This window comes from Thermodesulfobacteriota bacterium (assembly GCA_040757775.1).
Classification (GTDB): Bacteria; Desulfobacterota; UBA8473; order UBA8473; family UBA8473; genus UBA8473.
Genome location: JBFLWQ010000008.1, coordinates 57,672 through 115,342, shown reverse-complemented (window position 1 = coordinate 115,342; position 57,671 = coordinate 57,672). Strand labels below are relative to the sequence as shown.

The following is a 57,671-nucleotide window of genomic DNA, read 5'->3' as shown; positions in this document are numbered from 1 at the left end:
AGAGTCTGATGTGATTATCATCACCAAATGCCAGACCTGGTACCACAGCAACCATGGCAACATCCAGAAGAAAATCGGCAAAACCGGTGGAGTCTTCTATTCTCTTCCCATTAAACCTTTTTTGATAAAGTGGTGAAACCCTGGGGAATGTATAGAAAGCCCCCATAGGTTTTAAGCACGAAACTCCATCAATGGAATTGAGCCTTTTGACCATATATTTTCGCCTTCTGTTAAACTCTTCTACCATTGTATTTACAGCATCATAAGAGTTTGTTAGTGCCTCTATACTGGCCTTCTGGGCTATGGATGTAGGGTTGGAGGTGCTCTGACTCTGAATTTTACTCATTGCCGAAATTATTTCCTGTGGCCCGCCTGCGTACCCTATTCTCCATCCTGTCATAGAATAAGCCTTTGAGACCCCATTTGCCACGATGGTTAAATTTTTTATTTCCTTTCCTAATGAGGCTATACTGGTAAAAGTTAAACCATCGTAAACGAATTCCTCGTATATCTCATCCGATATTACGATCAGTTTCTTTTCTACAGCAATTTCTGCTATCTTTCCAAGCTCCTCTGCCATATACACAGTACCGGTAGGATTTGAAGGACTGTTTAATATGATTGCCTTAGTCTTATCAGTGATTGCTTCCCATAATTCGTCAGGCAGGATCTTAAATTCATTCTTTTCTGTAGTTTTTACAATGACAGGTGTAGCATCGGTTAAAAGGACAATATCAGGGAACGATACCCAGTAGGGAGCCGGAATAATCACTTCGTCACCACTATTAAAAAGGGCCTGTGCGATGTTATAGATAATGTGCTTTCCCCCACAGGAAACTATGATCTGCTTTCTTTCATAGGTCAGGTTATTTTGCCTTTGGAATTTATTGATTATAGCATCCTTCAGCTCTTGAATTCCATCAACAGGGGTATACTTGGTAAAGCCCTCATTAAGGGCATTAATAGCTGCGTCTTTAATGTTTTGAGGCGTATCGAAATCAGGCTCTCCTGCCCCAAAACTTATAATATCTATACCATCTGCCTTCATTTTATCTGCCTTGGCAGATACTGCCAGGGTTGGCGACGGTTTTATCTTATTCACTCTTTCAGCCAGAATCATGATTTTTCCTTCCATTTAACCTTATGTTATTACTGTTTAACTCTCTGTATTTTGGAAATTTCTCTTTTAACTTTCTGTCGACAACATCAGGGACAAGGTTTTTCACAGAACCACCCATACTTGCCACCTCTTTGATTATTTTAGAACTGATATAGAACCACCTGTAGCTGGTCATAAGAAAGACTGACTCTATATTTCTATGCAGTTTTCTGTTCATCAACGCCATCTGGAATTCATATTCAAAATCCAGTACTGCCCTGAGTCCTCTAACTACTACATGCACATTCTGTCTATCCAAATATTCTACGAGAAGACAGTCAAAGGAATCTATAATAACCTTGGGATTATCTTTGAATATCTCGCGGATTATCTCTACCCTCTCTTCCATAGTAAACAAATTGGTTTTGAGTGGATTTAATGCAACCGTTACTATAAGCTTATCAAAGAGGTTGAGAGCCCTATTTATCAAATCTACGTGACCATTGGTAACCGGATCAAATGAACCTGGGTATACAGCAAATCTTTCCATAAGCTTCCTTTTATTAACGGGTTAATTAGTTTTTTTGAAAAATTCAAAAAACGAGATTATGGTTGTACCATATCTTCTCTGATCAGCCAAGGTTAGTCCTTCTATACCTCCTTCTACCATTTCTGAAGAAGAGTGTTCAGCTATAACCAAAGAGGTATCTTTTAAAATATCTGATTGGGATATCTTCACCAGAGCGTCTTTCAGTATACCCTTTATGTAAGGTGGATCCAGAAATATAAAATCGAATCTATTTCCCCTTCTTTCCAGAATCTTTATTCCCTTCTCTACGGTAGTGCCTATTATTTGACTGATATCAGTAAACCCACAGTTTCGGAGGTTCTTTTCTAACACAGGCAAGACATGCCGACTACTCTCGATAAAGACTGCTTTCGATGCCCCCCGACTCAGTGCCTCTATCCCTAAGTTCCCGGTTCCTGCAAACAAATCCAGAACCTCCTTATCTTTGAAATCACAGGATAGTATATTAAAAATCGATTCTTTAATCTTGTCAGCGGTTGGACGTGTAGTTAAGCCTCTGGCAGAAAGCAGCTTCCTTCCCTTTGCCTTACCACCTATAACCCTCAATGATTTATCACTATACTAAGGTTGACTGTTCTTTAAGTATGAAGTGGGCAGAATCTTAACATATAACTTAGGTTTGTCAAGAGCTTTCAGGAAAGACTTTACAGAAAAGAGAAGAGTGAATTATGCTATGTCAGCCCTTTTTCAATATTGCTGCCTTGCTAAGAAATAATTTAGGTCTCTCAACAACTGCCAGGCCGGCGTCCATGGCTTTTTTGATTGTGTTTTCAAACGTTTTTTTTGAAACATGAAATGGTGGTTCTACCATGAAAACCTGTCCATTCGGCTTTAGAATCGTTTCTATTTCACTAAAAAATACCTTTACATTGGGAACTTCGTGAATCATATAGAACAACAGAACAAAATCAACCTTCTCAGAAACGCCTATTTTGTTCTCCTCGCATTTGTGCAGTGTGATACGTTCTTCAAGTTCAGTTCCTTTAATCTTTTTTCTTACTTTTTGAAGCATCCCTTCCTGTAAATCAGCAGTGATGACTCGACCGGATTTGCCGACCATTTGTGCCATATCAATAGAGAAAAACCCCGGGCCACAACCTATATCCAGAACAGTCATTCCTTCTTTAACATAGGGACCTAGTATTTTTCGCGGGTTTTGTATCCATCTTCGAATCCTATTATCGAGAACACCCGATGCTACAACCGGACATATACGATTCCTTCTATTGATCACTATATCTTTATCCAACTATTTTTCGTTTATTGAGAACTATTAAGGATGGGACTAATTAACCTCTTTATACACAAAATTATCATTAAATGCATATATTGTGTTTTAACCCGAACATTCATTTTTATACGCTATATTCTTCCCATCTCTTTTAATGCTTTTCTTAGCTTCTCTCTATTCTCTGGTCTTAGCTCTACCAGGGGCAACCTCAACTTTCCGGCCGGTAGTCCCATCATCTTCAATGCCTCTTTTACCGGTGCTGGATTCGATTCTATAAATAGGGTATTGACTAAATGAAGGGTGCGGTAGTGTATATCCCTTGCTTTTTCATATTCTCCTGCTTTGATCAATTTACACATCTCGGTATACTCTTTCCCTATAACATTCCCCACCGCACATATTACACCATCTCCCCCAAGGCACATCATGGAGTATGTCAGAGCATCTTCACCAGAGAGGACAAAGAACTTTTTGGGGCTGTTCTTGGTGGCTCTTATTATCTCCATGGTCTGCATTAGATTCCCGTTCGCATCTTTAAGCCCTATTATATTATCGATCTTTGAAAGTTCAATTATAGTTTGAGGCTCTATATTTCTGCCAGTTCTAGATGGTATATTATATATAAAATGAGGTATTTTTGTATTTTTAGCGATAGCTTCAAAGTGGCGCATAATCCCATCCTGGGTTGGTCTGTTATAGTAAGGGCCCACTTGAAGACTGGCATCAGCACCCACATCCTCAGCGTGTTTTGTCATAGCAATAGCCTCCTGGGTGCTATTAGACCCGGTTCCTGCAATTACAGGTACCCTGCCGTTAACCTCCTTTATAACTATCTCAATTATCTGGTTATGTTCTTTGTGGGAGAGGGTAGGGGATTCTCCTGTAGTTCCACAGGGGACTATACCATCAACCCCCTCCTCTTCAATAAGATAATTTACCAGCTTTTTTAACCCGCCCTCATCTATTGAATAGTCATCCTTAAAGGGAGTAATTATCGGGATATGACAGCCAGTAAAGTCTTTCTGATGCATGGTTATACCTCCTCTTTATCTTATAATTCTTTAAATTTTTCCTCAGCCTCTGAGGGACGCACATAAGAAGGAGTAAATGTATTTAAATCCAGGACATTATTCTTTTTAAATTGATATAAACTCAATCTTGCAACACTTGCCGCACGTGGAAGCCTTAAATTCAGTGGGGCAAAGAATGCCATATCTTTAAGTACCTCTTTTATGAGTGTATGATAAACTTTTATGCCATCACCTAAAAAGACAACCTTTTCTTGAATCTTTTTTAAGAGTTCACCGGGGTTTATTGCCAGATCCGGTGTGATTTTTTTTAGCCTGTTTTTTGCATCTCTTTTATACAATGCCGTGTAGACTTGCTTTTTCCTGGCATCTAATATTGGACAGATAAGGTAGCCAGTAAAGGAAATATTTTCAGCCATAGCATCCAGGGTTGGAATGCCTACAACAGGTTTGTTAACTGCATAGGCAAGTCCCTTAACTGTACTCGCACCTATTCGGAGTCCTGTAAATGAACCGGGACCTATAGAAATAGCAAATCCATCAATTTCGCCCATAGATATCATTGTGTCTCGCATGACACAATCAATGGCTAAAAGCAGTCTTTCGGAATGAGTGATATCGATATTCAACAGATACTCTGATACCAATTCATCGTCATCGACCAATGCTACACTCCCAGCCATGGTTGAAGTTTCTATTGCCAATACTTTCAACGGATATACCTATCCTCAGGTTAGTTGTAAAGCTGATAGAGCTTTGCACAACCGCATTGCAACTCTCTTTCGTCATTCCGCACTTGATGCGGAATCCAGTTATTTCAAGCAGTTCTGGATTCCGGCTTCCGCCGGAATGACGTGGGGAGTATGTTTTTCAAAGCCCTTCCTGAATTCTGATTTCTGACACTTCGATTTTATTTAGTAAATATCCGGCTCAAGTCATTGTAAAATACAAAAACTATCAACAGGATTATAATAACCAGGCCAACTTGCTGCGCAGCCTCCCTTTTCTTTATACTGAGCGGTTTTCCCATAATAGCCTCAAGGAGGAAGAAGAAGAGATGCCCACCATCAAGTATCGGGATAGGCAAAAGATTTACTATACCCAGATTGATACTTATTATTGCCATAAAAAAGAGAAAATTCGGAATTCCTGCCTGTGCCTGTTTCCCTGCCATCTGGATTATTAGGATAGGTCCACCCAGGGTATTTGCAGGTACTGTTCTTTCAATAAGTTTTATTATAGTTATTCCCATCAATTTGATCAGCCACCATGTCTGTTGAGACCCTTTTACTATAGCCATAAAAGGATTATATCTCTCTGTAATAAATTTATCTGATGCGGTTATGCCGATCTTGTAAATCTTTACGTCTTCCCCAAAGATATTTTTGTCAGTAAAGAGCTTTGGTGTAAGTTTGGTCTTGTAGTAACTGCCATCTTTTTTTAGCTGAATGGTCAGTTCCTCTCCTTTGCTGCGCTGAATAATCTTTGTTAAGTCTTCCCATCGTGAGACTTTCTTCCCATTTATTGCAACAATTTGGTCGCCTTTTTTAATTCCTGCCTCATAAGCAGGAGACCTATCTACAATATCGCCTACCTGGGTTGTCAGGACTGGAACTCCCCTCATGTAAATTGCGGAAAGGATAACTACTGCAAATATTATGTTAGAAAAAGGTCCAGCGAACACAATTCCTGTCCTTTTTAGTAGAGATTTGTTGGAGAAGGATTTGGACAGGTCATTTTCTGATACTTTTTCTTCCTCCCCGGGTTCCTCTCCAATCATTTTTACGTATCCTCCCAGGGGAATAGCAGAAAGAAGGTATTCAGTTTCTCCAATTTTCTTACTAAGTATTTTGTGACCGAAACCAAGGGAGAACTTGAGTACCCCAACACCGCTTATCTTTGCAACGATAAAATGTCCCAATTCATGGACAAAGATTAGTATTCCCAGTAAAACTATCGCAGAAATTGCAGTTACCATTCAACACTCCTTTTAATCTCTAGATAAGTAACTTTGCCTTCATCCTGGCCCAACTATCGGCATCCAGTGCATCTTGTATTGTGTTTATTTCTTTTACCTTATAAGAGTTCATGGTCTGTTCTATAATATGGGGTATTCCAGTGAAACCTATTTTATTGTTTAAAAACGCCCCTACTGCAATCTCATTGGCGGCGTTGAGAACAGCAGGCATTGTTCCTCCCTCCTCAACTGCCCTGTATGCCAATCTGAGAGCAGGGAATCTTTTCTCATCCGGGAGGTCAAAGGTGAGTTTCTCAATCTCAAGGAGGTTTAAGGACGGAAGTTCCGTTGGAAGACGTTCAGGATATGCAAGGGCATAAGATATTGGTCCCCGCATATCCGGTACCCCCATTTGGGCAAGAACTGAGCCATCAATATATTCTACCATTGAGTGAACTATACTCTGGGGGTGAATATGGACGTCGATCTTTTCATGAGGAATATCGAATAACCATCTGGCTTCAATTATTTCTAATCCTTTGTTCATTAAAGATGCTGAATCAATGGTGATCTTCTTTCCCATCTGCCAGACAGGGTGAGTTAGGGCTTCCTGAATTGTGACAGTTGCGAGTTCTTCATGGGGACAGTTTAGAAACGGTCCCCCGGAAGCAGTCAAAATTATCCTTTTTACATCCTTCTTTTGATGCCCCAAGAGGGATTGGAAGACAGCACTATGCTCACTGTCAATGGGGAAGATAGTAACGCCGTTCTCTTTTGCTTCTTCCATTACTATCTTTCCTGCCATAACTAAGGTTTCCTTGTTAGCCAGGGCTATATTTTTATGAGCTTTAATTGCAGAAATTGAAGGAATTAACCCTGCCGCTCCAACAATGGCAGATACAACCATATTAACCTCTGGTAAAGTAGCAACCCTATTGATTCCTTCAACACCATAGAGTATTTCTATGTCTAGTGGATCTAATTCTTCTTCCAGTCTGTTGGCAAGAGGTTTATTCAATACGGATACCACTCTTGGGTTAAATTTGTTAATCTGGTTTTTTAGTATTTGGATATTAGACCCAGCCGAAAGGGCTACTATTTCGTATTTGTCCCTGAACCTCTCGACTATATCCAACGTGTTGACACCGATTGAACCTGTAGAACCCAAAATAGCCAGCTTCTTCACCTAGTACTCCAACTGCAATTCAGACACTGGACTTCAAATTTCAGACATCAGCTAATGGCCAGAGATTACACAAAAATAAAAGTCTGAGGTCTGACGTCTCTTGTCTAATGTCTGTCTCACATAGTGATTACTAAAGAAATATAATTGCATAATAGTAAAGAAAGGGAGATGAAAAGAGGATGCTGTCAATCCGGTCTAATATACCCCCATGTCCAGGCAGCAAACTGCCGGAGTCTTTTACCCCGACGCTTCTCTTTATCATTGATTCACATAGATCCCCCACCTGTCCCATTATCCCCAGCCCTACAGCCAAAATTAGGCAGTGATAAATCTCCAGTTGCTCCAGAAAGTATTGCATGAAGATTAAAGCGCCTCCTATATTCCCTGCGAATCCCCACAGGGAACCCTCTATAGTTTTGCCCGGACTAATCCTTGGGTACAGTTTGTGCCTCCCAAAGTAACTGCCCCCATAATAAGAGGCAGTATCCCCCATAAAGGTTACTGCCAGGGTGAAGAAAACCCATTGTTTACCAAGGGGCAATCCTCTGATTAAGGTAAGATGAGAGAAGAGGAGTCCTATGTAAAAGATTCCAATTAGAAGTTTCCCAAGGGTTGGGACTACAGAACTTAAATCTTCAACATTTATGAGAAAGAAAATAAGCAAAAAAATAGTAATAAAAGCGGAAAAACCTAATATGAAATGGTCATCTCCCCTATAAATACCATATGCTAAAAATGATACTGAAAGGATCCCTAGTATCTTTTCTTTCCTGTGATCTCCGGGCAAAACCAGAGAATAAAACTCATGAGTTGCTAGTATTATTGTAACTAAAAGGACCCCAAAAAAAACCTGTTGTGAGCCATAACCTACCACAAGGATAAGGAGTGGTATAAGGAATAAAGCTGTTAACCATCTCTTTAATTCCATTACACCCATTTCTTCTTCCTGTCCTTTATCTGACTGCTCGTTAAACCAAACCTTCTTTCTCTAGACTGAAAGTCCAGTATAGCTTCAATTAAATCTTCTTTTTTAAAATCGGGCCATAGGGTATCGGTAATGTATATTTCTGTATAAGCCATTTGCCAGAGTAGAAAGTTGCTAATTCGGCGTTCACCACTGGTCCTGATCAGGAGATCTGGATCTGGAATTCCAGCAGTAAATAGGTATTTAGAAAAGAGTTCCTCTGTAATATCCTCAGGTTTTATCTTTTTGGTCTCACAATCCCTGATGATCTTTCGAACTGCATGTACAATATCGTCTCTGCCTCCATAACTTAAGGCTAAATTTAAGAGCATCCCCTTGCATGCTTTGGTTCTCTCGATGGTATCTATCAAAACCTTACCCACACTTTTGGGCAGATTCTTAAGGTTGCCAATTGCATTAAGTCGTATATCATTCTCCAGCATCTCATTCAGTTCATCAAAAAGATATCTTTTAAGAAGATTCATCAATGCATTTACTTCACTCTTTGGACGGTTCCAATTCTCCATAGAAAAGGCGTAAAGAGTTAAAACTTCAATCCCCAGTTCTCTACAGGTTGTTACTACTTTTCTTACTGCCTCTGCTCCTTTTTTATGTCCAGATACTCTTCTGAGAACCCTTTTCTTAGCCCAACGGCCATTGCCATCCATAATAATTGCAATATGCCTGGGAAGTTTATCTTTATTCAGCCTATCCATAATTATTTACCACGCTAAAGCTTTTTAATTGGTTAGTTTTTCATTTTTCAGAATGAAATAACCTAGCATAAGTAGTGTGATTTTTCAAGTAAAGATTATAGGCAGGTCAGATACTTATACTTACTTAGATTAAAAGGATCCTTGAAGAGTGAGAGATGGAATGATTCCGAAAAATGCCGGGGAAAATCTAAAGATTTTAATCTGTTATAATCTGTTAATGTTTATTCCTCAATTATTGCTTCTGTTGGACATATGTCTACACAAGTACCACACTCTGTGCATTCATCTTGATTAATTACGTATATGTCGTCGTCTTCTTCAATGGCTTGAGAAGGACACTCTTCTGTACAGGTTCCGCACGATACACAGTCATCAGTAATTTTATAGGGCACAGATTTTCACCTCCGTAAACTAGTTAGAACTAGATTTCCAGTACCTCTTTCTCCTTAGCTGCTAGAATCTCATCAGATTTTTTCACATATCTGTCTGTGATTTTCTGAACTTCATCTTGGAATTTAAACATCTCATCTTCAGACATCTCTTTCTCTTTCTTCATATCTTTGAGCATATTATTGGTATCCCTTCGGGTATTCCTGAGGAACACTTTACACTCTTCAGTCATCCTTTTAACCACCTTAATCAGTTCCTGCCTTCGCTCTTCTGTTAAATTGGGTATTGATATACGAATGAGCTTTCCATCGTTAACTGGGATGAGGCCCAAACCAGATTTTTGTATAGCCTTTTCGATTTCTCCTATAACCTTGGTATCCCATGGTTGAATTGTAATCAATCTAGCCTCCGGAACAGAAAGAGTAGCAACCTGATTGAGGGGTGTAAGTTCCCCATAGTATTGGACTTTAATTCCGTCTAGTAAAGATAAGGATGCCCTTCCTGTTCTTACCTTGCTAAATTCTTTCCTGAGTCCTTCAATGGTTTCTTCCATACTATTTTCAAGTTCTCTAATAATCTCTTCTTTCATGTCTTACTCGTAATCGTGGTTCCTAACCTTTCGCCTAAGATGGCTTTTTTAATATTACCTGGAACCGTCAGATTGAAAATAATTATTGGTAAGTTGTTATCTCTACATAAAGACACAGCTGTAGAATCTATCACCTTAAGGTTTTTGTTCAATACTTCAGTATAGCTTAATGCCTCAAATTTTTTAGCATCTCTATCTATTGTGGGGTCACTGGTATAGACTCCATCCACCTTTGTTGCCTTCAGTATTACATCAGCGTTGATTTCTTTTCCCCTGAGTGCAGCTGCAGTATCGGTAGTAAAATAGGGATTACCTGTTCCTGCCGCAAATATTACAACCCTTTTCTTCTCCAGGTGTCGTTTAGCCCGTCTAGGTATATAGGGTTCTGCTATTTGCCTCATCTCTATGGCGGATAAGACCCTGGTGGGTATTCCCAGTTTTTCCAATCTATCCTGCAGTACCAGGCTATTAATTACGGTAGCCAACATCCCTATATAATCGGCTGAAGATCGATCCATTCCTTCGGCAGTGGCTTTTATACCACGGAAAATATTCCCGCCACCTATAACAATCGCTATTTCTACACCTGATTCAATGACTTCCTTAATCTCAGATGAAATACTGTTGATAACACTAAGGCTAATCCCATATTCTTCCTTGCCCAGCAGGGCTTCTCCACTCAGTTTAAGGAGTACCCTTCTAAAATTAGGCTTTTTCATTATCCAGATTTTCACTCAATTGGTAACGGGAAAAACGTCTGATAGATATATTCTCCCCCATCCTGGCTATTAAGGTATCAACTAATTCTTTAACAGAAATCTCGGGCTCTTTAACGTAAGGCTGTTCCAGTAAGCAGACCTCAGAAAAAAACTTTTCCATTTTTCCATCTACGATTCTATCAATTATCTTTTCAGGTTTTCCAGAGTTTAATGCCTGACTCTTATATATATCCCTTTCTTTTTCTATAACATCTTCTGGAATAATTTCTCTTTTCAGATAAAGGGGATTTGAGGCAGCTATGTGCATGGCTATATTTTTTACAAATTCAACAAAATCCGCTGCCTTAGCTACAAAATCAGTTTCACAATTAACCTCTAGAAGTACTCCCAGCTTCCCCCCCGGATGGATATATGCCTCTATAATTCCTTCTTTAGAAATCCTACCTGTCTTCTTAGCTGCTGCCGCCAGCCCTTTTTTTCTCAAGTAATCTATGGCTTTATTAATGTCACCGTTGGTTTCCTTCAGTGCCTTTTTGCAATCCATAATCCCGGCACTGGTTTTCTCACGCAGACTCTTAACAATAGATGCTTTAATCTCCATAATCCTTTTTAATTACCTCATTTGCGAAATTTTCTATTATTTATCAAGTTAATAACCCCAGTTCGATTATACTTCCCCCCGATTTTGAACTACTTCTTCCTCACTCTCTTCAATTTCAATGGACATCTCTTCTTCTCTGGCTTCGGCTTCTATCTTTTCCTCAAATTTCTTTCGTCCTTCCAAGCAAGCATCTGCAGTCTTAGAAGTGAATAACCTTATAGCTCTAATAGCATCGTCATTTCCTGGAACAACATAGGTTATATCATCAGGATCACAGTTTGTATCTACCAAGGCAATACTGGGGATACCAAGTTTCTTTGCTTCAGCAACAGATATTCTCTCCTTTCTGGGATCAATAATCAAAATGGCCCCCGGGAGTTTGCCCATATCTTTGATCCCGCCGAGGTTCTTCTCTAATTTTTCTCTCTCCTTCTCGATCTTTAGTGCCTCTTTCTTTGTAAGACTATCAATAGTGCCATCGGTTTTCATAGCCTCAATCTTTTTTAATCTATCTATACTCTGCTTGATAGTTTGGAAATTCGTTAATGTTCCTCCAAGCCATCTGTTGGTAACATAAAACATATTACATCTCTTGGCTTCTTCCTCAACAGCATCCTGAGCCTGTTTTTTTGTTCCTACAAATAGAACTGTTTCTCCTTTGGATACTGTTTCAACTACGAAATTATAAGCCTCCCTGAATAATTGGACAGTCTTTTGCAGGTTGATGATGTAAATCCCATTTCTTGCCCCAAAGATGTACTCTTTCATTTTTGGGTTCCATCGCTTTGTCTGATGTCCAAAATGAACACCAGCCTCCAGCAATTGTTTCATTGTAATATTCAGCATCCATTAACCTCCTCGGTTGGTCCCCAAATTCCTTCTACCTCCCTATTGCTGGATATCAATTTCTATTGTACAGGTATCTTATAGGGGTTCAGCTATCAGTGTTCAGCTTTTGCGTATAAGGTAGATGAGTTTGCCAGCTCGTCAGTTTTCAGAATCATAATTGGTTTTCTATGATAGCTTATTGGTTATATTTTATTACCTAGCCTTACATCGTACTGCAATCCTGAGAATACAAAATTTATTTAGATAGCACATCGTATTTTATATTGCAAGGGAAAATTTTTTTATTGTTTATTTTAGGTTCTATAGTTAGCATTTATAGTTACATATTCCGGAGACAAATCAGTGGTAAAGACTCTGGCTTCACTTGAGCCACTGTTCAAATCTATTACAACCTTAAACTCTTCTTTCTGGAGTACTTTGGATGCTCTTTCTTCCTGTTGAATCCCTGTGCCAACTCCGTTTTTAACCACCATTATATCTTCAAAAGCTATGTTGATCTTCTCTGGATCAATATCGACGCCTGATGCTCCGATGGCAGAAACGATTCTTCCCCAATTGCAATCTTCTCCGAAGAAGGCTGTCTTTACCAGGTTTGAATTTGCAACACTGAAGGCTACTTTAGCCGCATCATGGTACCCTTTTGAATTTATAACTCTGATTTCAACAAATTTTGTAGCTCCTTCTCCGTCTTTAACGATCATACTGGACAACTTTACCAGAATGTCCACCAATAGGTTTCTAAAAAGCTCAAGATCCTGAGAACACCAAGTTATAGTTGGATTTTTAGCCTTTCCGTTGGCTAGAATAATTGCCATATCATTAGTACTGGTTTGGCCATCTATACTTATACTGTTAAAAGAATATCTGATGCCCTCTATAAATACCTTTTCTAAAGTTTTAGCTTCAATATCTGCATCTGTCAAGATAAAGGAAAGCATAGTAGCCATATTGGGCATTATCATCCCTGCCCCTTTTGCTATGCCACATATAGTAATCTCTTTAGCACCGATTGTTTCTTTTTTCCATACTACCTTGGGGTGTGTATCAGTGGTCAATATCGCCTCTGCTGCTCCCAGTATTCCATCCGGGGTTAACTTCTCTACGAGTTGTGGAATATTTTTGGAGATTGTTTCTATGGGCAGCCTTTTCCCGATTACCCCTGTTGAAGCGACCAAAACCAGGGATTCGTCTATTTTCAGCTTATGTGCTGCGAGTCTGGACATTAATCGGGCATCTTCTAAACCCGCCTCTCCAGTACATGCGTTAGCATTACCGCTGTTTATAAGAATTGCCTGACATAAATGCTTTTTTGCCTTTTCCATACTTACCAAAATCGGTGCAGCCTTAACCCTGTTTTGAGTAAAAACTGCTGCAGTGATAGCTGGTTTCTCTGAATAGACTAGGGCTAAGTCGTTTGCTTTATTCCGCTTGATTCCCGCTGAAATGCCACTGGCTAAAAAGCCGGGCACCACAAATCTCATATGATTATCCCCCTGACTTTAACTTAGGTGCTTTCCACCTGACCTCTTTGAAGACAGCACTTCTTGTATTTTTTCCCACTACCACAAGGGCATGGCTCATTTCTGCCTGTCTTGTTGTCTCCCCTTTTAACAGGTTGCTGTTTCTCAGGTTGCGATTCCTCTTCTCCCCTTGAGAGAAAAAAACGCTGCCGTCTGGTCGGAACCAGTGATGAAAAATCTTCCTCCTTGGCTAGCTGAAGCCTGTATAGTTTTTCTATAGCGCCTTCTTTAATCCGATTAATCATATCCATAAACATTCCATAACCTTCTCTTTGGTATTCATGAAGGGGATTTTTCTGACCGTAACCTCTGAGTCCAATGCCTTCTCTTAAGTGATCCATAGCCAGAAGATGATCCTTCCAGAGGCTGTCAATAGTTTGGAGGTAGATAACCCTCTCCAGATAGCGCATAGCGTTTTCACCTAACTCTGCCTCTTTTCTATTATAGAATTCCCTGCCCTGAGAGATTGTCAATTCAATTAGCTTTTCTCGGGTAAAACTATCAACAGGGATATGGTCAATATCTATCCGGAAAGAGAACTGTTTATAAATAGCCTCATTTAAACCTTTAATATCCCACTCATCTGGATAGGATTTTTCATCAACATAAACCCCGGTGATATCTTCAATCACTTCCTCTGTGATTTCTTCGATACTCCCTTTTAAGTTTTCACTGCTCAATACTTCCCTGCGTTCTTTATAGATTACTTCTCGTTGCTTATTCATAACATCATCATATTCGAGCAGGTGTTTACGTATATCGAAATTATGACCCTCCACCTTACGCTGCGCATTCTCTATTGCCTTACTGACTAATCCATGCTCGATGGGTTGCCCCTCTTCCATCCCTAGTTTATCCATGATAGTAGAGATTCTTTCTGACCCAAATATCCTTAGCAGATAATCTTCCAAAGAGAGGTAAAATCTGGAGGAGCCCGGATCACCCTGCCTGCCTGATCTTCCTCTCAGCTGGTTGTCAATACGACGGCTCTCATGCCTTTCTGTACCTAGGATATGCAATCCACCTAGGGCTATAACCTCCTCTTTTTCCCTATGACATATCTGCACCATTTGGTCCAGGGTCTCTTGGTATTTTTCTGAGTGAATGTCTTTCTCTACCTTTTCTGCAGCCAGAAACTCTGGGTTTCCACCCAGGATAATGTCAGTTCCTCTCCCAGCCATATTAGTCGAAATTGTTACAGCATGCTTTCTGCCTGCCTGGGCTACGATTTCGGCCTCTCTCTGATGGTGTTTGGCATTTAAGACATGATGTTTGATTCCGTGCCTTTTAAGCATTTTACTTAACTGTTCAGACTTCTCTATGGAGATGGTTCCCACCAATACAGGGCGCCCAATCTTGTTTAACTCTTTTATTTCATTAAGAGCAGCATTGAACTTCTCTCTTTCTGTTTTATATATGACATCTGGGTTGTCTCTTCTTATCATGGGCATATTGGTTGGTATAACCATGACATCCAGATTATATATCTTCTTGAATTCTGCTGCTTCTGTATCTGCCGTTCCGGTCATCCCCGCCAGTTTCTCATACATCCTGAAGTAATTTTGAAAGGTAATAGAAGCCAGGGTTTGATTTTCGTTTTCAATCTTTACATTCTCTTTTGCTTCCAATGCCTGATGCAGACCGTCACTGTATCTCCTCCCCGGCATTAACCTTCCGGTAAACTCATCGACTATCACTACTTCGTTAGCTTTAACCACATAGTCGATGTCTTTCTTAAACAATGTATGTGCTTTTAATCCTTGATTTACATGGTGCAGTATCTCAATATTCCTTGGGTCATAGAGGTTTTCAACGTGAAGTAATTTTTCAACTTCAGCAACCCCGTTTTCTGTCAGGGCAACTGTTCTTGTCTTCTCCTCAATAGTGTAATCTTTCTCGTTTTTAAGCCGGGGGATAATTCTGTTGATTTGATAGTATTTGTCAGTAGATTCTTCAGTAGGGCCTGATATAATAAGAGGGGTTCTGGCTTCATCTATTAGGATACTGTCCACCTCATCTACAATTGCATAATGAAGCTTGCGCTGTACATAGTCATCCAGGCTGAATTTCATATTATCTCTCAGATAGTCAAAACCAAACTCGTTGTTTGTACCATAGGTGATGTCAGAATTATATGATTTCCTCCTATTTTCATCATCCATATCGTGTACAATTACACCTACGGACAAACCCAAAAATCTATATATTGTTCCCATCCATTCGCTGTCTCTCCTCGCCAGATAGTCATTTACTGTAACTATATGAACTCCCTCTCCTTTCAAGGCATTAATATAAGCAGGAAGCGTGGCAGCCAGTGTTTTACCTTCACCGGTCTTCATCTCTGCAATCTTACCTTGATGAAGGACCATGCCCCCTATCAATTGTGCATCGAAATGACGTTCCCTTAAAACCCGTCTTGATGTTTCTCTGACCACCGCAAAGGCTTCTGGTAAAATGTCATCCAGTAGCTCTCCCTTTCCAATTCTTTCTTTAAACTCAGAAGTCTTAGCCTGTAATTGATGGTCTTTTAACTTGTTAACATCCGGTTCTAAGTCGTTAATGTGAGCGACCAGAGGCTGTAGTTTTTTAAGTTCCCTCTCATTTTTACTTCCGATTAACTTCTTTAATACAGTCCCAATCAATTCCAAGTCTCCAAATAAGATGAAAAGGGTGTTTTACTTAAATGGTTACTTTATAGTTGCAGTTTGGTATGACTATTCAAACATAAATTTTCAGTTTATACTACTACAAAAAACAAAAACACACAAGACAGTTGTAGTTATGGAAATGTATTGGAAATATACGTTGAGATTGTTATAAGTATCAACAAGATATAATGTAATATTCTCCCCATCCCATCGGGATTATATCAACAACCTTTAGGTGTCTGTTACCGCTTGAAGAAAAAGTTGGAAGGACAGGTTTGAAAGGTCCGTTTTATATTAAAAACCCAGAAGTAAGAAGCCAGGAACCAGGTTTCCTTTTGTTTCTGCCCCCTGATTTTTGGTTCCTGACTCCTGAGTTTTTACTGTATTTACTATCTGGAAATCTTCCATCCAGTCACAGGGACAAACTTTCCACTACCCGGGTCAGCCTTAAATACCTTTGCCGAATTCATCCCTTTATGATTACTGGAACTAAAATTTATAGGGCCGGAGAGTCCTTTCATGTCAAAATCCTTTATACTTTCCAGAGCCGTTACCAACCGTTCTCCGTCTATATCCCTGCCTGCCCTTAAAAGCCCTTCCTTCAATACTACACCAATTGAATAAATGTATGTGTAGAGTTTACCCCGATATGGTTTTTCTGTGCCAGGTGCGTACTTGAGGGTCACTTTCCTCATGAAATCTACCCCTTCACCCTCGTCATACCAGGAAGCAAAGGGGCTCACTGCGTAGTACTTTTCTGCTGCCGGTCCTGCCATATGTATAGCCTCTTCGCCGGCTGCCGCTATGTTCCCAAAGACGAGTACATTCATGCCGTACTTTTTTAATTCTCTCAAAAGTATGCCAGCAGGTTGGGTAAGAAAACCGCACAATACTATATTGTTTACCTGATACCTTTTCATACTCATTACCTGGGAGGTAGCATCAAGGGAACCCGGGTTTAATACCTCTTTTGTTACAGGGGTCAGTTTATGGAATTTTAGCCTCTCAATTGCAGGTTCAAGGTCAAGTTTTCCTGTCTCATTATCAGGGTAAACCAGGGCAACCCTGGGATTCTGAGTCTTCAAATCCTCTATCATGTAATCAATGATAGTCTTTATGGTATTGGGATAGGTTTCAAATACACCAAAGACATATCTTTTTACAGGTGAGACGGTTTTGTCATTGGGCGGTATTGCCATGGTCGGGATCTTTTCCTTTTCCATGTGTCGAAAAAGGGTGATGGTTGCCCCTGAAGATGTAGGTCCGATCAGTGCTAATATCTTATCCCTGTAAAGGAGTTTTTTGAAAGAGGCTATTGCCAGGGGGATTGCATATCTGTCATCCTCAACTATTAATTTTGCCTTCCTGCCGTTAATCCCACCATGTTCATTGACATACCTGAAGGTGCTCCTTAAGGCGTTGGTTCCAGGTACAGTGAGATCAGTTGCAGGACCGGTTTGATCGAGTATAATCCCGATCTTTAATGTATCACTGGTCAATCCTCTTTGGTCATCAGCGTATCCCTCGCTCGTAAATAAACAGGCAAAGACTACCCAAATGGCACAAAGTAATTTGAAATTAATCTTCATTATACCGCCTCCTTTTTAATATTTATCTGAATTAACAATAAACCTATTACAGGCTAATATATTAGTTAAATAGGGCAGAATGTCAACAGAAATTTGCTGCTAGTATTGAACGCCATCGTAGTTCTTTATCTAACACAATGACAAGGCAACCCTTAGTAGATAACCATCCCTTCTATTTCAATCTGTAATAAGGAATTGTTTACCCTTTATCATATCCTTTTGACAGCGAATTTATATCCTTGACTTAGATAATCTGTTTTCGATATTATTAATCAAACAACTGATCGATAAATTAAAGACTGTTGGTTCAATTGGTGGACAGAAATTCTCCATTATTGTTCAATTATCAAAGGAGGGTCCAATGATTAGCAGTAAAGAGATTACCGAGATGTATCGTGAAAAAGTGACCGAGAATACTACTTCCTCTGGCATTCCGGTGAAGGAGGTATATACTCCGGAAGATATTGCCCATATCGATTACGGAAGGGATATCGGTCCGCCTGGCAAGTATCCATTTGTCCGTGGTCATCATCCTTTGATGTATCGGGGTAAATTATGGAATATCAGGAACATTACCGGCTTGTCTACACCAAAGGCGTATAACGAGAGATTAAAATATCTGATAGCCCAGGGTATGACAGCCATAGAGTGTGAATTAGACAGCCCTACATTCTATGGGCTCGAGCCAGACCAGCCATCTGCTGATGGTCATCTTGGGGTATGTGGTACTTGCCTCCACTCCTTGAAAGACGTAGAGGAAATGCTTGAGGGTCTGCCCCTGGATGGACTCAGCTTTTCTTCAGCCCCTTCCACGCCGGAACTTTCGCAGGCATACATATTGACTGCCATGAAGCATGGCTGTGATATAGGCAAACTGAGGGGCTTAGCCCTTATTCCACAATTCTATTTATTCAACACCTGTGTTCCTGATCAGGAATATATAACATTTGTTAAAGGCCGCATTTCGACGATATTCCGATGGTCAAATGATTTCCTGGAATATGCTTGTAAAAATCTATTCAAGTGGAACGGGTGGTATAGCAGCGGCTATGATATACGTGAGGCGTTTTGTGATGCCATTCAGGAGATTGCATATACCATTGCCATCCGTAATGAAAAACTTCGCGAGATGATGAGAAGGGGAGTTGACGTAAATATTGCTGCCCCAAGGTTCATGCCGGTATTGAGTGTAACTCAGGATTTTTTTGAGGAAATAGCTAAGTTAAGAGCAGCGAGGAGGGTTTGGGCTGAGACATTAAAGAGAGACTTTGGAATTACCGATCCAAATGCATTATGCCTTAGATTTCATGCTAATGTTGCGGGGTCAAGCTTTACACGTCAACAACCCCTGGTCAATCTTATGAGGGGGAGTTTGAGTTGTCTGGCTGGTGTTCTTGGTGGTGCCCTGGGCATCCAGGTTCCATCATACGATGAGGCATGGGCAACCCCGTCAGAGGATGCAGCAACCCTTGCTGTCAGGACACAGCAGATCATAAGGTATGAGTCAGGTGTGCCCAGGGTAGTTGATCCAATGGCAGGTTCTTATTATATAGAGTCTCTGACTAATGAAATGGCGCAAAGGATCGAAGCAGAGGTTGACAGGATTGAAAAACTGGGTGGCTGGTTAGAGGCAATGAGGACTGGCTGGGTTAAGAATGAACTGGAAAAAAGTCAGATAGCAATACAGGGTAAAATAGAAAGTGGGGAGAAGACAGTTATCGGGGTTAACCGCTTCACCGTTCCACCTGAAGAGGATTTCAAACCAAAGAGATATGCGCCTGACGTATCCAGAGAGGTGGAGCCCTATCTTGCTGAATACGTAGAATGGAGAGACAAAAAGAGGGACAGAGAAAAAGTTAAGAAGGCGTTAGAGAAATTACGCAGTACCGCAGAGAAAACGAATGACAGTTTAGTTCCTTGCGTGTTTGAAGCCCTGGAGGCTGACGCCACTTTTGCCGAGATAAGGGGAGTGTTAAGAATGGTTGATGGACTGGAGTACGATCCGGCTGGCGAGAGAGAATATCCTTTTTGAAGGTTGATAAGGGGGCAATGAGCATGAGCAACGAAAAGATAAAAGTGATAACAGGTAAGATTGGCACTGATGGCCATTATCGTGGAATTGAGGCAGTAACCAGAGCATTACGTGATGCCGGGATGGAGGTAGTCTATTTAGGTGCAGGCAAAAGAGTAGAAGAAGTGATAAAGGCATTGAATCAAGAGGATGCTGATGTTTTGGGGCTGAGCTTCTTATGTGGTGGCCATATTCAAGCTATGAAAAGACTAATGACCCGGATAAAAGAAGAAAATTTGGAACATGTTTTGGTCTTAGTAGGTGGAATTATTTATGATGATGAAATTCCAGAGATGAAGGAATTAGGTATTGCTGAGGTGTTTTTGCCCGGGATTCCTTTGGCGCACATAGTTGACTATGTCTCAAGGGAGGTTGAGAAACGAAGGAGAAACTAAAATATGCTCCCAAAAGTTTCTTGACAAGAATTTAGATCTATAAGATAAAAATAAAGGGGCATCTCAAAATAAGTTGGTGAAATCCTAGAATCTTTTTCACCAACTAAGTGGGATAAGAACCTGAAATTATTTATTGAACATAGACCATGGGGAATAACTGTGGTACATTCAATTGATAGCATGGAGAGGTTGCGGGATGAATTAAATTCCTTTCCTCAGAATGAATCCATAAATAAATGGAAAGATCAGGGGAAAAAGGTGATCGGCCGGATGTGTAACTATACCCCTGAAGAGATTATTTATGCTGCCGGTTTACTACCCATCAGGATTATGGGGCATGAAGGTGTCATAAGTCGAGGGGATGATCATCTGCAAAGCAATATGTGCCCTCACGTTAGGGGGTGTTTAGGACAGGGCTTAGAAAAAAAGTATGATTTTCTGGATGGTATTGTCTTTGTTCATACCTGTGATGCCGTTTGCAGACTCTTTGATAATTGGCGGATATATGTAGGGGGTCATTACTCTTACCTGCTGGACCATCCTCATAAAATTTCTGATTCTTCTCAACAGTATCATTATCGGCAATTGGAAAAGCTAAAAAAAACTCTGGAGGATTTATCGGGTCAAAAAATCACTGAGACTTCTCTTGTAGAGGCTCTCGATATCTACAATGAAAACCGTATGATGTTAAAACAGATCCATCGCCTTATGGCAGGAGATGATCCTCCACTATCCGGGGTGGACGTATCTGATATCATTCGATCTAGTATGATAATGCCTAAAGATCAAAACAACTTACTTCTAAAAGAGCTTTTAGCTGAACTTGTGGTGAGAAACAGTTCTTCCAACCGTGGTCCCAGGTTAATGATTAGCGGCAGTATCATGGACAATGCAGCATTTATTCGATTGGTAGAGGAGTGTGGAGCTGTGGTAGTTACCGATGACCTATGTTCAGGAACAAGGTATTTCTGGGATAGTGCCGAAGATAATCAAAACCCGCTGGCTGCCATTGGGCTTCGATATCTTAATATGGTCCCCTGTGCCTGTATGGAACCGCCTTTCCCCAGATTTGAATACATGTTTAATATGATAGAAGAATATAGGGTTGATGGTGTAATTCTATATGGACTCATGTTCTGTGATACCTTTCACTACGACTTCGTAAGTCAAAGGAAAAGGTTAGAGGAGAAGAATATTCCGGTACTGGAGGTTGAACTGGAACACCCATCATTGGGGTTAGGTCAGCTAAAGACAAGGATTCAGGCATTTATCGAGATGTTATGATTATTGATCTGCATATTCATACAAAACCAGCTTCTGGCTGCAGCGATCTGGACCCGGTAGAATTGATAGAAGAGGCAAAGAGGGTGGGTCTGGATGGTGTTTGTCTTACAGAGCATGATAAGATATGGGCTCCAGATGCAATCTGTAAACTGAGGGAAGAACATAACTTTTTAGTACTGGGGGGTGTAGAGATAACCTCTATGGATGGGGACATTCTGGTCTTTGGGCTTGAGAAAGAGATTGACGGTATTGTCTCTGTCCGGGAATTGAGAAGATTGGTCGATGGGGTTGAAGGGGTAATGATTGCATCTCATCCTTTTCGGGGGGCATTCATAGAGGGGAAAGAGTTTTCCATACCGGGTTTGACACTGAGTGTTGAAGAGGCATGTAAAAAGTCGTTCTTGGAGTTTATGGACACCATCGAGTCTCTCAATGGACAGAACAGTGATCTTGAAAATGAGTTCACTGTGAAGGTCTGCCAGAAGCTCAATCTGAAAGGTACTGGAGGAAGTGATGCCCATTCTCATATAGAGATAGGGCGGTCTGTTACCATATTTGAAAATAGCATTAAGGATGAAAAAGACCTCATTAAAGAACTGAAGTCAGGGAATTTTAGGGCAGAGATGTTTCGGAGGTATTGGAATGGAAGATAAATTTGAAGGGCTGGAGAGGGCATTTAATCCAAGGTCTGTCGTTGTAATTGGAGACAAAAGGCAAAACAATAATTACTCGTTTCTGAGAGCCCTTGCTACCTTTTGTGGAAATGTTTATTCTGTAAATGTCGATCCTGGAGAGTTTCCCGGCATAGAAGCCCTGGGGGTTAAGAATTATACAAGCCTTTTAGATGTTCCTGATCCTGTTGATTACGCCATTGTGGCTGTCCCGAGGCAGGTAGCTCCCGCAATAGTGAAAGACTGTATTCATAAAAGAGTAGGGGGAGTAAGCCTGTTTACCTCTGGTTTTGCAGAGACCAGAACCAGGGAAGGAATGGAGCTGGCAGATATGATTACAAAGATGGCAAAAGAAGGGGGACTCAACCTCATTGGACCTAATTGCATGGGTATATTCAATCCCAAAATCGGTCTGAGAAACACACCAGATCAATACACAGGAAATGGGGGGTCGGTAGGTTTTATATCACAGAGTGGGGGACATGCAATAAACTTCAGTGTAGTAGGATACAATAATGGGATTAAGATAAGTAAACTGGTCAGTTATGGTAACGGCTATGTATTGGACAGTACCGACTATTGTGAGTATCTTTTGAAAGACGATGAGACAGAGATTATAGCCCTTTATATAGAGGGTATAAAAGATGGGGGGCGTTTCTTCAATCTTTTAAAAGAAGCAACTAAAAAAAAGCCGATACTGATCTGGAAAGGGGGGCAGACAGAGGAGGGTTCAATGGCTACTGCTTCCCATAGTGGGTCTATGGCAGAGTCTAACCTTACCTGGGAGACAGTGATTAAACAATCAGGTGCTATAAAGATAGATAGCCTTGAAGAGTTGGTTGATACGGTTATGATGTTGCTCTATTCACCTGCTGTGAAGAAGAACAGGGTTGGACTGGTCTCCCTCAGCGGGGGACAATGTGTTAATATGACCGATGTCTTTGCGAGGCAGGGCTTTACAGTCCCATTGCTCACAGATAGATCATACAGGGAACTGTCTTCTATCTTTGCCCTGGTTGGTGCAAGCTATAGAAATCCCATTGATCTTGGAGGAAACTTGTCACTGGCTGAAAGTACTCGCCGGGCTTTACTGGGGAGAGATGACATCCCCAGCAGGGAAAGGCTCCTGGATATAACCCTGAATATTTTGGACAATGATGAGAATATTGATTCTGTTGTTATTGAGATGTCTGCACATCTGATGGAATGGTTTAAAGAGACGTTCCCGGATTTCGCTGAATATTTCTATGCCACGCTGGCAAATTTCAGGAAAAAGTCGGGAAAACCCCTCATAGTTATCATTCCTCCTTCAAAGGTTGAGGTAGGTGCAATCGAGATGAAAAGGAGTCTTCTAAAAAGGGGTATTGCCAGTTTTCCCAGTTTTTCAAGAGGTGCCGAGGCTTTGGGGAAGGTAATGGGATATTATCAGCAACGCCGTTAAAAAACAGCAAAGTAAGCTTTATTAGAGAGATAGGAAATGAGTTCAAAAAATTTGAGTAGCTCGAAGAAACAACTGAGGACGGCAAGGTTGGTGTGGCCACTGGCAAAGGATTATTATGCCAGGGCAAGACAGGCTAAGATAGATAAAAAGCTGGTTGTCTGGACCATCCTTATGGCACCATTCGAGCTATTACATGCGATGGATGTGATTCCCATGATGACGGAACATTTTTCATCCCTTTTGGCAATAAAACAGAAGATTGTGCCTTACCTTGAATTAGCTGAAAGGATGGGATATACGAGGAATTCATGCTCTTTTCACAGAGCTGTAATTGGATTTGCTTTATCTGGGGAAGAATTAATGATACCAGACCCGGATTTTTTTGTAAGTGCAGCCAATGCATGTGATGGGGGTGTTAAAGTCCATATACCTGTAGTAGAACAATTTGGGATTCCATATTATGTCATAGATTCTCCTTATCATACCTCAGAAGGTGGAATGTCTGTTATTGAGGAAGACAAGGTGGAATACTATAAAAACCAACTCCATGAATTGATCTCTATTATTGAAGGATTGACAAACAAACCCCTTAATGAAGACATGCTTAGGGAAACTATTGGATTTGCAAAACAGACCAATGACCTCTGGCTTGAGATAAATGAGCTGCGAAAAACTATACCCTGCCCCATGAGTGTGGCAGAAGAAGCAACAACCATATATCCTCTGATGCAGTTGCTGGGGACCAGGGAGGCTGTTGGCTTCTATCAACTGTTATTGAATGAAGTTAAAGAACGGGTCAAGGAAGGAAAGGGGATTGTGGAAGATGAAAGGCATAGATTACTATGGCTTGGGCCTATTATTAACTATGATACAAGTCTGTTGAATTACTTTGAGGAATTCGGAGCGGTACTGGTTAAGTCAGATATGGATTACATATACCTTGGTGATCTGGACCCGGAAAACCCATTGGATAGCCTGGCGAGGAAATACATTTCAAATTTTTTCAATAGTATTATTGAAAATCGAATCTACCTCACCAAAGAGATGGTCAGAGATTACAATATAGATGGGATGATCATCTATTCTCATCGTGGATGCAGGCTATTCTGTGGTGGTCAGAGGGCAGTAATGGATGCAATCTCTGAGGAGTTTGGTATCCCTTCTCTCCTGATAGGGGGTGACCTCTCTGACGTAAGGGATTATAACAGGGATCAGGTTAGGAATCAGATAGAAAACTTCATGGACATACTGGGATAATGAGCAAGGCATGATAACCATTGAAAAGAGGAGAAAAGATTTGATGAAGGTAATTGGACTTACAGGTGGTATTGCTACTGGTAAGAGTACAGTCTCAGAGATCCTTTCAAAGCTGGGTGCTGAGATTATAGATGCCGATAAAGTCGGTCATCAGATATATCTCCCCAATACAGGGGCATGGAAGGATATTATTGCTGCCTTTGGAAAGGACATTCTACTCCCGGATAAGACTGTAAATAGACCCAAACTAGGGGGTATAGTGTTCAATGATAAGGCAGCCTTAAAAAAATTGAATCATATTGTCCATCCCAGAATGTACAAAAAGTTTGAAGAAGAGATAGAGCTAAAAAGAAAAAAAAACGATAACAAAGGTGTAGTAGTATTGGATGCAGCAATCCTGATTGAGGCAAACTGGCTGTCTTTAGTAGATCAGGTATGGGTAGTGGCTGCAGATGAGGATACTGTGATGGATCGTCTGTGTTCAAAGAAGGGGTTCACTAAAGAACATGCCCGGTCCAGAATATCTTCTCAGCTCTCAGATGAAGAGAGGAAAAAGTATGCTGATGTAATCATTGAAAACAATGGTACCATGGCAGAGGTCGAACAACGCGTATATGAAGCATGGAAGAGAATCGTAACTATTCAACCATGACAGGCGAGATGCCTGTCCTACTGTGTTGTATAACCACCTACGATGGTAGTCAGCCAGAGGCGGATCGGCTGTCTAAAATACAGAGCTTTAAATAAAGGCTGAATAGTTACAGAAAATCTATCTATAGGAAAGGAGGGGGACAGTGAAGAAGGGATTATACGTTATTGCGTTTTTAACAGGGTTCCTTTTACTTACGGGTATGGGAGGTCTGGGAGGAACACCAGTTAACAAGATTCCAACCCCAGAAAGAGATTTTTCTGCTACTCTTATTGATAAACAAGATGTGGTTACTAAATGCAAACAGGTTAGCAGGGAAGGAGATGTTTTCTTTCTGGGTAAAAAGGGCAGAGGTACCGTTACCATTCCCTTCGAAAAGATTAAAATAACAGAATTTGAAAGCAGAAAGGGTGTAGTGACTGCCGTGATTAAACTAATAGACGGCCAAACCATAGAGATTGAGATGGATAAGAGCCAGAGATTCTATGGGATGGCAAATTTTGGTACTTTCGAGATAGAAGTAAGCGATCTTAAAAAGGTTATATTTATCCCTTAGCTTGCTGGTCAGCATTCTGGTATCTTAGCTTCTTACCCCATTAAATTCTCAAAAACCCAGGATAAAGGATGAAGGTCAAACTTAGCCCCTCCCTTTTTCTGTCTATATCAGTTATTATATTAGCTCTGTGTTCCTGTGCAGCACCTAAATACCGATATTATCCTGAACCGTCGTATAGAGAAGTTGAGATAGGGGTTGGATCGTGGTATGGGTCTGATTTTCATGGTAAACCAACGTCCAGTGGAGAGATATATAACATGCATGATCTAACAGCCGCCCATAAAACCCTACCCCTTGGTACCTATGCAATGGTTACAAACATGGATAATAGAAGGGCGGTAGAGGTAAAGATAAATGATCGGGGACCATTTATAGAAGGAAGAATAATTGACCTTTCTTTTGCTGCAGCGAAAGCCCTGGATATGGTAGATTGTGGAATTGCCATAGTTAGAGTGGAGGTTACAAAGAGGGTGAAATACTATGACATACCATATACCCTCCAGGTAGGTTCCTTTATAGAGAAGGGTAACGCTTTAGATTTTAAAAAAGAATTGGACAAGAAATATAAGGATGTCTATATCGTAGCTACCAGAGTCTCAACTGCAGAATACTATAGGGTTAGGTTGGGATACTTTAAATCGGAGGGGGCTGCCCAAAAGGAAGCTCAGAGACTTATTGAGGATAAATATACTGTCTTTTTAACAAGGAGAGATTGAGGAGTGCATATAAGGATTTGAACAAGAGGATATCCCAATGATAAGTATAAATACAGACCTTCGAAGAAAAATACTGGAACATAATGAGGACATAAAGAAATGCTATCAGTGCTCTACGTGTAGTGCCAGTTGCCCTGTGTTAAAATATGACCCGGATTTTAACCCTCGAGTCCTCATTATAAAAGCCCTATTCGGGTCGGAGGATACTCTCAAGTCAAAGGAGTTCTGGAAGTGCCTTTCCTGTGACAGGTGTAATGAAAGGTGTCCCCAGGGTGTTAATCCCTTTAATGTTTTGCTTAAACTTAAGAATTTCTTATTCTCACAAAACCTGGCACCAAAAGAGAGGATAGATGCCAGAGAGCTAATTATAACCACTGGTTTTTCTTATCCTGTTTCATCAGCGGTAGACAGAAAAAGAGAGAGCATAAAGCTGGAGGCATTGGAGTCTATAGGTGAAGAGTTAAAGAAAATAATAGGAACAGAGGAGTCAGAATGAAGCAATACGCTTTATTTACGGGATGTACAATAAAAGTTGCACTTCCTCATATAGAGATGGTAGCCAGGAAGGTTTTCCCCTTGCTTGATATAGATATTAAAGAGCTGGCATTTACCTGCTGCCCTAATGCTGATTTCAGATCCATGGACGAGTATTCCTGGTTGGTGGTTGCTGCAAGGAATCTTGCCTTAGCTGAGAAGGAGGGTCTAGAGATACTGAGTCTGTGCCCTGGCTGTACCCAGACTCTTAAAGAGGCGAATATCATCTTAAAAAACGATGTCTCCTTGAGGGCAGAAATCAATAAAAGACTTGGGAAAATAGGCCTGATATTTCAGGGGACCACAGATGTCAACCACCATTTGGTCATTCTCCACCGGCAAATTGAGATACTTCTCCAGAGAATTACTACTCCTCTTTACGGTATAAAGTTGGCAGCTCATACAGGCTGCCACCTGCTCATGCCAAGCTGGTTAATGCAATTTGATAGCCCCGAACGACCGACAAAACTGGAGGAACTTGTAAAAATACTGGGGGGTACTACTATAGATTACCCGGAGAAAATCCTTTGTTGTGGATTTGGTTTGTTCGGCTCACAAAAAGGAACCGCATCAAGGATTATTAAAGATAAGGTTGAATCAGCTTCCTTAGCTGGAGCTGAAGCTTTTGTAGTTCCGTGCCCCAGCTGCTTTCAACAGTTTGATAGGAATCAATTGGTCGCAAAGAGGGAATTGAAATTTGAATATCAGCTCCCTGTCTTTTATTATCTCCAGTTGGTAGGGTTGGCTATGGGGTTTAACCTGGATGAAGTTGGGTACTACCATGGGAGGGTGAGATCGCCCGAATTGGAGGAGAAGATTAAATCGCTGGGGGGAAAGAAGTATTATTCAATAGTTAACCAGAAACACTTATTGGTTTTGGCTTGAGGAGGAATAAATCTTGTTTGAGAAAAAGAAAAAAAAGGATATTATTCCTAGCGATACACCAATTTATTTAAAGGAAGATTGTGAATTCAATGATGTTTTAGAAATCTTCTCTCAAAATGATGAAATTGAGATTATCCCTATCTTGAATAATCAATTTTACCCTGTTGGAATTGTTTCAAAAAATACAATTTTTAAAGCTTTATACCGGCAAAATAATTCGAAAATACCAATCAAGGAATTAATGGTATGTGAATTCAACTTAATAAATGAAGATACTTCGCTGGATGAACTCTTAATTAGGGATTCTAGTAGCTGTTTGCCCCTCATTGTGGTTAATAAAGATGGAAGATTTTCCGGGACTATTACTCAAAATAAGCTTTTAGACTGTTACCAATTTCAGCTTGCATCCATTCAAAAGAGATATCATGCATTATCAAAATCGTCTGAAGAAAACCTGAATGAGTACAATCGTAAATCTACCCTTTTTGAAAATATTCTTAACAATGCATACGAAGCAATAGTAGTTATCGATGAAAAGGGAATAGTAAGATACTGCAATACCCAAGCCCTAAATTATTACGGCAGAAAAATAGACGAAGTTATTAATAAACATCTGAGCCTGATCAGTCCACATTCCGGATTATTTAATGTGTTGGAAACAGGGGAACCAGATATTGGAGTACCTTTTAGAAAGAATGACGGACAAGAGACGGTTATCAATAGGGTTCCTATAAAGCAAAATGGAAAGATAATAGGTGCAATGGGGGTACTTCTATTTAAGGATTTAACGGATTTGAAACACCTTCTCCAAAGAGTGAATCTACTAGAAACTACCGTGGAACTCTACAAAACCGAGTTGCAAAGTGCCTGGTCATCCAGATACACAATTACCCACATCATCGGTAGTAGCAAAGCAATAGAAGATGCGCGGCATCTAGCCCTAAAAGCAGCTAAAAGTTCTTCTCCTATCTTAATCCTGGGAGAGAGTGGCACGGGTAAAGAGTTATTTGCTCATTCGATTCACTATGCAAGTCCAAGGAGAGAAAAACCGATGATACGGGTAGATTGTTCTGCCATCCCAAAAGACCTTCTGGAAGCTGAACTCTTTGGTTATGAAGCGGGAGCTTTCACTGGAGCGGGAAGGAAAGCAAAACCGGGAAAATTCGAATTGGCTGATAACGGGACGATTTTTTTGGATGAAATTGCGGATATGCCCATGGAAATGCAGGCAAAGCTACTCCGGATTCTTCAAGAAAAGGAGATTACAAGGATTGGGGGTACAAAGCCAATAAGGGTTGATTTTCGGTTGATAAGCGCAACACATCAGAACCTTGATAAATTGGTAAAAGAAAATTATTTCAGGACTGATTTGTATTACAGGCTGAATGTCATACCTCTTATTGTTCCTCCATTAAGAGAGAGGAAAGAAGACATTACTCTGATTTCCAATTATTTCTTAAGAAAGATATATAATCAAAGCGGGAAAGAGAATATCCGTCTTTCGCGTGGAGCAAGTGAACTGCTTCAAGAATACGATTGGCCAGGGAATGTCAGAGAGCTAATGAATATCCTTGAAAGAACAGTGAATCTTATTGAGGGTAACACTATAAATATCGATGACTTGCCCACATTTTTACGAAACACAATAAAAACAGTCCATAACCCTCTTCAGTTAGAAAAATGTGTAACAGATGTTGAAAAAAAACTTCTTTTGGAAGCAATCGAATCAGTAGATGGCAATAAGGCGGAAGCGGCAAGAATTCTGGGAATCCACAGAACTACCCTCTACAAAAAATTGGCCAGGTTTAGCATAGGCATCAACTAAATCGGCAATTATCTAATATCTTCTTTTTTATCTTTCGAATAGAGTGTATTTATTTAGCTACATGTAGATATTTTTCATCCAAATCATATAAATTAAGATTGCTAAGAACCTAACTGTATCTGTTAACCCTACATTTTTAAGAATATCAACTCACGCAGACCATGAAGACAGGGCTACGGAGTCCGCACTATCAATCCCGAATGAATCCATTCCTTATAAATATAAATACGTCTAGTTTCCTAATTTCATTGAATTTGTTGTATAAGTTCGTTGAGTTAATTCCTCTAGTTAATCTATTTCCATTTTTAGATTAGAGGTTGGTATGGATTTTGCGTTACTAAAAAGTTTAAACTTTCAACCTAAATAAAATAACCTTAGCTAAGAAAGGAGTCGATTATGTTCAAGACAAGAGTCACAGAGATGCTTGGTATTGAGTATCCCATAGTTGCTGGTGGGATGGCTTACATCTCTCGAGCAGGCTATGCGGCTGCGGTCTCGAATGCTGGTGGGTTAGGGATTATCACCTCAGCAAACTTTGAAACCGCAGAGGAGCTTCGCGAGGAGATCAAGAAGACGAAAAGTCTGACCAACAAGCCTTTTGGGATAAACATCAATCTGTTTCCATCACGGAGGCCTATGCCCAATGATGAGTTCATCGAAACCCTCATTGACGAAGGGGTTGCGGCAGTCGAAACCTCAGGGACTCGCAGCCCTGCGGAATATTTCTCCCGCCTCAAGGAAGGAGGAGTAAAATGTATACACAAGTGTGCTGCGGCAAGGCATGCCCGCAGGGCAGAGAATGATGGGGCTGACATGGTAACTGTAGTTGGATTTGAGAACGGGGGCGCACTGGGTATGGATGATGTTCCTACTATGGTCCTGGTTCCGGTAACACGGGAGACCGTCAAGATACCGGTCCTTGCTGGCGGAGGGATTGTCAATGGCCGTGGGTTTATAGCCGCCCTGGCTCTGGGTGCTGAGGGTGTTACTATTGGTACCGGTTTTATGGCAACGGAGGAATGTCCAACCCATCCTAAGTTTAAGGAGTGGATGGTCAGGAGCAAAGAGACCGACCTGGCTGTGATTGAGCGTTCTATAGGGCTTCCGCACCGCTCATTGAGGAACAAAGCCGTGGAACAAGTTGAGGAGATGGAAGCCCGGGGTGCTGCTTTCGAAGAGTTGGTCGCGGTTGTTGCTGGTGAGAACTACAAGAGGGCCATACTTGATGGTGAGCTGGATGCGGGGCTGGCTTACTGTGGTTTAGCTGTGGGCCTAATACATCGCACCTCAACTGTCAAAGAATTCATTGATGGCATAATTGCTGAGGCGAGCGCTATCGCTCAGCAGATTGCTTCCTTGGGAGGAGTGACAAAATGAGTATACAGGTCAAGGTTCCACCCCTTTTGCGACAAGTGACCGGGAGGTTAGCTGTAGTAGAGGTTGATGCCACCCATGTCGCTGAATGTCTGGGTAAGCTAGAGGAACGTTTCCCACGTATAAAGGGCCATTTGTTTGATGAAAAGGGTAAACTAAAGTCTAGCATTATAATCAATGTCAACGGTAAAGACATGCGCTCCCTTTCTGGGCTGCAGACACCTGTGAAATCCGGGGATGTGGTGAACGTGTTGCTTGCACATCCCGCTATCAGTTGAGTCAGCTAGGCCCAGGTTGTAACAAAGGGTTTTTTTGCAAGCCTGACCGAGAAGGGGGCACTTGTTGTTGAAATGGGGTCCAGTGCTGGTTCTGACATGCCTACCCCCACGGAGACTGTGTCACAATGTCATTGCGAAGGAGTGAAACGACTGAAGCAATCTCATATGTCATTGATTACACAAAGATTGCCACACTTCCTTCGGTCATTCGCAATGACAAAAAGAGCATTACGACACAGTCTCACGGTAGCAAGGGCGAGGGTCCTTATGCTCAATATAGGGAACTTCACTGAGCTTCATGTCTGATCTGGCAAACAATAGACTTATTGCCATAACAGATTGGGAGAAACCAATTGAGATGAAATGAGGGTTAACAAAGTCTGGAATTTTGTTGACCGTTCACCGTTAAACCGTTAACAGTGAAGACTTTCTACTGTCGTTCACTACAGGAGGTGAAGGTGGAATTTCAGGATATTATCTATAAGAAAGAAGATAATGTAATTACGATAACAATGAATAGACCCAAACGAAGAAAGCATTGAGCATAGATATGGGTAAAGAGATAAAGAATGCACTTGAAAGAGCCTCTCAAGATAATGAAGTGAGGGCAGTAGTTATCACTGGTGCCGGTTCTGTATTCTGTTCTGGTATAGATCTTCCCCAGGGAGAAAAGATAGTGGATATGACTCCGGTGGAGGTTAGAGAGGAGATATATGCAGTATTTCAGGGAGTAGTCAGAGCGATCGTTGACTTGCCGAAGCCAGTGATAGCATTGGTGAATGGACCGGCCATAGGGGCAGGGTTTGATCTATGTCTGGCATGTGATATCATGATAGCGGCGGAAGACGCCAAGTTCAGTGAGTTTTTCGTCAGGATAGGCACATTGCCGGGTATGGGAGGGATGTTCTTTCTTCCTCAACTGGTAGGCATAGGGAAGGCCAATGAACTGGCTTTTACCGGTGACATAATAGACGGTATTGAAGCAGAACGCATAGGTTTGGTAAACAAGGTAGTCCCGACGGATCAACTGGAAAAGGTGACAGGAGAATTTGCGAACAAACTGGCAAGGGGAGCCACTAAGGCCATAGGCATGATAAAGATGGGGATCAGACGTGGTATAGGATCTAACCTTTCCTCTGAACTCGAATTTGCATCTTTTGCTCAGAGCGTCTGCATAAAGACGGAGGATGCTCGGGAAGGCTTCAAAGCAGCTTTAGAAAAGAGAAGACCTGAATTCAAAGGAAAGTAAGAATCAGACGGCACAGTAAAAAGCTCTCCCGCCACAGGCGGGACAAGGCGCGCAAATCACGAGGAGTGAAGCATAGTTATAGATAAGAATAGATAAGAGGGTTCATAATGTCTACCAGGGGGAAGACAGAGCAGTAGGCTATTTCAAGCCGGAGATAAAGGAAGAGCTAAAATGCTTATAGGAGACATTTTAAGAAGAAACGCTAAACTCTATCCGCATAAGACCGCTATTGTTTTTGAAGGTAAGAAGCACAGTTATGGCGAGTTGGACGATAGGGTAAAAAGGTTAGCAGCCGGACTCATGGCAAAGGGAATCGGAAAAGGGGATAGAGTGGGACTATTAGAACATCCATGCCCCGAATATATCGAGCTTTATATTGCTATTCCAAAGATAGGGGCAGTTCTCGTACCGCTGAACTGCAGGTTAGCAGGGCGGGAGATGGAGTTTATAATAAATGATGCAGAAGTAAAGATGCTGATAATGGGTGGGGAGTTTATAGATGTTATACGTTCGATCCGAGGTAATTTGAAGACTGTGGGCACTTGCTTCGCTATGGGGGACACAGCCCCCCCGGGTATGGGGCGCTATGAGGACATGATAACTGGATTTCCCCCTGAATTTTGGGAAATAGTGATAGACGACGATGATGTAGCTATTCAGATGTATACAAGCGGCACTACAGGGAAACCAAAAGGGGCTATGCTCAGTCATAAGAATCTGGTTTCAATGTACATGTCAAGAATTATCGACTTCAAGTTAGACGAAAACGACGTATTTTTAAGTGCCGTTCCCTACTATCATACAGCTGCCGAGTATGCTCTTGTTACACTTTACGCAGGGGGCACTTTGGTTATTCATAACAGGTTCCTACCGGGAGCTTTCTTAGATACCCTTGAGACTGAGAAGGTTACCTTTACTCTCGGTGTCCCCTCCATGGTTAACTTTTTACTCCAGCACATTGAAAAAAATCCAAGAGATTATGACTTCAGCAATCTAAGGATATTTCTCTACGGGGCATCTCCAATGCCGGTAACAGTTTTAAGGAAAGCCATGGAGACATTTAAACCTGTCTTTCTCCATTCATATGGTCTTACAGAAGCAAGCCCCGGAGTGACATTTCTGAGATCAGAGGAACACATACTGGAAGGCCCTGAGGAGAAGGTAAAGAGGCTCGCATCGTGCGGCAAGGAGATATTCAATGTGGAGGCGAGGGTGGTCAATAAGCAGGGGACAGATGTAAAACCCGGTGAAATGGGCGAGATTATTGTCAAGGGCGATAACGTAATGAAGGGTTATTGGAAGTTGCCGGAAGAGACAGCAGAGACTATCAAGAACGGCTGGCTTCATACTGGAGATATGGCCACCGTAGATGAAGAGGGCTATATATTTATCATGGACAGAAAGAAGGACATGATAATAAGTGGTGGCGAGAACATATATCCACGAGAGGTTGAGGAGGTTCTCTATTCTCATCCATCTGTCCTCGAGGCAGCGGTGATCGGGGTTCCTGACGAGGATTGGGTTGAAGCAGTCAAGGCATTTGTCGTTCTTAAGGAAGGAGAGAACGCTACGGAACAAGAGGTTATTGATTTCTGCAAGGTAAACATGGCAAGTTACAAGAAGCCCAAATTTATTGAGTTTCTAGATGCCTTGCCTAGAACTGCCGCTGGTAAGGTCTTGAAGAGGGAACTGAGAGAGAAATAATGGAAAAGTCTTTTTGTTGAAACGTTTTCGCCGAAAGATTAACTCGAGTTTTGTAAATAGAATTTTTACTTGCATATGGGAGGTGATCTTTGATAGAAACAGAGAAAGTTTACCCCAGATTTTCTTGAGGCAACAAAAAAGAGTTCGATAGAAATTGGTTGAACGTCCAGTCCTACCTGACCATACTTAGCAGTACGCTAACGTCCTCTGTTCCCATAATCCATTTGGCTAGAAAGGGAATTTTTAGCTTGACAGTAGTTATTATATATATGTATACAATATAACTATGCTTTTCAATTTGTTCCAGAGGTCTAAGTTGTTATCTAATGCCTGGTGATGGAAGGTATACCCTTCTGCCCGATGTACCCCCAAAATACCCCTGAGAAGCAGGTATTGAGGTTGAGGCAAGGAGGAGAGACAGTGAAACGATGGCCTATACCGAATTTGAAGAACTCGGATAAATATCACGGTGTATATTACGATAGTGATCTGCCAGAACCTGAAAGGTGGCTTGCAAGAGTGGACATAAGCTGTGGGCGATTTGCTAATATAGGAAATTTCAAGACAGAATTGGATGCAGCCAAAGCCTATAATGAGTATGTTAAAAAATATAAGCACCGTAATGTTTATCCGTTTTTTGATATTGTGTTGAACGACCTGGAGGATAAAGACAGATGAGGAGAATAGGTAACTGGGTGAATATGTAGCAGAGCTTTGTCAATACTTCTGATGTTTCAGAAAGGAGATTGGTTATGGGTAGTAAAGAAAAAATCAAATCAAGCAGGCGCTTTGACGGCTGTCCGGTTACAGAAACCTCGGCCGGCATCCCCCTAAAAGAGGTCTATTGCCCTCAGGATTTAGAGGAAACCGATTATCAGAATGAGATTGCAAACCCTGGGGAATATCCATTCACCAGGGGTATCTGGAACAACATGTATCGTGGAAAATTATGGACGAGAAGGGTATTTACAGGTCTGGGTTCTACAGCGGACACTAATGCGAGATACAAGTACTTATTGGGAAAGGGTGCCTCGGGTCTTTACTGTTTTGGGGATACCATAACCCATCAGGGGATTGATCCGGACCATCCGCTGGCTCAGGGATATGCAGGGGTCAGTGGGGTTTCCATAGTTTGTTTGCAGGATATGTATGACCTCTTCGACGGGATATCACTGGAAGATGTGAGTGTCTCTTTCAACAACCCCTGTATGGCAGCCACAGTGGTATATTCTGCCTTTGTTGCGTATGCGGAGGACATGGGATACGATCTGAAAAAGATCAGCGGTTCCATCCTGAATGAACCGATTCATCTGGTTTATAGTATGTTTGAGACCAATGCCAAGCCATTGGACCTTGCAGCAAAACTGGCAACTGATGTGATAGAGTATTCTATAAAAAATACCCCCAGATGGCACCCCATAGCCCCCAATGCTTACGATATGCATGAAAAAGGAGCCAATGCAATTCAGGAAATGGCATTTACTATTGCAATCATGGAAGAATACATACAGAGGATGATAAAGAGGGGGTATGATATAGATGAGTTTGCCCCCAGGGTAAATGTATTCGGATGCGCCTGTGATATAGATTTTTTTGAGGAGATATGCAAATTCAGGGCTGCCAGAAGGGTGTGGGCCAAATTGATGAAAGAAAAATACGGTGCAAAGAAACCCGAATCCTGCAGGCTATACCTGTCAGTACACACATCAGGTAATTCTCTGACGGTACAGCAACCAGTGAACAATGTAGCAAGGGTTACACTGGAATCACTGGCATGTGTCCTGGGTGGTCTTCAATCCTTTGATCCGGCAGGATACGATGAAGGCTATTATATCCTCACCGAGCATTCGGCTTTAACATCCCTGAATATCCACAACATACTTGCGTATGAATCAAGGGTTGCAAGTGTAGCCGACCCATTGGCTGGTTCCTATTTCATTGAGTCCCTCACAAACAGGATGGAAGAGGAGATGTTTAAGGTCATAAATAAGATAAATGATATGGGTGGTGCTATTAAGGCTACAGAGTCAGGGTGGATCGGTTCAGAGATGGACAGGGAACTCATCAAAGAGCAGAAAGAGATAGAAGAAAAGAAGAGGATTATAGTAGGAATGAACGAGTTTATCGTTTCAAAGGAAGAGGAAGTGCCGATAGAGGTTGGTAGAGACAGACCTCTAGAAGAGCAAATGGCAACCTCTAAGAAAAGGGAAGATGAAATCAGGAAGCTCAGGGAGACAAGAGATAAAAGGAAAACTAAAAATGCATTGGAAAACTTGAGAGAAGGCGCCAGTAAGGGTGAGGGACACAATCTGGTACCGTTAATGATGGAATCATTAAGGGCAAAAGCAACCCTGGGGGAGATATTGGGTGTGATCCGTGAAGCGAATGGTGCGAGTTACGACCCTTATAAGGTTTTGCAGTATTCTCTTTAAAATAAATACTATTAACAGTTAACCGTTAACAGTTAACAGTATTTAACTAATCTGTGAAAGAGGAGTTATTAAGTGATGAAAGGGACCATCAGGAAGATAAAAGTAGTGGTGGCTATGCCTGGATTGGACTGCCACGACAGAGGAATTATATATTTGAGCCATGTACTTAAAGAGGCAGGTATGGAAGTGGTTTATCTGGGAAAGTTCAATACACCTGAATACATAGTAAATACAGCGATCGAAGAGGATGCCGATGTCATTGCCCTGAGTTACTTAAATGATCATCTGTATATGATATTTTTCCCTAAGGTTGTTGAGCTTCTGAGAGAAAAGGGAGGCAGCGATATATGCGTAATTGCCGGCGGAAGGATCATAGAGGAAGATAGACCTGAACTAAAAAAATTGGGGATAACAGGGTTCTTTGGACAGAGTACCCCTACCAGGGATATGGTTCAGCATATAGAAGACAGGGTAAAGAAAGAGAGGTGGAAACAATAATATCTGAAAACAATAATATCTTGACACCCCAAAAAACTAATGTTATAAGAAAATGTCGGTGGAGTAATTCACCCATAGAATGTACTTGTTATCTGGGGTCAGTAACAAGGACAAAAAAGAAGGAGAAGCAAAATGATTAAACCGTTTGGATCTGACAAACTTAATCCGTTGTATGTAGCTGATGATACAAAACGAAAAGCACTAATTAAAGAGGCTGAAAGCCTGCCCTTGGTGGTAATGTCTTCCGCGGCAGCGGGAAATGCTGTCATGTTAGGTTCTGGTTACTTCAACCCGCTTACAGGGTATATGAACGTAGCCGATGCTGTAAGTGTGGCTGAGAAAATGCAAACAACTTCTGGCTTATTTTGGCCCACACCTATTTTGAATATACTCAAGGATGCCTCTGCCATTAAAGGCGCCAAACGCATTGCACTTCGCGACCCCAATGTTGAAGGGAACCCGGTGTTGGCAATCCAGGAGGTTGAAGCAATCGAAGAGATAAGCGCAGATAAAATGAAATTAATGACAGAGAAGGTTTTCCGCACCACAGATATGGAGCATCCAGGGGTTGCAGCCTTCAATTCAGTGGGCAACATCGCGGTCTCTGGTCCTATTCAGGTATTAAGCTATTCCTATTTTGAAAAAGAATTCCCCGAAACCTTTCGTACCGCTGTACAGCTTCGGGATGTAATCGCAAAAAGGGGCTGGAAAGAGGTGGTTGCCTTCCAGACCCGTAACCCAATGCACCTGGCACATGAAGAGCTGGTTAAAATGGCTATGAAAGAGTACAATGCAGATGGTGCTATTATTCATATGCTGTTGGGTAAACTGAAGGCAGGTGATATCCCCGCCGATGTTCGCGATGCAGCTATACGCAAAATGGTGGAGCTCTACTTCGAACCCAATTCAGTTGAAATAGCGGGTTATGGTTTTGATATGTTATATGCAGGCCCTCGTGAAGCTCTATTGCATGCCATTTTCCGTCAGAATATGGGTGCTACTGTCCTGATCGTTGGCCGCGACCACGCTGGAGTGGGCGATTATTATGGTGGTTTTGATGCGCAGACTATCTTTGATGATGTTCCTAAGGGAGCTCTGGCCATTAAGATTTTCAAGGGTGATCACACTGTATGGTGCAAGAAGTGTAATAAGGTAGTCATGATGCGTGACTGTCCTCACGGTAAGGACGATTACATAATGCTTTCCGGTACAAAAGTTCGTGCTATGCTTGCCGCTGGTGAAGACTTACCACGCGAGTTTTCCCGTCCGGAAGTAGCCAGGATACTCATGGCTTATTACAAGAGTGAAGCTGGACAAGCGTAAAAACACTATTACCTAAAAAGCATAACGCCCTGAGAGTGCTTTAAGTTACCCTCAGGGCGTTTTTTTTAATTGAGTTTTATATTGTTTTTTCCCCCAGTCCTAAGGGGATTTGACAACCAAAACAGCAGCCCCTTCAAGCGCCCTTACCAGCTTGATACTTACATCTCCCAATACAAACTCTTCAGCTTTAGACATCCTCTTGCGGCCAATCACCACCATCTGGAAATCCCCTTTCTTAAACTGGTCAATAATTCCATCGGTTACAGTAGGATAAGATTCGGTGATCAATTTTGTCGTGACCTTCTCAGGATCGAACCCATTTTCCACAAGTTTATCCTTTGCCTTTTGTAAAACAGCTAATAACCTTGACGGTATTTGATCCATAAACTCTTTGCCCATGAGTTCTTCACCGGATGGTGGTTTTCTATAGATATGAAGCAAGGTAACCTCAAGGTTATCGTGGCAGAGTGCCAAGCCGGCAAGGTAATCCAATACTGCCCTGGAGCTCATTGAATCGTTTATTGCAACAAGGATGGTATTATTCAAGTATTTTCTCCTTTTATTCAGAGATGGAGTAAAGGCTTCTGTTTAAATCCTCTATTATTTCATCTGTGGACTCGTAATATACGTCTGTACCTCTTGAGAAATGCATCAGGGTGTTATTAAGCATTCTGGGAAGGTATGGATAAAGTTTCCGTAAGTTCATAAACCTGGATCTATACAATATGGAAAAATCTTCCGGTTCGGCCCGTCCTGCCAAACCTTTATATGTAAGTGTATCATTCTGTATCATATCAGCGTTGTGAAATCCCTTCCCAATTGCATAAAGCAAAACGTTTCCCATGCCAAAAATGTCCATGCTATATGGGTTTTCCTCCGTTTCGTAGTCGTAATCGAAGTCTATCCACACATAATTACCAGTTTCCCGCTCTATAATAATATGATCATTTCTTATATCTCCATGATTTAACCCGTGGTTATGGAGAAAACGAATAGCATCAAACGCTTTTATTAGCTGCCTTAAAATTCCTGGGAATACCTTGTGGAAATAGGTCTCATGGTCCATATCGATGGAATTAAGGTGCAAAAAAAAATTTGTTCCTTGTACTATATTTAATACGCGAACATTATTGCCCTTGATATCCCTGTAAACCTTTCCCTGCATAAAATGTGGGTGATCTTTTGCAAGTCTTAAAACCTCTCCCTCTTTTTCAGGATTCCTGAAGCATTCAATTCTTACACCACCTAAGCTTTTTTCGAATCTCTCAGAAAAGGACAACTTTATGATCCTTTTTTCTCCTGTGTCTGCATCAATAGCCCGTTTGACCCAGAATTTGGGTTCCTCCATGCCGAACCGACTTTCCCGCTCATGGCCTGTTACGATATACCGTTTACTGTCAACCAGAATCTCATCGCCTTTATCTATATTGAAGAATTCAGTGGTGTCAGTGAAGAGCCTACCTTTCATTATAATAAAGTCCTTCCAACATCCATGTGGGAAGGCTTTCCATGGCAATTTTCACTCTGTCGAGAAAATTCTTAAGACCGTTGTTTTCTATAAGCAATCCCAGATGGTCTGCCAGCACACAGAAGGAATCAATGTCGTCTTCATGGAGTATCCATGGCTCACTATGATAGATTCTTATTAACCCCATTACTGCTTTTCGACATTTTATTGGAACCGTCAGCATGGAAACGATTCCTTCTTTGGTTGCCCACTCTGGATACTTGACACGAGGATCGTTTTGCATATTCTCAATAAAAATGGGTTCTCCGGTAAAAAAGGCAGAGTACTTTTTATCTACAAGGAGGGGACCTTTATTCAGATATTCTTCACTGACACCATAGCTGCTCACGTGAAACAACTCTTTTTCCCTCTCGTCAAAAAGCATAATGCTGCACCCTTTGACCTCAAATGAACGGCTTATAAGCTCAGCAAAATGACTGATGAGCAGATTAAAATCTTCATATGTTGAAATAGCACGACTAATTGTTTTAAAATCCTTGAGATAAATCCTCCTAACCGGCTTTTGTTCCATATACTCTTCTCCTTAATATCAAATTATTTATGCCGAGTCATAAAAATCCGACTACGATGATATATTAATAAAATGGATGTATTTGGATGTCAATGAGTCTTAAACTTTAGCAAGGTTATAACCCATTTCAGCAAACACTGGGGACAATTGCTTTATAGCAAATTTCTCATGTTGTTTCACTGCCTCTTGAAATAGAAACCACTTTGTTTTTTCTTTAACGATACCTTCTTTCCAATAGTGTTTGTCTTGAAACAATGTAAAATGAGCCATAATACCATCGTGAGTATCTCTTAAGCCCCTTATCTCAGTTTCTATAGATTCATTAAACCATTCTTGCTCGTCAAAATCAGGAAGCCAGTCAATCTTATCTTTATATCCTTCAGAGCGTTTTTGTTCGTAATAGTTTATATCTCCGGTATAGGTTCTACCTTGCAAGCCAATCATCTCTTTTTCAAGGCCAGCCCATTTGTTAAAATTGTTGCTGTTTCCCAAACTCTCCTGATAATCACAGTATTTTCTGAAAAGCTCTTTTGCAGCGGAAAGAAAACGGTGCAGATTATTAACTTCCGGTTCTACTAATCTGATGTCTACCCACAAATGGCTTACCCAGTCAGGGTGATGCTCCGCATCAACGTGTCCAATATCTGGTTTTACATCTAAACCGATGTTATTAAAGTAGTCGTACCAGCCAACAAAGTTTTGATGTGCCCATGTATCAATATAGCTGTGTGATGCAATGCCTATCCTGTAAAGTCTTGTTTGTTCATCTGCCTTGAATGCATCGTCAATTATTTCGTTTGCATTTTCGTTATTAGGCGTTGTATTTAATATATGCCTTTTCCCGTCTCTACGTCTGGCTGACCGCGCTTCAGGTTCCCCGGGTATGAAATGAAAAATAGGATATATTCTCATGAGGGTGTCTTTCGGCTTGAGGATATTCATAGTTTGACTGATATAATTCCAATATTTTTCGCTAGTTGATCTGTCTTCAATCTCAAGGCAAAGATCATTCTCATCCACATACTGTGAGGCGTATGCGATTATCCTGGCATCATCTAGGTTGAATCCTGCCCCGTGTGCAATAAGCCCGGTCATCCAATAATGAAACTCAATATCCATGGTAATCGCCCTCCGTCCTCTGTTATCCGTTTGCCCCTTAACTCTTAATTAGTTCGTCCTGAAAAATTTCCTTTTCCGCTCTCTGGTGCAGGTTAAGTAAAACTATTCCCATGTTATATAAAGAGGGGTAAACGGATGGACAAGACCAGGATGTTTTGGAAGCGCCCTTGCTGTAAAACCATATCTTCCACTTGCAGGAAAGGAGATTTCTGTTTGATATAGATATTCCCCCCCAGTATGCTCAACAGGTTTCATGTCAACTGTTTGTCCATCTGTAATCTGATCACTGGTATCCAACAATCCATAATAAATCTGGACAGTTACATCATCCGGGGTAAGTTCGCCCAAATGAGCCCTAGTCCTTATAGGGTATTTATTCCCAGCGTATATCTCTTCCTCTAAGACTATCTTATCTGTATTTAAGAATATTTGAGGCCATCTTTCTTTAAGCTTTTTCCGCCATTTTGCCATATTTTTAGCGTTTAATGCAGAATCTTCCAGAAGATTCTCTCCTGCTCTACCTGCAGGTAGATAAAACTTCTCTGTATATTCGATTAACATCCTGTGGGTATTAAATGCCGCACCTATTTTTTTTATTGAATTTTTCATTTTCTCTATCCACTCTCTGGGCAAACCCACTCTGTCTCTTTCATAATAAAGAGGTATTATCTCCTTTTCTAAAAGATTATAAAGGGATTCACTTTCAATGCAGTCCTGTTCCTCAGGGTTTGCATAAGTCTCTCCACTCCCGATTGCCCATCCAGTATCCTGTTGATAACCTTCACACCACCAGCCATCAAGGACGCTTAGATTTATTGCACCATTCATTGCTGCTTTCATTCCACTTGTTCCAGATGCCTCAAGGGGCCTTCTTGGAGTATTAAGCCATATATCTACTCCCTGCACCAGGTAGCGACCCACATTTATATCGTAATCTTCCAGAAAAACTATATGGTTCCTTAAATTATGATCCTGTGTAAAATGAATAATAGATTTTATTAACTCTTTACCATCATTATCCTGCGGATGGGCTTTTCCAGAGTAGATTATTTGTACAGGCATTTCAGGGTTGGTCAAAATCTTAATTAATCGATCGGGGTTTTTAAAGAGAAGATTAGACCTTTTATAAGCGACAAATCTACGGGCAAATCCAATAGTTAGTGTACTAGGATTTAAGGCTTCCTGAGCAATTTTTGCTTCTGTAAGACTTGCACCACGGTTTACAAGTTGTTTTTTAAGGAGGTTTCTTGCAAGGAAAACAAGTCTCTCTTTTCTTATCTGGTGGGTTCTCCATAGTTCTACATCAGGAATTCGGTCAACCCCTTCCCAGATTCCGAAATCTTGAGGTTTCTCAACAAATTGTGGGCCTAGATAGCGGTCAAAAAGGTCTCCCAGATCATGGCTTATCCATGATCTGGGATGGACGCCATTTGTTATGGAGGTAATCGGGATTTCTTTTGCAGGAAGTGTATGCCATAACTTTTTCCACATGTTTCTTGAGATTTCACCATGTAGTTTGCTTACACCATTACAAAAGGCAGCAAGATTAAGAGCAAGTACTGTCATGCAAAACGTTGGGGACTTACCAGGTTCCTCCTGACCAAGGGATAAAAATCTATTCCAGCTTAACCCAAGATCAGATGCAAATTTATTAAAATACTTTTTCACTAAATTTGGATCAAAATGCTCGTTACCTGCTGGGACCGGAGTATGTGTAGAAAATACATTGGATGCCCAGACAATCTCTCCAGCTTCAAAAAATCTAAGATTATATTTTACCATAAGGCTGCGAATTCGTTCCATGGCTAAAAAAGCTGAGTGTCCTTCATTCATATGATAAACAGTAGGATTAAGGCCAAGGGCTTCCAGTGCCCTGACCCCTCCTATTCCCAGGAGCATCTCCTGTCTTATCCTGATATCTCTGTCTCCACTGTATAACTGGCTTGTAATCATACGATGATCAGGAGAATTTTCAGGAATATTGGTGTCAAGAAGATACAGATTAACCCTCCCAACTTCTACCCTCCAGATTTGAGCCTTAACAGGGGTATTTTCATAATCTATACTGATCAATATTGGCTTCCCGCTTTTGTCTCTTTCAAGGATTACAGGCATATTGTACCAATCATTTTTTGGGTAACATTCCTGCTGCCAACCATCCAGATTGAGATATTGTTTAAAATACCCTTCCTGATAAAGAATACCCACAGCCACCAGGGGGATACCAAGGTCACTCGCTGCCTTTAGGTGGTCCCCGGACAGGATTCCAAGACCCCCGGAATAAATGGTCAGCCCCTCGTCAATACCATATTCACTGGAGAAATAAGCGGCCAGGAAGTTCTCGTTTTTATCGTGTTTTTCTTTAAACCAGGTTCGTGCTCTCAGATAGTCAGAAAATTTTTCGTAAACATCCTCAAGGTTCGCCAAAAAACTTTCATCTTTGCTTACCTGGTATAGAATATCCTGAGGAAGACGCCCCAACATCAGGATGGGATTTTGATAGGAATCCTCCCAGAAGTTTCCCCGATGTCCAAGTTGAGGAATAAACCCAAGTCTCATGAATAAATAAACTGCTTCCCAATTCCAGCAGAACCAGTAATTCATAGCAAGTTTGCGGAGTTTTTCAAGGTTCTCAGGTAATTTTGGAATAGCATAGACTGTCTTTATTTTCATAATAACTCCTGTTTTTGATATTTTTGGATTCTATTCTTTTTGCTACATGAAATTCCTTTAGTTATCCTTTAGAAAGATTAAATATATAATATGAAGCTAAACATATCAAGGGATTTTGCCTGTTTTTTATAATCGCCTAATTTATTGGGTAAGAATTTTCTTTGAGACTGTTTCCTCTTTGCTTTGCTCCAAGGATGCTTTTTAGGATACGTTTCAATCCACGCCCCCGCGCAGGGGGCGACTAATTAAGGTTTCAACATCCTGGAATGTATAATTGTTTCAATCCACGCCCCCGCGCAGGGGGCGACATGATACTAGGCGGTCAAAAATGCAAAGGTAAAAGTTTCAATCCACGCCCCCGCGCAGGGGGCGACATCTGACCCAAATCAATCAGTTACGGGAGCTAATGTTTCAATCCACGCCCCCGCGCAGGGGGCGACCGTCCCATTTGTGGCGGAGAGATGGAGCAGAGATGTTTCAATCCACGCCCCCGCGCAGGGGGCGACCGAAGTGATGAAGGGAATCGGGCGAAATCTGAAGGTTTCAATCCACGCCCCCGCGCAGGGGGCGACTGTATTCCTGTAACCTTTTAAAATCCAATTAATTTTTACTCTATTTTTGCGGACGACACTTTCTCACCCATAAAATTGTCCGCCTTTGATTCTACTGCCTCTAAATACATTAGTAACTTCAATATGTTATCCTCATTGCGAATCCCCCGGCAAAAGCGGGTGACCTTCAGGTTCGCAGACTTCTATCAGACAATTAAAGGTCCCTGCTGATCGAAAGCCTTCTTAGCGCCTATATGCTCAACTCGTCTTTTCCAGTTTGACCCGAGAAAATAGAACCGCAGACTATCATTCTCAGGGTCAATTTCATCAATCAGCCTTTGGCGAAGAAATGCCCATTGAGCCGGATCTACAATGCACTCAAAGACCGAAAACTGAACCCTTTGTCCATAATCCTCGCAGGCCTTTGCTACCCGATGCAAACGCCTTGATCCACCGGGTTTCGAGGTAGCCACATCATAAGTCACCAGCACAAACATAGCTCACTTCTCCTCATTTCCAGATAAACGGCGGGTATCCATCCATGTCTCCCCGCAGATAACGGGCAAATAGCATCGCCTGAATGTGAAACAACAACCCAATCGTTATCTTCTCTTCGATAAAAGGATGCATAATCTCCTCCTGCTTACGGTTCTGATATGAAACCAGAACTTCTTTCCGTGTTTCATCGGACATTGTTACGGCGCCGGTATCTGCTTTTTTGAATCCTTTTTTCTGTACCTGTTTCAGGTTAATCAATGAAAGGGTTAACCTGTCGGCAATAAACGGCCTCAATTCCTCCATCATATCCAGTGCCAGACCTGACCTTCCGGGACGATCACGGTGAAGAAAACCCACTGCCGGATCCAATCCCACAGTTTCAAGTGCCGAACGGACATCGTGCATTACCATAGTATAGAGGAAGGAAAGCAGACAATTCACATTATCGAGCGGTGGCCTGCGATTCCTTTCTTCGAACACGAAAGCTTCCTTCTGAGCGGTAATGAGGTGATTGAAGACACTGAAGTAGATGTGCGCCATATCGCCTTCCATACCCCGCAGTACATCAAGATTTGCTTCTGACTTGATGCGGGTTAACGTATTGCTCAATCGCTTTGATGCCCGGCTTATCGCCTCCGTATCAATCTTATCGGAATGATCTCTGAGCGCTCTCTGTAATACTGTGCGACAGTTGGCAAGCTTTCCCGTTAGTAAAGCTCTTGTGATCTCCGCCGATGCTTTTGGGTCATCGGCTCGCCGGTACTGTTCCCTGCGCAATAAAACATTCCCGGATACCGGACCTTGCACCCTTGCCAGGAATCTCCCATACTCTGACAAAAAGCTGATACCCACACCGTTTTCAGCACAAAATCCCATAAGAAACGGGCTGCATGAAACATTGCCAAAGCAGACAATCCCGCCTATCGTATGGACAGGAATGCGTAGTTTAACTTCCTTTTCGACCTTGACAGCTACTGTTTCCCCATCTTTCGAGAGATACGCCCCCTGTGTGGTCACAAAGAGCGTATTAAGATGTCTTTTCATTTTCCCTTACCATGGCGCTTAAATAACGCTTTACGGAACCCTTTTTACCGATAGTCTTTGGCAGGCAAAGCTGGAAAAGGGAACAGTTATCACATTTCGCCTTATAAACCGGCCTGGGGGTTTCACCCGATGCAATCAGCTCGTGAACCCGTCTTGCAGTTTCCTCGGTTTCCCGCCTTAATTTTTCGTCAAAAACGACCTCATGGCGGCGGTGGGTTTTCCCATAATACAGAGCGCCGCACGTAACCTCAACCCCAAGCATCTCTTCCAGACATAAAGCCTGAGCGCACAGTTGCACCGCATCGCAGCTATCCGGTTTCGGTTTGCCCCGCTTATACTCAACGGGGAAAGGAAGCCACGTGCTATCTAGCTGTCGGTGAAACTCAATGACATCAGCTTTCCCGATCAGCCCCAGGCGAAGAGATCGTAACGACACGCCATATTCGATCCGGACGTCGCCTCTGGATTCCCGGTTTTCCTCATGCACCCGCTCGTGTATGATCCGGCCTTCGGCGGTAAAAAGGTTCTCATTCCAGATTTGCTCTATAAAAATAAGAGCACATCGGCGAGGGCAGTAAACATATTGGCTCAGAGCTGAAATAGGTATCAATTCCCGCTCTACATTCGTAATGAAACCATTTTCAGACATTCGTTTAAACCTTGGTTAAGCCACCATTACTATCATCCCACGACCACAATTCGATGCCAGTGGGAATTTTCCCCTTATTTACTGTCACCTTATAATGGGTAAATTTGCGAGGCGCTGTTTCATTGTCTATATGCATTGCATCTTCATCCTTGCAGATTTGTATCACTTTACCAAGGTCAAGCAGTGCCTGGGCCGGAGCGCAACCGAGCATTGCCTGTCTTTTTCGCTGTTCTTCATTTGTATCCGTGCCGACATGTTTGAATACATAGAGGCCGCGACATGCCATGAAGCCCTTGCTTGCAGATCGATCATGGTCATACATGTTGGCCAGCGCTTCCCATAAAAGGTTAAGATCGCTGTCTGAAAAGCCTGTCCCGTTTTCATCATCGGAAAGATGTGCGCTGATGAATCCTTTGGCAACATAAAGGCCGTAAGGTATAAGGTTCTTACGGCCCATGGTGCGTAGCTTGTCCTCTGGTTGTTCTTCTTCCCATTTCAAATAATCTGCGGATGACTTTGCGCCTTTAACATCCTCAGCGACAGCCATGCGAGTGATGGAAATGTCCAATGGAAGAACGGGATCGATGGATCGCGCAAAAGAAAACTGCACCGGGCCTCGAACTTGTCCGGCGTTTGGGCCAGTGCTCATAACCGCGCCGAAAGTGCGCACATCGTAAAAAGTTTTGCACATCCATTTTCGTGCTTCCCTGACCTTGCTTTTTGACGCTCCCTTTTCCGGTATGCCACCAGTTTCTTCATGTGCCTTTACAATAAGGCGATTCAGGTTTGTCGCATGTTCCACAAAAATTGCGTTAAGTTCGGCGTTGCCACAAGCCTCTTGGACGTAATTTCGCACCCTGCGTTTTAAAGCCACATCCGAGACAAGTCCCCGCATGTCTTCCGGGTCGATGCGAGGCGCGTTTCCGGCGTCGGGGTCGCCGTTCGGGTTGCCGTTTTCACAGTCGAAAAGATAAAGAAATTCATAGCGGTTTTGAATGCTCATTTTGTTCCCTCCTTATTGTTGTCATTATCTGCAATGTTTTCCGATTTTTCGCCTTTACCAGCGTTCAATGCAGCAAGTTGTTGATAATAACCAAGCGCAAAGAGACTTTGTTCCTCAAGTGTCAAAGTCCGCGGCATATCATTCTTGATTTTTCCCATCACATCTGCAATGAGATTTTCGTACCACCACGCAAGTCCACCTTCGAGCTTTCCAAGGTGATTCTTGGCGTTTGTAGCAAGTCTTCCGAGTATCAGCCCTGGCGTCTGGCTTGCCGCGGCATAATAACGTTGCACTACGCCTGCCCCCACATCACCTAGTGCTGCGCGCTGTAAACGAGCAAACACAGCAAGCAATCTCCCACAATGGTATGCCGGGTGCGGATGTTCCTTATTCAGATAAGTCCCCATATTTTGATCTCCTTTTCTTTTCAAATAGGCTCTTATTATTGAAAATCTGACCTCAAGCGGCGGGCGGGCGGCTACAAAATCCGCTCTTATACGCATAAGCGCCCGGCTCATGGCTGAAGCTGGGATCATGCCGTTAGTCAAGGCAGCGCGCAACAGCCCGGATATCAGAGACGGCGGCACGTCATTAATATTACGCAGTATATTTCCGTCTTTCGACAGAAACTCTATGGCATTGGCGACCGAAAAAAATTTTGGGAAAGGAACAAGTCGATCTCCTTCACGAGAGACAATAGCAAGGTCAGAAAACCATTTTTCAATGTTGGCGACAAGAATTTCAAATAAACCTTCCATGATTTCACGCACCATTACTCTACCTGCAGCACCGGATAATACAAGGGCTATGTAACGGTTCCCGGCAAGATCAGGCCGTAGTCCTTCCTTAATCGCCCTCAGTAATTGGCTTGCCTTGAGTTCTGCAACAGCGCTTGTCTGCTCCGGCGGCTCCGTCAGCCACGGAAACGGATCATCCTCATCAGGAATTGAGTCAAGAAACCAGTAGGTGATCATGGCACCACCAAATTTTATGCCTTTGTCACGGATCAGGCCGCTTAAAGTTTCGGTATAAGCTGTTGCGGCATCTTCGGAAATGGCAGCGTTTGCCGACTGTTCAAGCCCGTAAGATTGAGAAGCGTCTTTGTCAAAGCCGATCAGAACATCGCCCATTCCAAGACCACCGACCCCCGCTAATCCCTTGATTTTGGGGTGTGTCATAAGCGGTTCAACAAGTTCTCCACTGGCAAAACAGCGCATTTTCGAGGTTGTTGGCTTTGGCGTTTGAAGCGTCTGTCGAAATTTTCGCCACCAATTTTTCCAGTCATCGCGTTCAAGCGGATTGATGCCGTTGACCATGATTGTGGCTGTTTCGGTGGACTTTGCCTTTTGGCGTTTCAGATCAGCCTGAATCGCAATAAGCGTTTCCTCGTCTTTCAACATCTCTGCCCCTGCTTTCAGATACGGCGCATCCAGTGACGCTGATTCCAACAAACTACAAAAATACTTATGCTTGGCGTGGTTCTTTTCCTGTTCTTTCTGTTCAGTGTCGTCTTTCCAATAAAGTGCTAAAGTAGATAATCCTTCCACAAGAAAATGTGAGCGACTCCCACCCCCGCCAACAAGTTCAGAAAATCTAAGATTAGGGCAATGTGAATATTCTTGCCCCTTGCCTTCGGAAAGAGGAATGACACCTGTAAAGCGTCCATCCGCTGCACAAGTAATCGCCCATTTTACGATCTTGCGAGCAAAGCCAGGTTCGGTACTGCCTGCCACCTTCAAAAGTGCATCAAGCATGAGTCACCTCCTCCACCTTTTTGACTGCCGGTTCGTCATATTGCGGCACATTCAGAACGCCCCTAATCATGCGTGCATGGAAGATGCTTATACGGGGGTGAGCAAACTCATCGTTAGCCTGCCTAAGATCAAATACGTCGTAGAGCATCCAGCCCAAATCCATATCAAGAGGGAAGGCGGTTTTTTTCTCATCATCAGTTTCGATATGTTGAAAAAACGCAGGAAACTCCCGACAGCCAAAGAATGGCTGATAAAAACATTTGCCGTGGCTTGCGCGGCGCACAAACTGATCGTCATGTGTTGCCGTATTACTCACGCCATTACGAAACTTCATATGTGCATACAACCGGTAGTGTACATCTTTGAGTGCCATCGTCTGACGCTGTGTCCGGCCCTTCTGGTCAGTGCCGAGCAGATCGCGGTCTCCGTCAGCCCATAACGGTTCGATTTGACGTTTCCCTTCTTTCCAGGCAATAATTGTACTTTCTGGTGGAGCTTTGTCCTTTACTTCATTCCGCCTAAGCGCAATATACCGCGGCGGTTTCAGGATTTCGACCTTCTCAATCTGCCAGTAAAAGCCGTACGACCTTTTCCAGTAGATGGCATCGAATATCCCGCGTGCAGCAGACGGCGTAATGACCGGATAGCTAAACCGCTCCACCTTCATCTCCGGTCTTGTAAAACAGGCAAAATCCCCCCAGACCTCCAAGCAGTGTGTTTTACCTCGCATAACAAACCTCCTTATCTTATCCGATCCATATGTTAAGCGCGCCGGAAGGCACAAGCCCCAACTCAGAGTGATAGTGTTCCTTCACGGCATAAATAAACCAGTCGCCTTCGCCTCGTACCTTCCGTCCCCCGGTCTTCACAGGGATGAGTGCGTCCCATACCGCATCATCAGGCTTGGGCCGATATAGGCTGACGGCCAGCAAACGAGCGTCCTTTATCCATGCTGCCGTTAGACCTGTTTTATCCGCTTCATCGTTCAGGCGTTCAAATTCAGTCATCATAGATGCGTATGGCACAAGCACATTAATGGCATCTTGTTTAATCAAGCGGTACTGTCGTGCTACATCGGGGAAGCTGCCGGCCTTAACAAATTCCATAAGCTCTTTTGTCCCTTTTGACATCTCAGGCTTCGAAATATCATAGAGTCTTCCATAGTAATCTTTAATGAAACCTGGATCATCGAGACTCATATTGTCCGCGCCAACTTCTCTAAACAGCATTTTCGTGATGTGTGCGGCCTGCTCGTATCCACCGCCGGGTGGGTAAGCTTCGTCCTCCGGCATGAAGACATACAGTAAACCTTGATCTTCGAGCCTTCCTTCACGGTTGCAACGACCCGCCGCCTGGATTACCGAATCAAGCGGGGCATATGCACGATAAACCACAGGGAAATCAACGTCCACCCCAGCCTCTACGCACTGCGTTGCTACAAGACAGACAGGCTGCTTCTCATTCAATTTGTTGCGTACGGAATCCAAAATATCCCTTCTGTGTGCCGGACACATATTCGTGGAAAGATGAAATGTTCCTTCGCCAAGACATTCCCAAAGACTTCGGGCATGGCCTTTGAGATTTACAATGCACAAGGCCTGTTTGTTTTTGCGTAGCCGTTCAGTAAGTTCATCCCAGCCGATGCCGTGGTCGGGACTGTCCCATGTAACTTTAGTTCGACGCAGCCGCTTGAAAAGCGAGGCCGGTTGAGAAACTATTTCAGATGGTCGCCAACCCCTGTTGCAATGCGTTTTGACGGCATTATCCAGATGTTCAAATGCAGGCTGCGTAGCAGTGGCAAAGACGATACTTGAACCGTAACCATTTGCGAGATGAGATAATGCGGCCAGCGTCGGCACGGCGAACCCGGCTGGTAAGGTCTGAACCTCGTCAAAAAGAATTACCGAGCGCGCAAGCTGATGCAGTTTCCGGCAAGCCGATGACCGATTTGAAAACAGTGATTCAAGCATCTGCACGCTTGTGGTCACAATGATCGGGGCATCCCAGTTTTCAGAGAGAAGCCTTCTTTGCCGTTCAGAGGTTGTTTTTTCACCGTTTTCGCCCTCGTTATCGGATATGTTCTTATCCGGCTCGGCACCGAATCCTGCAAGTGAATGGTGCTCAAGCACATAGTTTTCACCAAAGTGCGGCGCTAATATATTGCGGTAAATGGCAGCGGTCTGTTCGATGATAGAGAGATAAGGAATCACCATCACTACCCGTCGCAGTCCCTTTTCGAGAGCATGCTTTAGAGCGAATGCTAGCATTGCAAACGTCTTGCCGCTTCCTGTAGGTGCTGTGATAGTAAATAAGCTGGTTCTGGAGTCGGTAGCTCTCAGGCAATCCGCAAGCAATGCAGTGCGAACTTCGACTACATCGGCTGAAGCCGTCGTTTTTTGCCGAACTTGTTCGATATAGGTAAGGAGAATCTCAAGCGTTTGCTCTGTCTTTAGCGCAGGGCCTGATTCCCGATAACGTTTCCCTTTTTCGTCGCCGTTGAAATGAGCCTCGGTATCGAGAAAGTCTGCATCTACAAGTGCAGAAAACAACATGCGGATGTCGAGCATACGATCTATGTTACTTTCAATGCTGAAATCGAATTTAGCCATATCCTGCTGTTTTGGTGCTATGCCGTCTGCCTCTATGCGTGACTTCAAAACCGAGGGATCGTTTTCGCTCAATTTGAGTTGTAGCGGATGGTTTAAGGAGAGCTTTTGGGGAGCAAGAGCCTTAAGATGATCTTTGTTCAAATACTGCAAACCGATGTGATGTCCTTCGATGGCAAGTGCGGCAGCAATAGCCTGATATTCTTTGCTTATGGCTGCCCATGCGCCGGCAGACCAATGATCTATACCTTCAGCTTTGCCTTGTAATCTTAGCTGAAACAGATCGCCATACTTGCCAAGATCATGTAATTGTCCTGCAAGGGCAGCTTCTTCAGTCCAACTTAATCCCTGGGTAAAACAGCGAACGAGCTTTCCGACTGATTCTAAATGGTCTACCAGCAGGTGTTTCTGATTAACCTTGTTTTTGCTATGAGCATAGTATTTCTGTGTCATAGTCTAACCCTCTAAAGGTTATCCATAGCTCCCCTTGCTTTACAAGAACGAAAAGTATCTTACACCCCCCACTGACAACAGTCTCTACAGTTCAAAGTTAGCATTCCCTCTAAAATCCAGGCTTACAAGCTTCCTGTAGTGGATAGAAAACGTAGTAATAAGGGTATAGGGATATGGAGAGCCCAGTTCAATTGTTTCATTCCAGGTTATCTCTCTCATTTTTGTTTCCTCTTTATTTACGGTAGTGTAAAGATATTTGCCATGAGGACTACAGGGAAAGATAGTGTGGATTAATCTATGTATTTTAAAATCTAACAGTTTATTCCTGAATTTTCAATTAAAATATAAAACCCTGTTTGTAAAATGCCCTGAGATTGGCATAATTGTCAATAAAACTCTATTTTGCAAGGGAATTCTTATTTGTAGTTTGCAGTTTTTTTTGGTACAGTGTTCAAGCAGTTATAATACTTGGAGAATGGAGATTTGAAATTTTGAAAAAGATAAAGAAGTTGCCAGATATAGGTATATATAGAGCCATAACAATCATTATGTTTATTCTGTTTTTGACTTCCGTTTCTAATGTTGCCGGTCAGGGTAACGTAGTAATGGTAGACAAGTTTTCAGGGCAAAAGGATGAAAACGGAGTGCCTTTGGGATGGGAATTAGAGAAAAAGGAAGGCAATGTAGATATCAGAATCGAACATGTAGGGGATAATTTCTATCTTCATTTTGTCAGCCGAAGGTCATCCTTTGGGGTTAAAAAAAAGGTCGCATTCAGGATAGAGGATTTCCCTATCTTAAACTGGGCATGGAAGGCAGGTAAGCTCCCGAAAGGTGGAGACGTCAGGGGAAAGAGCACCGACGATCAGGCAGCTCAGGTTTATATAGCGTTCCCAAAATTTCCAGCCACGCTAAATACCCGAATAATTGGTTATATATGGGACAATGAGTGCTCCAAGGGGAGTACAGTTACCAGTCAATGGTGGTCTAAGTTAAAGTGTATTGTGCTGCGGGATAAAACGGATAAACTGAATCAATGGTTTAAAGAACGGCGTAATGTATATGAGGATTATAAAAGGCTTTTTGGGGAAGATCCTCCTAAGGTAGGGGGAATATCCCTGTATATCAACTCCCAGCATACGAAGAGCTCTGCTGAAAGCTACTTTGATGACGTCTATTTTACAAAAAAGTAGGCTACGATTTTCCTATGTTAAACCTCTATATCTTTCCAATAGCCTCTGTAGTCGACAGAGAGAACATTTAGCCCTTCTTTTTTATCTACGCTTACCTTGCCATTTTCTATAATCTCCTCAATCCGCCCCGGTTCGTCCAGCCTTTTATGGAAGTCTGTCTTTTGGTTCCAGAGGGGGTAACCCTTGAATACAACATTCCATAAAGCGCCAGGAATGCATTCAGAATTAATCTTTTCTTCTTTTTGTATTCTGCTGTTTATATTAACTAAGAGATGGAAGAGATTGGGATTTACCCTGGTATCTTCGGTGAGATGCATCTTTTTGCCTGTTCCACCATAAGTAAGAGGGATGAGTACCCCCAGCCCATATTTGAACTGAACCTGATCGATTTTGTTGAGATGGCTATCCTTAAAGCCATTCCAATCTGTTGAAAGACCTTCTCTTTCTGCATACTTTCTAAAACCGTCATTTATCATACCTGCATAAAACTCAAAGGTCAAATGAGGTTTTTTCCCAATCTTGGAGAATGCCATCATATAGCCCATCAAACGCCAATCCAGATGTTTCCTGGACTTCTCCCTCAATCCCTTTATTATCTCGCTGAGGTCACCACTTTTTGCAAATATCTGCCCCATCTCCTGCCTTATTACAAAGTAGTTATCTATCATATTCGGAGAGATATCGTCTGTGTGGTAACCCCAGACATCTATCATTGTAAAAAGGGTCAGAGCATCTACAAAGAGTTTTATAGACGGTTTATCCTTAAGTATGGTCTGAAACTCCTTGTCCTTTAGAAGTGGTTCAAAGCACATATAAGAAGATTCACCAGTGTACAGGGTTCCTATCAGCAGATGATACTGGATCACCTTTTGTATTAAAATTGCTTCTTCTGATAGCCCCTTATCGTTTAAGAGATGGAATTCAGAGATCATCTCAGCACTCTTTTCATTGTGCCTTCTCTTATCCTCAAGTCTTCCAATATCATGTAACCACAAAATTACAGGCATCATAAGGGGTGAAGAGGAAGATATAGAGTGTGCCAGGTCGTAAACCTCTCTGATGTCGGTTCTATCCAATCCACTCTCGGGGAAATCCCCCGAACAAATTCTGTTATAAGCGGCTTGAGTCTGAAATGTGTGAATTAAAGTCCTCATGAATTCCTGATAATCTTCCTCAAGTCCTTTACGGAATATTTCCTCAAGAGGAGGAAATAAACGAATTAAATCATTGAACTCTGAAGTAGTATTAATACGCTCTCTATTATAGTTTAACCAGTCAAAAGAGATACCTTTTGAAAAGCTGAGGAGTTTATTTTCAAACTCTTTCTTTAATACAAAAAGCTCCTCTGTTTTTTTATTAAAGTTCATACCTCCTCCGATCATCTGTTTTCCCCTTCGGGAAATGGGAGAAAAATCCTTGAACCTTCAAGCTTTAATCCTCCTCTTCTGGTCCGCCTGAGGCGGATTGTACATTAGTATCCTTATAAATGTATCTTTCAAACAATCTGTGATATCCTGTCCATTTGGAGCTATTGTCCTTTTCCTTTTCAATGAATTCTTGAAAACCCCTGACCTTTGAATCCATATCATCGAGGTAGTACAGAATTATGGCCTCTTGCGTTTTTGGTCTTTTAGGGGAACCAAACTCATAATAACCATGATGACTCAGAATGAGGTGTTTTAGGAGCATGGCTAAATCATTTGGAAAATCTGTAATCTCTACGATCTTATCCTCAATCATCTCAACCCCGATGGTAATATGCCCCAAGAGCCTTCCTTCATCAGTATAATCAAAGGATCCTTCATAGGAAAGTTCATAAATCTTACCGATGTCGTGCAGTATCCCCCCTGTTAAGAGAAGGTCAGCATTTATCCCCTTATAATGTTTTGCTACATCTAAAATAAGCTTTCCAACTGTAAGCGTGTGTTCCAGCAGTCCCCCTATGTAGACATGGTGTAATCCTTTAGCTGCCGGAGCAATCTTAAAAAGTCTTGTAAATCCCTCATCTTCAAAGAAAAGGTCCAATAGCTCTCTCAAGTATATGTTCTTTACTTCTTTGGATATCTCAGTTAACTCTCCGAACATCGTCTCGATATTCCTATCTGTCCTCGGTAAGAAGTCATCGATAAATATCTCTTCTCTAGGACATTTCTCTAAATCAAAGATTACCAGCTGGAGATCGTTTTGATACCTGTTTACCCTTGATTTTACCCTGATAAAATCATCTTTTTCAAATAGGGTAGAGAGATGTTTTGCATTTTCCCAAACCCTTGCCTCTATTTCTCCTGTTTTATCTCCAAGCTTCAGGTTAAGATACGGCTTTCCATTTTTCGATGTCCCCAGGTTTTTCCCTTTCACCAGGAATATGCTGTTGATCTTATCGTTTTCCACTATATTTTCAATAAATATCTTGTTCATTTATATTTCCTCATGGATGGAAAAAGAGATACCTCCAGTCAACTACTATCGGCTAAAGCCGATAGCTTGAGGCACAAAGGCACAGAGTGACAAGGGCACAAAGTCATGTTATCCTCTGCTTTGTGCCTATGTGCCTTTATCTGTTTGCGCCTGAATGGTTATGCCATTTTTACACAATGGATTTTGAAAGTCAAGGGAGGAAGAGTGGAGAAATAAGAGAAAAAGCCTGATGGTAAAAATGCCCCTATGAAGGGGCATTTTTACCATGGAAAGGCAGTAACATCTCTCAGGGTTTCATCCAATCGGTAATAGGAACCAGCCTGTTTTTAGCTGCATCGGGTTTAAATATCTTTAAATATTCAGTTGCCTTATGAAGCTTCGGTGAATAGGAGATCAGACCTGTTACACCACCGGAATCCAGATTCTTTATAGACTCTAGAGAGGTTATGAAAGACTCTGTATCCAGGTTTTTCCCTGCCTTTTTCAAGCCTTCTGTTATAATCATGGCAGTGACCCAGCCCTGCATGTAGTATCTGTTGCGTGGTTTTATATTTGGATAGTATTTCAGGGTTGTATTTCTTACTGTTTTCATTCCGGGGATATCGTCATGCCAGGAACTGAAACTCTGAACCCCAAGGTATGATTCCGAAGCCTTTCCTCCCAATTGAACTATGTCGTCATCACACGTATAGTAATTACCGAAAAAAGTTGTCTCTAAACTAAGTTTTCTCGCATCCCTCAGCATGGCAACCGCTGAATTGAGATCTTCCACAAGTATCACGAAATCTGGCTTGGTCCTCTTTAGACTCATGGCTTGAGTAGAGGCATCAAATGCCCCCAGGGCAAGAACCTCT

The 57,671-nt window shown here is 42.1% G+C and carries 55 protein-coding genes and 1 CRISPR repeat array (2 of these 56 cut by a window edge); of the genes, 21 read left to right on the top strand and 34 right to left on the bottom strand.

Annotated features, from left to right (window positions below; genetic code table 11):
• The 18 genes from AB1401_07205 to AB1401_07120 form a co-directional block, all read right to left on the bottom strand.
• Positions 1 to 1,120, bottom strand: the 5' portion of a protein-coding gene (locus AB1401_07205; protein ID MEW6615234.1) for a pyridoxal phosphate-dependent aminotransferase. Its footprint begins 74 nt before the window's first position; 1,120 of the gene's 1,194 nt are visible here — the first part of the coding sequence; the start codon lies at positions 1,118 to 1,120; its stop codon lies beyond the left edge, outside the window.
• Entirely contained in the window at positions 1,107 to 1,649 is a 543-nt protein-coding gene (coaD, locus tag AB1401_07200) for a pantetheine-phosphate adenylyltransferase (protein ID MEW6615233.1), read from the bottom strand. The genes AB1401_07205 and coaD overlap by 14 nt, the downstream gene beginning before the upstream one ends.
• Positions 1,650 to 1,670: 21 nt before the next feature.
• Positions 1,671 to 2,234 carry a 16S rRNA (guanine(966)-N(2))-methyltransferase RsmD gene (gene rsmD / locus AB1401_07195; protein ID MEW6615232.1) on the bottom strand — a complete coding sequence of 188 codons (564 nt, stop codon included), beginning with the start codon at positions 2,232 to 2,234 and terminating at the stop codon, positions 1,671 to 1,673.
• 130 nt (positions 2,235 to 2,364) lie between these two features.
• Complete coding sequence (locus tag AB1401_07190; protein ID MEW6615231.1) at positions 2,365 to 2,937, bottom strand: class I SAM-dependent methyltransferase; 573 nt, start codon at positions 2,935 to 2,937, stop codon at positions 2,365 to 2,367.
• Positions 2,938 to 3,050: 113 nt separating this feature from the next.
• Complete coding sequence (gene dapA / locus AB1401_07185; GenBank protein ID MEW6615230.1) at positions 3,051 to 3,950, bottom strand: 4-hydroxy-tetrahydrodipicolinate synthase; 900 nt, start codon at positions 3,948 to 3,950, stop codon at positions 3,051 to 3,053.
• 20 nt (positions 3,951 to 3,970) lie between these two features.
• Complete coding sequence (gene tsaB, locus AB1401_07180) at positions 3,971 to 4,660, bottom strand: tRNA (adenosine(37)-N6)-threonylcarbamoyltransferase complex dimerization subunit type 1 TsaB (GenBank protein MEW6615229.1); 690 nt, start codon at positions 4,658 to 4,660, stop codon at positions 3,971 to 3,973.
• Positions 4,661 to 4,857: 197 nt separating this feature from the next.
• A complete protein-coding gene (gene rseP, locus AB1401_07175) occupies positions 4,858 to 5,925 on the bottom strand; it encodes an RIP metalloprotease RseP (protein MEW6615228.1) in 1,068 nt (355 codons plus the stop codon).
• Positions 5,926 to 5,944: 19 nt separating this feature from the next.
• The gene (locus AB1401_07170) at positions 5,945 to 7,090 is read right to left on the bottom strand and encodes a 1-deoxy-D-xylulose-5-phosphate reductoisomerase (protein ID MEW6615227.1); all 1,146 of its coding nucleotides are present in this window, start codon (positions 7,088 to 7,090) and stop codon (positions 5,945 to 5,947) included.
• Between the two features lie 130 nt (positions 7,091 to 7,220).
• Positions 7,221 to 8,027 carry a phosphatidate cytidylyltransferase gene (locus tag AB1401_07165; GenBank protein ID MEW6615226.1) on the bottom strand — a complete coding sequence of 269 codons (807 nt, stop codon included), beginning with the start codon at positions 8,025 to 8,027 and terminating at the stop codon, positions 7,221 to 7,223.
• Positions 8,018 to 8,770, bottom strand: a complete 753-nt coding sequence (locus tag AB1401_07160; GenBank protein ID MEW6615225.1) for an isoprenyl transferase — start codon at positions 8,768 to 8,770, stop codon at positions 8,018 to 8,020. The genes AB1401_07165 and AB1401_07160 overlap by 10 nt, the downstream gene beginning before the upstream one ends.
• A 221-nt stretch (positions 8,771 to 8,991) precedes the next feature.
• Positions 8,992 to 9,162, bottom strand: coding sequence for a 4Fe-4S binding protein (locus tag AB1401_07155; GenBank protein MEW6615224.1), 171 nt, complete (start codon positions 9,160 to 9,162; stop codon positions 8,992 to 8,994).
• A 29-nt stretch (positions 9,163 to 9,191) separates the two neighbouring features.
• A complete protein-coding gene (frr, locus tag AB1401_07150; GenBank protein ID MEW6615223.1) occupies positions 9,192 to 9,749 on the bottom strand; it encodes a ribosome recycling factor in 558 nt (185 codons plus the stop codon).
• The gene (gene pyrH / locus AB1401_07145) at positions 9,746 to 10,468 is read right to left on the bottom strand and encodes a UMP kinase (GenBank protein MEW6615222.1); all 723 of its coding nucleotides are present in this window, start codon (positions 10,466 to 10,468) and stop codon (positions 9,746 to 9,748) included. The genes frr and pyrH overlap by 4 nt, the downstream gene beginning before the upstream one ends.
• The gene (gene tsf / locus AB1401_07140) at positions 10,455 to 11,069 is read right to left on the bottom strand and encodes a translation elongation factor Ts (protein MEW6615221.1); all 615 of its coding nucleotides are present in this window, start codon (positions 11,067 to 11,069) and stop codon (positions 10,455 to 10,457) included. The genes pyrH and tsf overlap by 14 nt, the downstream gene beginning before the upstream one ends.
• 66 nt (positions 11,070 to 11,135) lie before the next feature.
• Complete coding sequence (gene rpsB, locus AB1401_07135; GenBank protein MEW6615220.1) at positions 11,136 to 11,915, bottom strand: 30S ribosomal protein S2; 780 nt, start codon at positions 11,913 to 11,915, stop codon at positions 11,136 to 11,138.
• Between the two features lie 296 nt (positions 11,916 to 12,211).
• Complete coding sequence (gene argJ / locus AB1401_07130) at positions 12,212 to 13,399, bottom strand: bifunctional glutamate N-acetyltransferase/amino-acid acetyltransferase ArgJ (protein ID MEW6615219.1); 1,188 nt, start codon at positions 13,397 to 13,399, stop codon at positions 12,212 to 12,214.
• 23 nt (positions 13,400 to 13,422) lie between these two features.
• Positions 13,423 to 16,080, bottom strand: a complete 2,658-nt coding sequence (gene secA / locus AB1401_07125) for a preprotein translocase subunit SecA (protein MEW6615218.1) — start codon at positions 16,078 to 16,080, stop codon at positions 13,423 to 13,425.
• 395 nt (positions 16,081 to 16,475) lie between these two features.
• The gene (locus AB1401_07120) at positions 16,476 to 17,675 is read right to left on the bottom strand and encodes an ABC transporter substrate-binding protein (protein MEW6615217.1); all 1,200 of its coding nucleotides are present in this window, start codon (positions 17,673 to 17,675) and stop codon (positions 16,476 to 16,478) included.
• Between the two features lie 361 nt (positions 17,676 to 18,036).
• Between AB1401_07120 and AB1401_07115 the strand changes: the two genes are divergently transcribed.
• The 20 genes from AB1401_07115 to sat all read left to right on the top strand — a co-directional run bounded on the left by AB1401_07115 (position 18,037) and on the right by sat (position 38,817).
• On the top strand, positions 18,037 to 19,707 hold the full coding sequence (locus AB1401_07115) for a methylmalonyl-CoA mutase family protein (GenBank protein MEW6615216.1): 1,671 nt from the start codon (positions 18,037 to 18,039) through the stop codon (positions 19,705 to 19,707).
• Positions 19,708 to 19,730: 23 nt separating this feature from the next.
• Complete coding sequence (locus AB1401_07110) at positions 19,731 to 20,141, top strand: cobalamin-dependent protein (GenBank protein MEW6615215.1); 411 nt, start codon at positions 19,731 to 19,733, stop codon at positions 20,139 to 20,141.
• A 159-nt stretch (positions 20,142 to 20,300) separates the two neighbouring features.
• Positions 20,301 to 21,425 carry a 2-hydroxyacyl-CoA dehydratase family protein gene (locus AB1401_07105; protein ID MEW6615214.1) on the top strand — a complete coding sequence of 375 codons (1,125 nt, stop codon included), beginning with the start codon at positions 20,301 to 20,303 and terminating at the stop codon, positions 21,423 to 21,425.
• A complete protein-coding gene (locus AB1401_07100) occupies positions 21,422 to 22,078 on the top strand; it encodes a PHP domain-containing protein (GenBank protein ID MEW6615213.1) in 657 nt (218 codons plus the stop codon). The genes AB1401_07105 and AB1401_07100 overlap by 4 nt, the downstream gene beginning before the upstream one ends.
• Positions 22,068 to 23,537, top strand: coding sequence for a CoA-binding protein (locus tag AB1401_07095; protein MEW6615212.1), 1,470 nt, complete (start codon positions 22,068 to 22,070; stop codon positions 23,535 to 23,537). Before AB1401_07100 ends, AB1401_07095 begins: the two co-directional genes overlap by 11 nt.
• Before the next feature lie 36 nt (positions 23,538 to 23,573).
• Entirely contained in the window at positions 23,574 to 24,794 is a 1,221-nt protein-coding gene (locus AB1401_07090; protein MEW6615211.1) for a 2-hydroxyacyl-CoA dehydratase family protein, read from the top strand.
• 43 nt (positions 24,795 to 24,837) lie between these two features.
• A complete protein-coding gene (gene coaE, locus AB1401_07085; GenBank protein MEW6615210.1) occupies positions 24,838 to 25,446 on the top strand; it encodes a dephospho-CoA kinase in 609 nt (202 codons plus the stop codon).
• Between the two features lie 142 nt (positions 25,447 to 25,588).
• Complete coding sequence (locus AB1401_07080; GenBank protein MEW6615209.1) at positions 25,589 to 25,999, top strand: hypothetical protein; 411 nt, start codon at positions 25,589 to 25,591, stop codon at positions 25,997 to 25,999.
• Positions 26,000 to 26,067: 68 nt separating this feature from the next.
• Positions 26,068 to 26,715, top strand: coding sequence for a septal ring lytic transglycosylase RlpA family protein (locus tag AB1401_07075; GenBank protein ID MEW6615208.1), 648 nt, complete (start codon positions 26,068 to 26,070; stop codon positions 26,713 to 26,715).
• A gap of 37 nt (positions 26,716 to 26,752) precedes the next feature.
• On the top strand, positions 26,753 to 27,211 hold the full coding sequence (locus AB1401_07070; GenBank protein MEW6615207.1) for a 4Fe-4S dicluster domain-containing protein: 459 nt from the start codon (positions 26,753 to 26,755) through the stop codon (positions 27,209 to 27,211).
• The gene (locus tag AB1401_07065; protein MEW6615206.1) at positions 27,208 to 28,134 is read left to right on the top strand and encodes a CoB--CoM heterodisulfide reductase iron-sulfur subunit B family protein; all 927 of its coding nucleotides are present in this window, start codon (positions 27,208 to 27,210) and stop codon (positions 28,132 to 28,134) included. Before AB1401_07070 ends, AB1401_07065 begins: the two co-directional genes overlap by 4 nt.
• Before the next feature lie 13 nt (positions 28,135 to 28,147).
• Positions 28,148 to 29,959 carry a sigma 54-interacting transcriptional regulator gene (locus AB1401_07060; GenBank protein ID MEW6615205.1) on the top strand — a complete coding sequence of 604 codons (1,812 nt, stop codon included), beginning with the start codon at positions 28,148 to 28,150 and terminating at the stop codon, positions 29,957 to 29,959.
• A gap of 396 nt (positions 29,960 to 30,355) precedes the next feature.
• Complete coding sequence (locus tag AB1401_07055) at positions 30,356 to 31,336, top strand: nitronate monooxygenase (protein MEW6615204.1); 981 nt, start codon at positions 30,356 to 30,358, stop codon at positions 31,334 to 31,336.
• Entirely contained in the window at positions 31,333 to 31,611 is a 279-nt protein-coding gene (locus AB1401_07050; protein MEW6615203.1) for a MoaD/ThiS family protein, read from the top strand. Before AB1401_07055 ends, AB1401_07050 begins: the two co-directional genes overlap by 4 nt.
• Before the next feature lie 538 nt (positions 31,612 to 32,149).
• Positions 32,150 to 32,860 (top strand): enoyl-CoA hydratase-related protein, encoded by a 711-nt coding sequence (locus tag AB1401_07045; GenBank protein ID MEW6615202.1) that lies wholly within the window; start codon positions 32,150 to 32,152, stop codon positions 32,858 to 32,860.
• 171 nt (positions 32,861 to 33,031) lie between these two features.
• A complete protein-coding gene (locus tag AB1401_07040; GenBank protein MEW6615201.1) occupies positions 33,032 to 34,564 on the top strand; it encodes a fatty acid--CoA ligase in 1,533 nt (510 codons plus the stop codon).
• Between the two features lie 420 nt (positions 34,565 to 34,984).
• Complete coding sequence (locus tag AB1401_07035) at positions 34,985 to 35,242, top strand: hypothetical protein (protein MEW6615200.1); 258 nt, start codon at positions 34,985 to 34,987, stop codon at positions 35,240 to 35,242.
• 74 nt (positions 35,243 to 35,316) lie between these two features.
• Positions 35,317 to 36,996 (top strand): methylmalonyl-CoA mutase family protein, encoded by a 1,680-nt coding sequence (locus tag AB1401_07030; GenBank protein ID MEW6615199.1) that lies wholly within the window; start codon positions 35,317 to 35,319, stop codon positions 36,994 to 36,996.
• 75 nt (positions 36,997 to 37,071) lie between these two features.
• Entirely contained in the window at positions 37,072 to 37,494 is a 423-nt protein-coding gene (locus AB1401_07025) for a cobalamin-dependent protein (GenBank protein ID MEW6615198.1), read from the top strand.
• A 132-nt stretch (positions 37,495 to 37,626) separates the two neighbouring features.
• A complete protein-coding gene (gene sat / locus AB1401_07020; GenBank protein MEW6615197.1) occupies positions 37,627 to 38,817 on the top strand; it encodes a sulfate adenylyltransferase in 1,191 nt (396 codons plus the stop codon).
• A gap of 99 nt (positions 38,818 to 38,916) precedes the next feature.
• On the opposite strand, the gene AB1401_07015 is transcribed toward sat, so the two are convergent.
• From AB1401_07015 to AB1401_06955, 13 genes are all read right to left on the bottom strand, one after another.
• The gene (locus tag AB1401_07015) at positions 38,917 to 39,363 is read right to left on the bottom strand and encodes a universal stress protein (protein MEW6615196.1); all 447 of its coding nucleotides are present in this window, start codon (positions 39,361 to 39,363) and stop codon (positions 38,917 to 38,919) included.
• Between the two features lie 13 nt (positions 39,364 to 39,376).
• Complete coding sequence (locus tag AB1401_07010) at positions 39,377 to 40,285, bottom strand: protein kinase (GenBank protein MEW6615195.1); 909 nt, start codon at positions 40,283 to 40,285, stop codon at positions 39,377 to 39,379.
• Complete coding sequence (locus tag AB1401_07005; protein MEW6615194.1) at positions 40,275 to 40,856, bottom strand: GAF domain-containing protein; 582 nt, start codon at positions 40,854 to 40,856, stop codon at positions 40,275 to 40,277. Before AB1401_07005 ends, AB1401_07010 begins: the two co-directional genes overlap by 11 nt.
• A 99-nt stretch (positions 40,857 to 40,955) precedes the next feature.
• On the bottom strand, positions 40,956 to 41,975 hold the full coding sequence (locus AB1401_07000; GenBank protein ID MEW6615193.1) for a DUF6765 family protein: 1,020 nt from the start codon (positions 41,973 to 41,975) through the stop codon (positions 40,956 to 40,958).
• Positions 41,976 to 42,077: 102 nt separating this feature from the next.
• Positions 42,078 to 44,648: an alpha-glucan family phosphorylase gene (glgP, locus tag AB1401_06995; protein ID MEW6615192.1), complete on the bottom strand. Its 2,571-nt coding sequence runs from the start codon at positions 44,646 to 44,648 to the stop codon at positions 42,078 to 42,080.
• Positions 44,649 to 44,858: 210 nt separating this feature from the next.
• Positions 44,859 to 45,220: a CRISPR direct-repeat array (repeat unit 32 nt; unit sequence GTTTCAATCCACGCCCCCGCGCAGGGGGCGAC).
• A 185-nt stretch (positions 45,221 to 45,405) separates the two neighbouring features.
• On the bottom strand, positions 45,406 to 45,696 hold the full coding sequence (cas2, locus tag AB1401_06990) for a CRISPR-associated endonuclease Cas2 (GenBank protein MEW6615191.1): 291 nt from the start codon (positions 45,694 to 45,696) through the stop codon (positions 45,406 to 45,408).
• A 13-nt stretch (positions 45,697 to 45,709) separates the two neighbouring features.
• Positions 45,710 to 46,741 (bottom strand): type I-C CRISPR-associated endonuclease Cas1c, encoded by a 1,032-nt coding sequence (gene cas1c / locus AB1401_06985; protein MEW6615190.1) that lies wholly within the window; start codon positions 46,739 to 46,741, stop codon positions 45,710 to 45,712.
• Complete coding sequence (gene cas4, locus AB1401_06980) at positions 46,725 to 47,390, bottom strand: CRISPR-associated protein Cas4 (GenBank protein ID MEW6615189.1); 666 nt, start codon at positions 47,388 to 47,390, stop codon at positions 46,725 to 46,727. The genes cas1c and cas4 overlap by 17 nt, the downstream gene beginning before the upstream one ends.
• Positions 47,391 to 47,394: 4 nt before the next feature.
• On the bottom strand, positions 47,395 to 48,393 hold the full coding sequence (gene cas7c / locus AB1401_06975) for a type I-C CRISPR-associated protein Cas7/Csd2 (protein ID MEW6615188.1): 999 nt from the start codon (positions 48,391 to 48,393) through the stop codon (positions 47,395 to 47,397).
• Entirely contained in the window at positions 48,390 to 50,147 is a 1,758-nt protein-coding gene (gene cas8c / locus AB1401_06970) for a type I-C CRISPR-associated protein Cas8c/Csd1 (GenBank protein MEW6615187.1), read from the bottom strand. Before cas8c ends, cas7c begins: the two co-directional genes overlap by 4 nt.
• Positions 50,140 to 50,877, bottom strand: coding sequence for a type I-C CRISPR-associated protein Cas5c (gene cas5c / locus AB1401_06965; protein ID MEW6615186.1), 738 nt, complete (start codon positions 50,875 to 50,877; stop codon positions 50,140 to 50,142). Before cas5c ends, cas8c begins: the two co-directional genes overlap by 8 nt.
• Before the next feature lie 16 nt (positions 50,878 to 50,893).
• Positions 50,894 to 53,206 (bottom strand): CRISPR-associated helicase Cas3', encoded by a 2,313-nt coding sequence (gene cas3, locus AB1401_06960; GenBank protein ID MEW6615185.1) that lies wholly within the window; start codon positions 53,204 to 53,206, stop codon positions 50,894 to 50,896.
• 84 nt (positions 53,207 to 53,290) lie between these two features.
• Entirely contained in the window at positions 53,291 to 53,425 is a 135-nt protein-coding gene (locus AB1401_06955) for a hypothetical protein (GenBank protein MEW6615184.1), read from the bottom strand.
• Positions 53,426 to 53,697: 272 nt separating this feature from the next.
• On the opposite strand from AB1401_06955, the gene AB1401_06950 reads away from it, so the two are divergent.
• Positions 53,698 to 54,399, top strand: coding sequence for a DUF3047 domain-containing protein (locus AB1401_06950; GenBank protein MEW6615183.1), 702 nt, complete (start codon positions 53,698 to 53,700; stop codon positions 54,397 to 54,399).
• A gap of 17 nt (positions 54,400 to 54,416) precedes the next feature.
• On the opposite strand, the gene AB1401_06945 is transcribed toward AB1401_06950, so the two are convergent.
• The 3 genes from AB1401_06945 to AB1401_06935 form a co-directional block, all read right to left on the bottom strand.
• Complete coding sequence (locus AB1401_06945; GenBank protein ID MEW6615182.1) at positions 54,417 to 55,766, bottom strand: hypothetical protein; 1,350 nt, start codon at positions 55,764 to 55,766, stop codon at positions 54,417 to 54,419.
• A gap of 64 nt (positions 55,767 to 55,830) precedes the next feature.
• Positions 55,831 to 56,817: an HD domain-containing protein gene (locus AB1401_06940; protein MEW6615181.1), complete on the bottom strand. Its 987-nt coding sequence runs from the start codon at positions 56,815 to 56,817 to the stop codon at positions 55,831 to 55,833.
• 286 nt (positions 56,818 to 57,103) lie between these two features.
• A protein-coding gene (locus AB1401_06935) for an ABC transporter substrate-binding protein (GenBank protein MEW6615180.1) crosses the window boundary here: on the bottom strand, positions 57,104 to 57,671 show its end. It continues 614 nt past the right edge of the window; the window shows 568 of its 1,182 coding nt (coding positions 615–1,182); the start codon falls outside the window, past its right edge; the stop codon is at positions 57,104 to 57,106.

Coding starts and splice junctions, on each gene's coding strand:
- coaD (MEW6615233.1), bottom strand. CDS start 1,649: ATGGAAAGATTTGCTGTATACCCAGGTTCATTTGATCCGGTTACCAAT.
- dapA (MEW6615230.1), bottom strand. CDS start 3,950: ATGCATCAGAAAGACTTTACTGGCTGTCATATCCCGATAATTACTCCC.
- rseP (MEW6615228.1), bottom strand. CDS start 5,925: ATGGTAACTGCAATTTCTGCGATAGTTTTACTGGGAATACTAATCTTT.
- AB1401_07165 (MEW6615226.1), bottom strand. CDS start 8,027: ATGGGTGTAATGGAATTAAAGAGATGGTTAACAGCTTTATTCCTTATA.
- AB1401_07160 (MEW6615225.1), bottom strand. CDS start 8,770: ATGGATAGGCTGAATAAAGATAAACTTCCCAGGCATATTGCAATTATT.
- frr (MEW6615223.1), bottom strand. CDS start 9,749: ATGAAAGAAGAGATTATTAGAGAACTTGAAAATAGTATGGAAGAAACC.
- pyrH (MEW6615222.1), bottom strand. CDS start 10,468: ATGAAAAAGCCTAATTTTAGAAGGGTACTCCTTAAACTGAGTGGAGAA.
- tsf (MEW6615221.1), bottom strand. CDS start 11,069: ATGGAGATTAAAGCATCTATTGTTAAGAGTCTGCGTGAGAAAACCAGT.
- rpsB (MEW6615220.1), bottom strand. CDS start 11,915: ATGCTGAATATTACAATGAAACAATTGCTGGAGGCTGGTGTTCATTTT.
- argJ (MEW6615219.1), bottom strand. CDS start 13,399: ATGAGATTTGTGGTGCCCGGCTTTTTAGCCAGTGGCATTTCAGCGGGA.
- AB1401_07120 (MEW6615217.1), bottom strand. CDS start 17,675: ATGAAGATTAATTTCAAATTACTTTGTGCCATTTGGGTAGTCTTTGCC.
- AB1401_07115 (MEW6615216.1), top strand. CDS start 18,037: ATGATTAGCAGTAAAGAGATTACCGAGATGTATCGTGAAAAAGTGACC.
- AB1401_07110 (MEW6615215.1), top strand. CDS start 19,731: ATGAGCAACGAAAAGATAAAAGTGATAACAGGTAAGATTGGCACTGAT.
- AB1401_07100 (MEW6615213.1), top strand. CDS start 21,422: ATGATTATTGATCTGCATATTCATACAAAACCAGCTTCTGGCTGCAGC.
- AB1401_07095 (MEW6615212.1), top strand. CDS start 22,068: ATGGAAGATAAATTTGAAGGGCTGGAGAGGGCATTTAATCCAAGGTCT.
- AB1401_07090 (MEW6615211.1), top strand. CDS start 23,574: ATGAGTTCAAAAAATTTGAGTAGCTCGAAGAAACAACTGAGGACGGCA.
- coaE (MEW6615210.1), top strand. CDS start 24,838: ATGAAGGTAATTGGACTTACAGGTGGTATTGCTACTGGTAAGAGTACA.
- AB1401_07075 (MEW6615208.1), top strand. CDS start 26,068: ATGAAGGTCAAACTTAGCCCCTCCCTTTTTCTGTCTATATCAGTTATT.
- AB1401_07070 (MEW6615207.1), top strand. CDS start 26,753: ATGATAAGTATAAATACAGACCTTCGAAGAAAAATACTGGAACATAAT.
- AB1401_07065 (MEW6615206.1), top strand. CDS start 27,208: ATGAAGCAATACGCTTTATTTACGGGATGTACAATAAAAGTTGCACTT.
- AB1401_07055 (MEW6615204.1), top strand. CDS start 30,356: ATGTTCAAGACAAGAGTCACAGAGATGCTTGGTATTGAGTATCCCATA.
- AB1401_07050 (MEW6615203.1), top strand. CDS start 31,333: ATGAGTATACAGGTCAAGGTTCCACCCCTTTTGCGACAAGTGACCGGG.
- AB1401_07040 (MEW6615201.1), top strand. CDS start 33,032: ATGCTTATAGGAGACATTTTAAGAAGAAACGCTAAACTCTATCCGCAT.
- AB1401_07030 (MEW6615199.1), top strand. CDS start 35,317: ATGGGTAGTAAAGAAAAAATCAAATCAAGCAGGCGCTTTGACGGCTGT.
- AB1401_07025 (MEW6615198.1), top strand. CDS start 37,072: ATGAAAGGGACCATCAGGAAGATAAAAGTAGTGGTGGCTATGCCTGGA.
- sat (MEW6615197.1), top strand. CDS start 37,627: ATGATTAAACCGTTTGGATCTGACAAACTTAATCCGTTGTATGTAGCT.
- AB1401_07010 (MEW6615195.1), bottom strand. CDS start 40,285: ATGAAAGGTAGGCTCTTCACTGACACCACTGAATTCTTCAATATAGAT.
- AB1401_07005 (MEW6615194.1), bottom strand. CDS start 40,856: ATGGAACAAAAGCCGGTTAGGAGGATTTATCTCAAGGATTTTAAAACA.
- AB1401_07000 (MEW6615193.1), bottom strand. CDS start 41,975: ATGGATATTGAGTTTCATTATTGGATGACCGGGCTTATTGCACACGGG.
- glgP (MEW6615192.1), bottom strand. CDS start 44,648: ATGAAAATAAAGACAGTCTATGCTATTCCAAAATTACCTGAGAACCTT.
- cas2 (MEW6615191.1), bottom strand. CDS start 45,696: ATGTTTGTGCTGGTGACTTATGATGTGGCTACCTCGAAACCCGGTGGA.
- cas1c (MEW6615190.1), bottom strand. CDS start 46,741: ATGAAAAGACATCTTAATACGCTCTTTGTGACCACACAGGGGGCGTAT.
- cas4 (MEW6615189.1), bottom strand. CDS start 47,390: ATGTCTGAAAATGGTTTCATTACGAATGTAGAGCGGGAATTGATACCT.
- cas7c (MEW6615188.1), bottom strand. CDS start 48,393: ATGAGCATTCAAAACCGCTATGAATTTCTTTATCTTTTCGACTGTGAA.
- cas8c (MEW6615187.1), bottom strand. CDS start 50,147: ATGCTTGATGCACTTTTGAAGGTGGCAGGCAGTACCGAACCTGGCTTT.
- cas5c (MEW6615186.1), bottom strand. CDS start 50,877: ATGCGAGGTAAAACACACTGCTTGGAGGTCTGGGGGGATTTTGCCTGT.
- cas3 (MEW6615185.1), bottom strand. CDS start 53,206: ATGACACAGAAATACTATGCTCATAGCAAAAACAAGGTTAATCAGAAA.
- AB1401_06955 (MEW6615184.1), bottom strand. CDS start 53,425: ATGAGAGAGATAACCTGGAATGAAACAATTGAACTGGGCTCTCCATAT.
- AB1401_06945 (MEW6615182.1), bottom strand. CDS start 55,766: ATGAACTTTAATAAAAAAACAGAGGAGCTTTTTGTATTAAAGAAAGAG.
- AB1401_06940 (MEW6615181.1), bottom strand. CDS start 56,817: ATGAACAAGATATTTATTGAAAATATAGTGGAAAACGATAAGATCAAC.